This is a genomic window from Paenibacillus antri, from assembly GCF_005765165.1.
In the GTDB taxonomy this organism is placed as follows: domain Bacteria; phylum Bacillota; class Bacilli; order Paenibacillales; family YIM-B00363; genus Paenibacillus_AE; species Paenibacillus_AE antri.
In genome coordinates this window covers 57672-115342 of sequence record NZ_VCIW01000023.1, presented here as the reverse complement: position 1 = coordinate 115342, position 57671 = coordinate 57672, and the positions used below count along the sequence as shown (strand labels likewise).

Here is a 57671-nt window from a genome sequence, read left to right as displayed (position 1 = left end):
CAATTTGACGAAATCGCTGAGCTTTAACATGTACGATATTTGCTATACGGAGACGAAGCAGGAGCGGGAGGCGTACCTCGAGTATATCGACGAGCAGTACAATTCCGACCGCCTGCGCATGATTCTCGGCCATGTCGCCGAAATTATCGGCGCCCACGTGCTGAACGTGGCGCAGCAGGATTACGTGCCGCAGGGCGCGAGCGTGACGCTGCTCGTCTCGGAGGGACCGGTGGTGGAGGTACCGAACGAGTCGTACTCCGAATCGCCCGGTCCGTTGCCGGAATCGGTCGTCATGCAGCTCGACAAGAGCCATATTACGGTACATACGTACCCCGAGTACCACCCGGACGAGGGCATCAGCACGTTCCGGGCCGACATCGACGTCTCGACGTGCGGGGAGATTTCGCCGCTGAAGGCGCTCAATTTCCTGATCCATTCGTTCGACACCGACATTATGACGATCGATTATCGGGTGCGAGGCTTCACGCGGGACATCGAAGGGAACAAGCTGTTCATCGACCACGACATCAGCTCGATCCAGAATTATATCCCGGAGGAAGTCAAAGAGGAGTTTCACATGATCGACGTGAACGTGTACCAGGAAAACATCTTCCATACGAAATGTAAGCTGAAGGCGTTCGACTTGAACAACTACTTGTTCGGGTACACGAAGGATAAGCTGACGCCGGAGCAGGCGGAGACGATCGAGGATCGGCTGCGGACGGAGATGGACGAGATTTTCTATGGACGGACGATTTCGAGCGGCTCGATCGATCAGGTGCAATAGACGGAACATCGAATACGGTCAAGGAAACGGAAAACCTCCCTCTAATTCGGGATGATCCATCGAATACGGTCTACGAAACGGAAAACCTCCCTCTAATTTGGCGTGCCCTCGTCGTTTTGACGGTTTGGGCGCCGATTAGCGGGAGGTTTTCCGGTTAAATCCTGTTTTTCGCGGTTTCGAAGGGGAATTAGCGGGAGGTTTTCCCGTTTAGGAACTTAATGCACACCGGCTTCCCGACGGAGAAGCGGGACACCGGCTCGCTCAGGCGACCCGTGACCACGCTCCGCCGGAAGACGACGACGTCGTTCGTGTCGCGGTTCGCCGCGAGCAGGTACGCCGCGTCCGGGTCCGGCGACAAGGCGAAGTTGCGCGGATGGCGGCCGGAGACGGACGCGTGCTCGACGAGCAACAGCGCGCCGCCGTTATCGATGCGGAAGACGACGATGCTGTCGTGCCCGCGGTTCGAGCCGTACAGGAAGCGGCCGTCCGGCGAGACGTGAACGTCGGCGCATGCATTCTCGCCTTCGTACGATGCTGGAAGCGTCGGCACGGTTTGGATTTCCTCGAGCGCGCCGGACGATTCGTCGTAAGCGAAAGCCGTAATCGTGGCGTTGAGCTCGTTAATGACGTACCCGACCGGCAGCGTCGGATGGAAAGCGAAGTGGCGCGGCCCCGCGCCCGGTGCGAGCGAGACGGCCGAGACGGGCTCCATCGCGCCGGCCGAGAGGTCCAGCCGGTACGTGACGATCTTGTCTGCGCCGAGGTCGCAGGCGACCGCGAATCGGTTGTTCCGATCGACCGTGACGGAATGCGCCCGCGGACGGTCCTGCGCCGGATGGACGCTTGCGCCCTCGTGCCGGCGCACGTCGCTGGAGGCGCCTACGCCGCCGTCCGGCTCGATGCGGTTCATGCCGACCATGCCGCCGTGATAGCTCGCCGTCATCAACGCCGTGCGCGTGCGATCGAGCTCGACATGGCAGGTCGGGGCCGGAATCGTCTCCGCGATGTTCAGAAGCGACAGCCCGAAGCCGGCGTCGATGTCGAACGCCGCGACCGCGCCGCGCTTCGCGCCGTCCTCGCCGGCCAGCTCCGTAATGGCGTACAGCTTGCGGCTCGGCTCGTGCACCGCGAGGAACGTCGGGTTTTGCAAGCCGGCATAACTGCCGAGCAGCGCGATCTCGCCCGTTGCGCGGTCGAATTCGCAAACATAGACGCCGCTGGAATCGGCGTTCGCATATGAACCTATGAAGAAGATATCTTTCATTCCGAAGATGCACCTCGCGTCTAGAAAATGTCACCTCCTATTATCGCCTACCGGACGACATAAAAACAACAAGCCGGCTCTCGCGCGCGAGGACCGGCTTGCTTGCCGCGGAGCCGCGGATTATTCCGCGCTCAGCACGATGTGGGCGACCGTCAATTTCGGAATGCGGAGCGCGAAGGCATTGCCATCGATCGACTCGACCGGCGCGCGTTCCGTAATGGCCGCGCTCGCTTCGTCGAAGGCGAAGACGCGTGCGGACGTATACGTTCTATCGCCTGCGATCGAGAACGACGCATTCATGTCGAAGTCGTAGTTTTTGTTGATCGCGATGATGTGCAGATCGCCGTTGCCGTCTTCGAACGTCGAGCCGTAGATCGAGCTGTTTTCGATATCGGACGTCTCGGCCTTCACCTTCGTATCGCCGTACGCGCCGTTCTCGCCGTCGTAATTATTGAAGATTTTGAACGCGGCGGAAGCGTACGGCGCATCGGCGCGGCCGTTCACCATTTTCCAATAAGTTCCTAAGTGCACCCCGTATTTTCCGAAAATGCCCAGGACGTCCGCCACGGCGATACCGCCCGAAATATGCGTTTCCCCGCCGTAGTTGTACTCCGTGAACGCAAGCTTCGTGCCGGCATTGTACGTGTCGATCGAGTCCTGCAGCTTCGGAACGAGCGGCAAGAACTTCGAGTACCACGTACCGATCTAGCTGTTTTCGCGGTAGCTCGGATCCCACAGCGAACGCGGCGCCTGAATGCGCGTCTTGTTCGCTTCGACATTGTCGTCGGTGTCGCTGTCCGTAATGCGCACGCCGCCGCCCGACACTTCCGGGTACCAATGCAGGTCGAGGACGTCGAGCAGCCGCTTGCCCTGCTGCGCCGACGCGACGCGCATCTGATCGAGGTAGTAGTCGATGTACCAGTCGTAGTTGCCCTTGATCGTCGGCCAGTCCGGCGAGCTCTGCATGTCGAGGTATTCGCTGAAGCCGTACAAGACCGGTCCGTACACTTCCGCCGACGGGTCGACGTTCTTCACGGCGGAGGCGAGCGCCACGCCCTTGTTCAGCACTTCCGCCGCGCCGGTATGCTCCGGATGCATGAACGGATGCGTCTCGCTCCAGAGGCCCGGCTCGTTGTCGAGTTCGTAGCCCCTAATGCCCGTCGCCGAGGAAGCGGGACCGAACGTATTCACGAGATGGTTTACGAATTCGTCCATGTAGACGTAGCCGTCGGTCGTGTCCGGCGTCTCCGCGAACGGCGCGCCCTTCGTCGGCTTCACCAAGGCCCAGCGGTCGCCCGGCGCGGTTTCGCCGGCGTTCACCGGACCGTTCTTGTCCTTCGCCACGTAGCCCGCCGCTTGCAGCGTCACGAGCGAGTAGGCGTTCTTCCGCAGCGACTTCTCGTGGAACGCGGTCGCGCCGATGCCCGGCACGCCGTGCTGCGCCCAGTCGACGCCGCCGTAATACCACGGCACGTAGCCGTCGCTCGAGTGCATCCAGTCGGCGCCCGCGTTGGACGCGTTGTTTTCCCAGTTGTACGTGGAGAGTCGGTTGCCGCCGAGGCGCCGCGCGGTCCAGTTCTCCGTGCCTTCCAGATCGTCGTTCGTACCGTAGATGTAAGGCGAGATCGGCGCGCGTTCGGCGGCGGGATCGATCTCGAACGAGACGTCGAACGTCTGCGTCGGGTTCCGCAGCGTGTTCAGGCGCATCGGATCGCTCCACGGTCCGGCCGTCGCGCCGTCCTTCGCGCGGACGCGGTACGCGTGCACCTCGCCGGACGTCAAGCCGGCGTGCGTATAGGACGTCTGCAGACCCGCGTCGACGACGGCGCCGTCGATTTCGACGTCGTAGCCCGTAATCTCTTCGTCCAGCGCTTTCCACGTCAGCGCGATCGACGTCTCGGTCTTTTCGGCGCGTACGTTCGCCGGCGGCGGCAACAGCTGCGCCCCCGTCGTCTTGAGCGTAACCGGCGCGCTCCAGACGCTGGGCATCGCCGCGCCGCGGGCGCGCACCTTATACGTGTGCTTCGTGCCCGGGTTCAGCCAGTCGTGCGTGAACGAAACGTTCTGCACGTTCTCGATTAAACGGCCGTCCGCCTCGACGTCGTACCCGAGGGCGCCGTCGACCGGCTGCCACGTCAACGTTATGCGATCGTCGCTTGGCGTCGCGACGATCCCTTCCGGGAACGCCGGCATGTCGTACAGCGTCGGTTCGGTTCCCCAGGCGAGCTCGCCGCCCAGGTAGCCGACGATCGTCGGCGCCGGGCCGAACGTGCCGTCGTTCCGGAACGAATAGTCGTTCGATTGGTCGAAGGCGGACCAATCCTTCTTATTGATCCAAGTATAGACGCCGGCTTTGGCGCCCGGCGCGAGCGTGCCGGAGCCTTCGGCGAAGCCGATCTCGAGGTAGTGGTCGGCCGTCTCGGACGGGATCGGCATCTTCGCGAACCGCGTCGACACGTTCTCCTTCGTCACCGTCGACCAGAAGCCGATCGAGAGCGGCTGCTCACCGTCGATCGTGAAGTAATAGCGTGCTTTCAAGCCGCTTAGCTCGATCGGAGACGCCGTGTTGTTGACGATTTCGAACTCCGGCGAAGGCATCTGGGTCGAAGCGTTCGTTCCCGTCTTGCCGTACACCGTAATCGTCGTCGTCGGCTCCGGTTCAGGCTCCGGCTCCGGCTCCGGTTCAGGGTCCGGATTCGGATCGGGATTCGGATTCGGATTCGGATTCGGATTCGGGTCCGCCGTCGTCCCTTCGTCGGCCAGCCGTTCGCCCCAGACAAGCTCGCCGTCCAAGAACGCCGGCACCTTCGCCCAGTCGACGTAATCCGAGTCGACGCCGTTGAAGGAGTAATCGTTCGTCTGCGTGAACGAATGCCAATTCGTCTTATTGAACCAACCGACGATCGAGAGGGCGCCGCCCGCCGCCAATTCGCCGGCGCCGCTCGTAAATCCGATCTCCAGGGAATGATCGGCCCCGTCGACCGGCGTCGCCAGCTTGACGAAGCGGACGGTCAAGTTATCCTTGCCGACCGGCGTCCAGCAATCGAACGCCATCGGAGCGTCGCCGTCCGCCGTGAAATAATACTTCAGCCTGACGTCCTCGAGCGCGATCGGCGCGTATCCGACGTTCACGACCTTGAACTGCGGGCTTGGCTGCTGCGTCGTCTCCGAACGCCCCGCGTTGTAAAACTGAACTTTCACCTGGCCTTCGGCCGCCGCCGAAGCGACCGGCGCCTTGTTCCATCCGCCGAACGCCAATATGCCGTTCAGCGCCACCGTGCAGGCCAATGCCATGGCCCATCCGCGTGTGCCGCGGTTCTTCCGCGTTGTTTTCTCCACTTCCACATTCTTCCTTTCAAAATTGATCACAGGTGCTATCATACCGGATGTTGAAACAAATTTTTGTGGTGCGCGCCACATTTTGAAAATTTATTTCACAAGCCGACTTGGAAGGGAAAACGCTTCCTTCGTCGAAACGGAATGCGTAAGCGGCGAGGCCGCATTGACCAAGAGGGGGAATGTTGATGAAGGCGAAACCGCATCGACCCGCGATCGCGGGAGAGTGGCGGCTGCTGTTCCGGCCCGAGAAGACGGGGAACTACGTGAACGATCACAGCCTTGTCCGGGCGGCCGACGGGACGTGGCATCTCTTCGGCATTACGAGTTTGGGCGCGTCGATCGATCCGGAGCACGAACGGTACTTCGTGCATGCGAGCGGGAAAAGCCTGGAAGCCGAGTTCATGGAAAAGGGGAAGACGATCGACCACGGCACTCGCGCGTGGGCGCCCGGCATCGTCGAGGCGAACGGCCGCTATTACATGTACTACGGGCCCGCGCCGACGAAGCTGGCCGTCTCCAACGAGCTGTACCATTGGATCAATAACGACGTCGCCTTGATCGGCTCGCCGGTCGACGCCTGTCATCGGGATCATATGGTGATGCGGCTGAACGACTACACGTGGGTCATGTACGCGACCGGCGTCCGGCCGGGCGGCTACGGCTGCATCTCGGTTTACGTGTCCAACGATCTGCAGCAGTGGAGGTTCGTCCAATACGCGCTGACGACGTCGGGAGCGGCGCCGCTGCGGTGCGCTTGGGGGGCGACCGAGTCGCCTTACGTCGTTTTCCGCGAGGGGTACTATTACTTGTTCGTCACGTACACGGACTGCAGCGACGAAACGTATAACGATACGCTCGTCTTCCGCTCGGCCAATCCGTTCGACTTCGGCGATTACCGAGGCGGCGACGGCGGGGCGGTCCCGGTCGCCAAGCTGTTCGGACACGCGCCGGAGGTCGTTCGCGATCCGGATACCGGGACGTGGTGGATGACGACGTGCGGATGGAGGGGCAAGGGGGCGCCTCACGAAGGGGGCGTATCGATTGCGCCTCTGGTTTGGGCGGCGGAGGAATAAATCGAGAAAGTTGAGCGGCGGAAGCACGCAGAACCGCGTTGCCGTCGACGGGAGTGCCGGCACCTGCCGCAGAGCCGACTGTTCAGCCAATAAGGCGTAGCGCCGCTAAGCTCCTCTCCCGGGATCGGGAGGGGAGCTTTCGTTTTTGAGGCGGGCGGGCAGAAGTGTCAAATTTTGAGCAGTTGAACGGAATGAGCTCAATTTTTGAGCAGTTTGTTTCGGTAGAGGTGGGGGAACGGCGGTTTTGGAGGGGGAGCGTGGACGGCGGGCGGGCAGAAGTGTCAAATTTTGAGCAGTTGGGCGAAATGAGCTCAAATTTTGAGCAGTTTGTTTCGGTGAAGGTGCGGGAACGGCGGTTTTGGAGGGGGAAGAAAATGTGCCGGCCTAGATGAGGAGTGTAGAAGTAACGCGGGTACGTGGTTATAAGTTGGAAAAATCCGCTTAAAGTGCTGAGATAAGTGCGAATACGAGGTTATAAGCGGAAAAATCCGCTTAGTCCGCGTAAAGCGCGAATGCGCGCAGGCGGCCGGCACCGGCTGTCGCAAACTTCTAGTTCACGCGGCGGCGCCCGGGCGATATGATAGATACATAGAAGAAAGCGCGCTCAAGCGCGACGAACAGAGGAGGAAGAAGCCATGCAGCCGTTCACCGCACGCGCGGTCGCGGTCATCCGGGGGATCCCGGCCGGGCGCGTCATGACGTACGGCCAAGTGGCCGAAGCCGCCGGCAGCCGCCGAGGCGCGAGGCAGGTCGTGCGCATCCTGCACGCCATGAGCGAGAAGCACGGCCTGCCGTGGCACCGCGTCGTCAACGCGCAGGGGCGCATCGCGCTCGCGGACGACGAGGGCCGATACGCGCAGCGGGAGCTGCTTCGACAAGAGGGCGTCGACGTCGACGAAGACGGCCGCCTCGACTTAGGGGCATACTTGCACCGCGACTCCTCCACCGACATAACCCCGCAAGACGGCTAAGAAGAGGTCCGTTTTCCCCGGCGACGACCTCCCTCTTCCCGGGTTCAAAACCGAAAGCGCTTGCCGGATAATGATAGAAGCGCCCGCTGCGCCGACTTTGGGAGAAGAAGGGGATGCGTGACTCCATGGGACGATGTTCGAAACCGATGCCGCCGTGGCCGCTCCTGTTGGTCGCCGCGTCGCTCGCGGGTTGCGCCTGGGTGCCGGGCGACGCCGGCGAAGCCGAGCCGCAAACCGGCGATCCGGAAACCGCCGCCGCGCGAGAACGAAGCGAGGGCCCGGCGACGTACTCGATCAACACGGCGGACGATAAGCTGCGCTGGGGGACGCCGATCACCGACGTCATTACGGCGAAGACCGGCGTCGCGCTCGAATACGAGCTGACGATCGGCGAGCAGTTCCAGCGCTGGGATCTGTGGCTCGCCGGCAACGACTACCCGGACATTATCGTGCTCGACCCGAAATATACGGCGCGCTACAAGGAAGCGGGAGCGATCATTCCGCTGAACGATCTCATCGACGCGTACGGCCCCCACATCAAGGAGAAATACGGCGAGTACTACAACCTGCTCAAGGACGAGAACGGCGACATCTACTCGCTCTACTCCGTCAAGAACGCGCAGGAGGCCCCGGCCGACAGCAGCGGCAACTTCATCGTGCAGTACGAGGTGCTGCGGGAAGCCGGCTATCCGGAGCTCCGCACGTTCGACCAGCTGTACGAGCTTATTCGCGCGTACGTCGAGAAGCATCCGACGATCGACGGGAACGAGACGATCGGCTTCGGCGCGTACATGAACGGGTGGACGATGAAGCATGCGTTCAACAATCCGGTCATTTTCGGAAAAGGGTACCCCGACCACGGCAACTACACGATCGACGCCGACGGCGATGTTCGGTACAATCCCGTGTCCGACGATACGAAGGCATATTACAAGTTTTTAAACAAGCTGTATGTGGAAGGGCTGTTCGATCGCGAAGCGTTTTCCATGGACGAAATGACGTTGAAGGCGAAGATCGCCCAAGGCCGGGTGCTCGCGGCGTACGCGCCGAGCTGGATGGTCGACGAAGCGGAGAAAGCGCTGCGCGCGGCCGGCAAGCCCGAGCGGGCGTATGCGCACCTCCCGCTGTATTTCGACGCGGAGACGGTCGACCGCTCCAATGCGATTACGCCGACGAGCGCCGGCAGCTCCCAATGGACGATCTCGAGCAAGGCGAAGGAGCCCGAGCGGATCGTGAAGATGATCGATTTTTTGTTTTCCGACGAGGGGCAAATTTTGACGCAATGGGGCATCGAAGGCGAGGATTACACGGTGGAGGACGGCAAACGGACGATCGACCCGGAGCTGCTGCGGCGCCGGCAGACGGACGTGGACATCGACTACGAGCGCGGCTTCAAGAGCGTGTCGACCGGCGACCACATGTGGTTCGGCATCGGACACGGCGCCCTTCTCGCCGACGGCGATTACGCGACGCCGCTGACGAAAGACTACGTCCGCGCGAGCTACGACGAGACGACGAAGGCGGTTCTAGGCGCGTACGGGAAGCAGGTGTGGGCGGATTTCTTGCCGCCGGTCGAGAAGGTGCCGGGCTTCTTGTGGCAGCTGACGCCGCCGGAGGAGACGAAGGTCGAGGAGCAACGTATGGACGATACGTGGCGCAAGCATGTGCCGAACATCGTGATGGCGCCGACCGAGGCCGAATTCGAAACGGCATGGGCCGCATTCGTCGCCGAGGAAGAGGAGGCGGGCGTGCGGAAGGCGAACGCCGCCTACACGCGGCTCTGGCGCCGATTCGTGACGACGTACAGCGAAAGCTTAGGCGGCGATTGAGATGAAAATTCGAACGAAGCTCATATTGACGAATCTATTTCTCGTCCTGTTTCTGCTCGGCTCGCTCACGTACGTCTTCATGAAGCGGAGCACCGACCTCGTCTTCGAGACGATCGCCGAAAATAACGAGCTGTCGCTGTCGCAGGTCGCCTCCAACCTGGACAACAAGCTGCAATCGTACGAGGAGATCGCGAACGCGATCTTCTTGAACAACGCGCTGGACTTGGCCGCGACGAAGCGATACACGGACGACCGGGAGGCGTACCGGATGTACTTCGACTACTACCAGCCGTTCGTTTCGGCGATTCAAATATCCAAGGATATTTACAACTTCCATCAGTACAGCGACAATCCGACGTTCCGGTTCGCCAACGTGTTCGCGATCGACGAGACGGTGCGCGGCAGCGACTGGTATCGCCGGACGCTCGAGACGCGGAACGGCGGCATCTGGACGATGCCGTACGTCACGGCGGGCGACAACCGTCCGGTGTTCAGCTTCCGCAAGCGGCTGAACAACTTCGATCGCGACTCGGAGCGGGTCGTCTCGCTCGAGATCAAGATCGACGTCTTGCTCGACCTCATTAACGAGGAGAGCAAGAGCAAGCGGTTCCTGTTTATTTTGCCGAACGGGGACGTGCTGTTGGACACCGCGGCCGAGGAGCCGTACGCCGCGATCGACGCGCTGCCCTTCCGGGACCAGCTCGCGTCCGGCGCGTCGAGCGGCAACTTCACGTACCGGAACTCGGGAGAGACGTATCAAATCTTCTTCCAGACGCTCGATTCGCGCAACACGATCAAAGGCATGAAGGTCGTCAGCTACGTCCCGCTCACCGAGATTATGCCGAAGATCGATCAGCTGAAGTCGCTGGCCGTCGCGCTGCTGCTCGTCGCGTTCCTCGTCTCGGCGCTGCTCATCTCGATCTTCTCCGTCGGCCTGACGAGACGGCTGTCGGAGCTGTCGGGCAAGATGCGGACGCTGAGCCGCGACAACTTCGAAAGCTTCGTCGTCGTGAAGGGCAAGGACGAAGTCGCGCAGCTCGGCGAGATGTTCAACATGATGGTCCGCCGCCTGCGGGAGTTGATTCGGGAGGTGTACCAATCGGAGCTGGACCGCAGGGAGCACGAGCTTCGTACGAAGGAGGTCGAGCTGTATGCGCTCCAGACGCAGATCAATCCGCATTTCTTGTTCAACGTGCTTAACATGATCCGCGGCAAGCTGCTCATCTCCGGCGAGCGGGAGAACGCGAAGGTCGTCGGGCTGCTCGCGAAGTCGTTCCGCATGATGCTGAAGAAAGGCGGGCAGACGATCCCGCTCGCCGAGGAGATGGAGTTCGTAGACATCTACCTGCAAATTCAGCAGTATCGATTCGGGGATAAATTTTCGTATTCGATCGAGCTGGACGAATCGTTCGGCGGGGCGGACGTGCCGAAGCTGTGCGTGCAGCCGCTCGTCGAGAACGCGCTGTCGCACGGCGTCGAGCTGAACCCGGTCCGCTCGCATATCCGCATCCGCGGAGAGGCGAAGGACGGCCGGCTGCATATTACGGTCGCCGACGACGGGCTCGGCATGCCGGCGGCGCGGCTGGCCGAGGTGCGAGGCTGGCTTCGCCAGGCGGACAGTCTCGAGCTCGACGCGCATATCGGCCTGCGCAACGTGCATCTTCGGCTCCGGCAGCTGTACGGGGACGAATACGGGCTCGTCGTCGACAGCGAAGAAGGCCGGGGTACGCAGGTCACGATGATTATCCCGACGGCGACGGCGACCCGGAAAGAGGAGGTTTCCTAATATGTACGACGTATTGATCGTGGACGACGAGCCGGTCGCAAGGGAGTCCCTCCGCTACTTGATCGACTGGGAGGAACAAGGCTTCGCGATCCGCTCGGAGGCGGCGAACGGGCTGCAGGCGCTGGAGCTGCTGAAAGAGCGCCATTACGCGTTGGTGCTGACCGACATCCGGATGCCGACGATGAACGGTCTCGACCTGATCGCCCGGATGAAGGAGGTGACGGATTGTCCCGTCGTCATCCTGAGCGGCTACGACGACTTCGAATACGCGCGGCAAGGGCTGAAGCTCGGGGCGAAGGAGTATTTGCTCAAGCCCGTCGACGAAGACGAGCTGATCGCGACGTTGCGGCGGACGGCCGAGGAGCTCGAGGAGCGGCGCTTCGCGGAGCGGCGGCACCGGCTCGGGCTGTCGGCGATGCGCGACCAGCTGCTGCGCCGGCTGGCGCACGGGGCGGTCGGGCGCAAGGAGTTCGAGGAGCAGCGCGCGCTCGTCGGTTTCCCGCCTCGGATCGAGGAGACGTTCGCTTGCCTCGTCGTCGAGATGGATTTCGTTTACGGCGGAGGGAAGGAAGGCGAAGGCCTCTCGGAAAAGGACACCGAACTAAAGCGCTACGCCGTCCGCAACATCTGCGAGGAGCTCGCGGCGGGCGAAGGGTTCGTGTTCGAGGACGCGGAGGACCGATACGGCGTCTTGTTTTACGCGGGCGCCGCGTCGACGGAGCCCGCCGCGCTCCGGGCGCGGGCCGAGCGCATCGCGGCGTCGACGGCGCTGTACGCGAAGGAGACGGTCAGCGTCGGCGTCGGCGCTTGCGCCCGCGGCTTCGCGACGGTGCGCGAGTCGTTCCGCGAGGCGGAAGAGGCGCTCGACCGGAAGTTTCTGACCGGGGCGGGCGCGGTGTTGTCCGTGCGCGGCGAAGGCGAAGGAGCGAACGGCGCGGACGGCGAGGGCGAAGTCGGCGGGGCGGGCGACGAGCTGTTTCGCTCGATCACGGCTCATCTGCTGGACGCGGTGCGCCACTTCCGCCGAGAGGACGCGGAGGCGTCGCTCGCGCGGCTGTGGGACGGCTTCCGCGCTTCGGGCGCGACGGCGCAGCGGGCGAAGCCGGTCGTCATCGAGCTGTTCGTGCAGCTGGCGCGCATCGCGCGGGAGACGGGCGCAAGCCAGGAGCTGCTGTTCGACCGCGCGTTCGGCGACTACGAGGCGATCCTGCGGGTGAAGACGATCGAGGAGCTGCGCCGGCTGACCGAGCGCAAGTGCGAGGCGGTGCTCGTCGCGCTCGCGTCGCTCGGCGAGCTGCGCCCGAACAAGGTGATCGAGGAGCTGAAGAGCATCGTGCAGGCGCGGTATATGGACGACGTCAGCCTGCGCGGCGTCGCTCAGCGCATCTACATGAACCCGAATTACCTGGGGAAGCTGTTCAAGGCGAATACCGGCATGTCGTTCAACGATTACTTGCTGCAGGTTCGGATGGAGAAGGCGAAGGAGCTGCTGCTGCACAGCGACCTGAAGGTGTACGAAATCTCCGAGGCCGTCGGCTACGGAGAGCTGGATTGGTTTTATAAGCGGTTCAAGGCGTACACGGGCATCAGCGCAAGCGAATTTCGAAGCGGAGGGGAACTAAGATATGGAAAATAATCGAAAATGGCGCGCATCCTGGATCTGGGCGGACGGACCGGGCGAGGACGTGGACGTCGTCCGGTTCCGGCGCGCGTTCCATCTGCCGGAGGACGGTACGTACCGGTTGAACGTCCGCGTGTCCGCGGACAGCCGATACCGTCTGTTCGTGAACGGCGCGCTCGTCTCGGTCGGTCCGGCCAAGGGCGATCAATACACGCATTATTACGACACCGTCGAGGCGTCGTCGTATTTGCGTCCGGGGCGGAACGTCATCGCGGCGGTCGCCCTCCATTACGGCACCGGGCGGGGTCCTTTGTCCGTATGGCGTTCGCCGCGCGGGGCGTTCCTGCTCGAGGGGGACATTTCGGACGGAGAAGGAACCGTCGGAACGATCGACACCGATGCGGCCTGGACGGCGCACCGGGCGCCGCAAGGGGCGTTCGCGATGCAGCGGGAGACGTTCACGCTGTTCGTCGGCGGCGGCGAGACGGTCGACGGCCGGTTGCTGCCGCACGGCTGGGAGCGGCCGGAGTTCGACGCCTCCGATTGGCAGGCGGCGAAGATCGTGTCGGCGACGCACGACCGGATGTTCGGCCAGCTGACCCCGTGGCAGCTGGCGGAGCGAACGATTCCGCCGATGCGAGACGACGAAGCGCCGTTCCGCGAGCTCGTGCAAGGCCGGAACGGCGCCGCCGCGCTGACGAAGACGGCGCTCGGCGGCCCGTTCGAGGCGGCGACGGTCGCGGCGGGCGATGTCGCGCGGTTCGAGCTCGATGCCGGCGAGTTTATGTCGGGCCACGTCCGGCTCGAGCTGACCGGCGGCGCGGGCGCGACCGTGCGCGTGTTGTACTCGGAGTGCTATGAGTACCCGCCGGGCCCGCGCGGGGAGCGGAACAAAGCCGTCCGGGACGATCCCGAAGGGAAGGCGCTGTACGGCTTCGAGGACGTATACGTCGCCTTCGGGATCGGAACGGAGAGGCATCCGGAGACGTACGAGCCGCTGCATCGGCGCGCGTTCCGCTTCGTCGCTCTGACCGTGGAGGCGGGCGAGGAGGCGGTCGACGTGCGGAGGTTCTCGATCCGGCGCACGGGCTACCCGCTCGACGTCTCGGCCTCGTTCTCCAGCTCCGACGCCTCGCTGCGGCCGCTCTGGGACATCAGCCTCAATACGCTGCGCAATTGCATGCACGAAACGTACGAGGACACGCCGTATTACGAGCAGATGCAATACGAGCTCGACACGAGGCTGCAGGCGTTGTTCACGTATTACGTCAGCGCCGACGACCGGCTCGCCCGCAAGGCGATGTACGATTTCCACAGCTCGCTCCTGCCGTCCGGCATGCTTCAGAGCCGATATCCGTCCGTCAGCCCGCAGGTGATCCCGGGCTTCGCCTTGTTCTGGATCATGATGGTGCACGATCATTACCGCTTCTTCGGCGACGAGTCGCTCGTGCGTATGTACCGGCCGACGATGGACGCGGTGCTCGGCTGGTTCGAGGGGCGTCGCGGGCCGGACGGTCTCGTCGGCGCGATGCCGGAGGCGTATTGGTCGTTCGTCGACTGGACGTTCGATTGGAGGGACACCGCGGGCGCGCCGCCGGCCGGGAAGGACGGCCCGCTGACGGTGTACAATCTCATGTATGCAGCATCGCTCGACATGGCGGCGGAGCTGAACGAGCGGACGGGCCGGCGCGATACGGCCGCGGAATATCGCGAGCGCGCGGCATCGGTGCGCGACGCGGTACGGCTCCGCTGCCGGTCGGCGGAGGGGGGGCTGTTCCGCGACGGTCCGGAGGCGGAGCAGTACAGCCAGCACGCCCAAATCTGGGCGGTGCTGAGCGGGGCCGTCGCCGGCGAAGAAGCGGCGCGGCTGCTGCGGACGACGCTCGCCGACGCGTCGCTCGCGAAAGCGTCTTACGCGAACACGTATTACGCGTTCCGCGCGCTCGCGTCGGCCGGAGCGTACGCGGATTCGTTCTCGATGTGGGACGCGTGGCGCGAGCAGGTCGAGCTGCATCTGACCGCGTGGGTCGAGGATCCGGTGTCGGTCCGCAGCGACTGCCACGCCTGGGGCGCCATGCCGCTGCACGAGTTCCCCGCGGAGCTGCTCGGCGTAAAGCCGCGCGAGCCGGGCTTCGCCGCGATCGAGCTGTCGCCGACGCCGGGGCCGCTAACGTCCGCGGAAGGCGTCGTCGCGACGCCGCGCGGCCCGGTACGCGTCGCATGGACGATCGACGGCGGCGAGTTCGCGCTGCGCGCGAGCGGTCCGGCGGACACGCCGGTCGTCGTCGCCCTGCCGAACGGCGAGACGCGCGCGTTCGACCGGATGGACGGCGCCGGCATCGAGGTTTCGTGCGCGATCGCGCGTTCGGACGAGGAGGCGGCGGGATGAAGCTGGGCGTCGCGTATGATCCGGAACACGAGTCGCCGGATGCGTGGCCGGTCGATTACCGCAAGCTGAAGGACGCCGGGATCCGGTACATCCGGATCGCCGAATTCGCTTGGGCGGCGCGCCGTCCTGGCGGAAGCGCCGCAGGAAGTTAACCCGCTAAATAATCAAATGTCCGTCACATAATCAATAGATTAGGAAGGGTTGTCCGGTTCCCGGGCAACCCTTCGGCATATTCAGGGATTGTGTACGTAACGAGGAGGGCTTCCGTATAATCGGGGTTGTCGCAAGACGGATCCCATGACACGGAAGGGGAATGGCTCGTGAAACGAAGGAAGCTGGCAAGCAAGTGGATCGTCGTCCCGTTGGTATTGACTCTGGCGTTCGCGCCTTTCGGCACGGCGTCGGCATCGGCATCGGAGGAGTCCGCGGCGGAAGCGTCGGCGGTCGGCTCCGCCGCGCAGACGGTCGTCGACGAAAGCTTCGACGGCATGGCGACGGGGGAGACGCCCGCCGGATTTTCCGTATCCGAGGGCGGCGGCACGGTCCGCGTCGCCGAGGTGCCGGACGCGGCGAACAAAAGTTTATACCTCGAGGATACGAGCGCGTCTACGAACGTGCTCGCCGGCAAGTCGTTCGACGCGTTGGCCGGACAGGTTACGGTCGAGATGAAGTTTATGATGCCGGCGTACGTCAGCTCCACCAAGGTCGTGCGCCTCAAGGGGAGCGGGGGAACCCCGGTCGTCTTGGAGACGAAGAGCGACAGCGTTACGTACCGGCATGCGGGGGACACGTACGAGCCGATCGCGCCGGTTGCGGCGAACGAATGGATCGACTTCAAGATCGTAGCGGATACGGTGACCGATACGGCCGACGTGTACGTGAACGGCGCGTTGAAAATCGACGGCGCACCTTTCTACAGCGCCGCGGACACCATCGACTTTCTGGAGACGTTCACGCCGAACGGCAGCACGGGCTCGCATTACGTGGACGACATCGTCGTCTCCGGCACGCCTTTCGTCGAGCCGGAGGAACCCGGCGGCGGCGGCGAGCCGCAAACTCCGCCTGCGGACGGAATCTACGAAGCGGAAGATGCGGTGCTCTCCGGCGCCATCATCGACAATAAGCACCCTGGCTACAGCGGTACGGGCTTCGTCGATTACAACCCGAATGCGCCGGGCGGATGGATCGAGTGGACGGTGAACGTCCCGGCCGCAGGCGAATATACGCTCGAATTCCGGTACGCTTCCGGGGCGGCGGAAGACCGGCCTGCGGACATTCTCGTGAACGGCGCCGTCGCGATTCCGCAGCTGTCGTTCCCGTCCACGGGCGACTTCACGGCGTGGAAGACGACGTCCGGGAAGGCGTCGATGGCGGCGGGCGTCAACGTCGTCCGCGCCACGGCGACGGGCGCGAACGGCGGGGCGAACATCGACCGCCTGCGCGTGCACAACGACCCGGACGACGGGGGACCGCCGCCGATCGTGACGGAGAAGGTCGAGGTCGAGGAGCTGCTGGGCGGCTTATTGACGAAGAAGCTGGAATCGCTTGGGATGTTGGCGGATCGTGAGCTTCCTGCGGACCCTGTCCTTACGCGGATCGAATTTATGTCCATGCTGAACGACGCGTTGGACTTCGTCTATGAGGAGACGTTCCCGTACTTGTCGGCGGAGGACCGGGTTTGGGACGTGCCGCTGACGCAGTGGGACGCCTACGTGCTCCGAGCGGCGAAGGAGGCCGGGTACGTCGTAGCGTCCCGAGACGAGGACGTCCGTCCGTACGAAGGCATTACCCGCACGGAAGCGGCCGGCATGCTCGCGAAGGCGCTGAAGCTGGAAGCCGGAGGCGGCAACGGGGCCGTCGGCGCCGTCGTTCGGGAAGGCATCATGTCCGCGAGCGGCGGTAACGGCTTCGGCTCGAAAAGCATGCTGAAGGCGTCGGAAGCGGCGACGATCCTGCAGCGCCTCCGCGCCTTCTCGGAGCGGCCGAACGACGTGCGCGTCGTCGGCGTTCACGCCGTCGCGGAACGCATCGCGGCGGTGACGCTGAACGCCCCGCTCGCCGACGTCGACTTCGGCGACGTCGCGATCAGCGTGCCCGAAGGCGCTTGGAAGACGCTTAATCCTGCGTTCCGCGACGTGCCGGCCGCGAGGGCGGCGGCGGGCGTTAACCGGTTCGGTAACACGGTCCTGTTTTACGAGCTGACCGAGCCGCTCGGGCCGGGAGCGACCTACGCGCCCGCACCGGAGGCGCCGCCATATACCGGGGACTTGGCGCAGGCGGTGCAGCAGGCGCATAATTTAGTGTCCTGGCAGATGGATCACGGCGGTTGGACGAAGGCGATGCCGTACGATCGCCCGTGGAACGGGACGGAGAAGAAGTCGTCGCAGCTCGGCCCGACGGGCGTCGAGCTCGGCGCGATCGACAACGATTCGACCGTGAAGGAAATCAGGTTCCTCTCCCAGGTGTACCGCGAGACGAACGAGGAAGCGTTCAAGGAGAGCGTGAGGAAGGGCATCGAGTTCTTGCTCGAGATGCAATACGAGACGGGCGGATGGCCGCAGGTGTATCCGGAGCGGGGATCGCCCGGAGACAGCGTCTACTATTCGAATTACGTCACGTTCAACGACAATGCGATGATCAACGTGCTCGATCTGTTCGACGACGCGCTCGGCGGGGCGTACCCGTTCGATACGGACCTGCTCGACGAGGCGACGATCGAACGCATTCGAGCGGCGAAGGCGAAGGGCATCGAATTCATTCTGAACGCCCAGATCGAAGCGAACGGCGTCCTGACGGCCTGGTGCGCGCAGCACGATCCGTTCACCTACGAGCCGAGAGGCGCCCGCGCATACGAGCATCCGTCGATCTCGGGCTCCGAGTCGGTCGGCATCGTGCGTTATTTGCTGTCGCAGCCGCAGACGCCGGACATTCAAAGGGCCGTCAAGGCCGCCTTGGAGTGGTTCGATCAGGCGAAGTTGGAGGGCATCCGCTACGTCAGCGCGGACCCGAACGGAGTGTACTTCGTGCAGGATCCGAACGCGGTAACCTGGTATCGGTTCTATGAGATCGGCACGAATCGAGGCATCTTCTCGGGGCGCGACGGCGTGATCAAGTACAGCATTCAAGAGATCGAGCAGGAACGCAGGAACGGTTATTCGTGGGGCGGCAGCTACGCGAAGGCGCTGCTCGAGACGGCGAAGTCGACCGGTTATTTCGCCGGACGCGTATATGGAAGGGTGATCGATACGAATTCCGTCGATGAGGAAGGCAGAAAGCTCCGGGCAGGCGACCTGCTGCGGGCCGGGGACGTCCGAGAAGCGCTGAGCGAGCTCCCGAGCCGAATCGTCGTGGCGTTGGACGGCTCGGGCGACTACGCCTCCGTGCAAGCGGCCGTCGACGCCGTGCCGGCGAACAATGCGGAGCCGGTGGAGATTTACATTCATAACGGCATCTACAAAGAGGTCGTGACGATTCCCGCGAACAAGCCGTTCATTACGATGATCGGGGAGAGCGCGGAGGGTACGGTCCTTACTTACGACAATTACTCGGGCAAAGAGCGCCCGACCGGCGGCACGTACGGCACGAGCGGCAGCGCGAGCATGTTCGTGAACGGCACCGACTTTACCGCCCGAAACCTGACGATCGAAAATTCGTTCGACGAGTCGTCGTCGTCCGCGGCGAACAAGCAGGCCGTGGCGCTGAACGTGCGCGGCGAGCGCCATCGATTCATCGGCGTCCGGTTTCTCGGCAATCAAGACACGCTGCTGACGAACGGCGGCACGCAATATTTCTATCAATGCTACATCGAGGGCGACGTCGACTTCATCTTCGGCGGATCGAGCGCCGTCTTCGAGGAGTGCGTCATCCATTCGCTGGACCGCGGTTCCTCCACGAATAATGGCTATATCACCGCCGCGAGCACGATGATCACGGAGCCGTACGGCTACTTGATCGTGAACAGCAAGCTGACGAGCGACGCGGCGCCGGGCACCGTCTGGCTCGGGCGGCCGTGGCATCCGAGCGGCAATCCGGACGCGATCGCCAGCGTGCTGTACATGAACGTCGAGATGGGCGCGCACATCAACCCGATCGGCTGGACCGACATGTCCGGCTTCCTGGCGAAGGACGCGCGCTTCGCCGAGTACGGCAGCTACGGACCCGGCGCCGTCGTTACGGACACCCGTCCGCAGCTGACCGAAGGGGAAGCGGCGACGTGGACGATCGCTAACGTGCTGAAGGGGTGGAATCCGAAGGAAGCGGCGGAATAAAAACTAAGGGCTGCCCCCGGGGGCAGCCCTTGGTTTTAGCCGGGCGTCGAGACGAGAACACGGACTGTTCCCTAAGCGTGTTGTCGGGCGGAGCGGCCGGGCGAAGCGGACGAACGGCGGCCGCGCGAAAACCAGCGATACCTGCCATCGCCGCGATCATCCTCGCGGTGCACGCCGCCACCGGCGGCGTGGCGCCCAGCCGCCGTCAAACGCCCGGCTTGCCGTACTTGGCCCGATACTGGCCGGGCGTCATGTCCTCCTGCTTCTTGAAGGAGCGAATGAAATTTTGCGGGTTCGTGTACGTCAGCCGTTCGGCGATGTCCTTCACGGACATGTCGGTTTCGACGAGCCACTTCTTCGACATGTTCATCCGGTATTGCGACAGGTAGTCGCTGAACGACATATCCGTCTCCTTCTTGAAGACGCTGCTTAAATAAAAGACGTTATAATGCAACCGGGAGGCGCACTCCTCGAGCGTCAAATCGCGGTCGAATTCGCTGCGGATGATGTCGATGATCTGCTCCGAGATGTTCTGGTATTGCGACGCCTGCCGGTCCTGGAAGACGCGGATCAGACGGCCGATGATGCGAGTGTTGTACCAGTTCTCGATTTCCGCGCTGACGTACAGCTGCAGCAGCTCTTCGTATAAGGAACTCTCCTTGGCGTCCAGCTGGTCCAGCCCGATCCCGGCCTCCTGCATGACGACCATCAGGCCGTTCAACAGGCGAATGAGCGAAATCTGGTATTCATGCGGCGTGCGATCCTTCAGGAATACTTCTCCCAGCCATTGCTTCAGCAGCTTCGAGGCGAGTTCCTCGTCGGCCAGCTTGATGGCGTCGATGAGCTGATTCTCCACCTGCGTCGGATAAAAGTACACCTGCGTGTGCTTTCCCGAGTTCAAGCTGGAGTAAGGAACGATGACGCCCTTGCCCAGCTTCATCCGATGCTTCAGCGCCTCGAGCCCTTCCTGATAGCCGCGCGACGCGCGATGTACGCCGGCGAACGGCAGGCTGATGCCGATGCTGACGTCGAGATCGAGGTAGCGGCGCATGTTTTGCTGCACGGCCTCCGTCACCTTGTAAATGTACAGGTTGAAGTCGTCGTGCGACATGCCGGCGCCGCCGACGAGCGTCACGAGCGTCTGATCCAAGATGACGGGGGGCAGCCGATCGGTCTTCGGCACCATCTCTTCGACGATGTTGCCGGCGGCGAACAACAGCAGATCCAGGTCCTTCTGCTCGTAGCGCGTCTCGACCAGAATGTCGATCTGGAGCGTCAGCACGGCTAAGTGATTCCAGTTCCGGATGACCTCCCGATAGCCGAACAGCTCGAGCTTCTCCTCGATTTCCGATGCGCCGAGCTGGCCTTGGAACAGCTTATGCAGGAAGAAGGTGCGCACCTGCAGACTGTTCTGGTGCAGCTCGTGCCGCATCTTCTCGTTGGAGGCGAACAAGTCGCGAATATGCTCGTCGATGATCTGCAGCTCGTTCTTCTTGGAGGCCGTCGACTCCGGCAGCCGCTCGGCGATCAAGCGGAACATCTCGCGGATCGGCGTGTACACTCTGCGGCTGCCGAGCCAGACGAACAACACGCACAGGCATAGGATCAGCAGGCAGACGGAGGCGGTGAACCATCCGATCGAGCGCGCTTCCTTCGTAAACTCGGACATCGTCGTGAACGAGGCGTACGTCCATCCGTTGAAGTCGGAGCGGACGTACGTGACCGAGATCGGCTCGCCGTCGACGCTCGTTTCGAACTGGCCGGAGGCGCCGCCGAACTTCGACAGGTCCGCTTCGGCGATCGAGCCCGACTCCGCAAGCGATGTGCCGATCTTCGACGCGTCGGGGTGAGCGACGATCCGCAAACTCGCGTCGAGCACCATGACCTCGCTGGCCGCCGGCGGATTGTCGAGCATCGCGCCGAGGCTGCAGCTCGGGATCGTCGCTAAGGCGATGCCGCGCTTGTTCGACGTGTGCAGCGGCATCTTCTTGACGAGCGTCACGGTCGTCGGACAGCCGTAGCTCTCGGTATCGCTGGAGCCGAGCGCGGCGGTGTCGAGCATGACCCAGCTCGTGCTGTGCTCCAGCTCCATCAGCTCGAGCAGCGTCGCCTTGGACGCGTATTCGTCGAACGCGTACAGACCGCGGTTGTTGATCACCCAGTCGGAAGCGGGATTGGCCAGGATGACGTCGGTCACGTACGTGTCCGGCGACTGTAGCAGGTTCAGCTCTTCCTTCAGTTGGTTATACAGCTGGAAATCCGTAAAGTTCAACGTCCGAAACAGCGCGTCCTGAACCTTATTCGTATTAATGACGTAATTCAGCGTGTAATCGACCGTCCGAAGCACTTGCTCCATATTGCCGTTCATCTGATTCATCATCTGGATGTTGCTGCGGTTCACATGCGTCTGGATCGCGTCCGACGATTTCATGTAAGAGAACAAGCCGAGCGTCAAAATCGGGAAAATGCTGATGGCGAATCCGAACAATATCATATTCTTATAAAGGCTGGACCTCTTCATTCGATTCGCCGCCTATCGCGTAGAATATTTTACAAAACCCATTGAAAACGCTTTAATGTTATCATACAAGTAAAACGATGCCACGCCCTAATTATACAGAAAATCGAGCGGAGGTCGAGAAGATGAACCAGAGATGGATTTATGTCGCGCTGGCCGCGGCGGCCGCGCTCCTATCGCTCTCGGGCTGCGCCGGTTCGATATCCGGCTTCGGCGGCGCGGCGCCGGAGCGAGCCGCGGAAGGCGGCGCCGACGTCCCGCGCATCTCGATCATGGCGAATCTGCATACGCCGGAGGTGCCGTCCGCCTTGATCGAGACGATGCTGGAGGAGGCGACGGGAGTAGAGCTGACGTTCCAGTGGACGCCGGACGGCAGCTATGAGGAGAAGTTCAACGCGTCTATGGCGACGGGGACGATGCCCGACGCGGTCTATTTGAAAAACGCGTCCATGCTGACGTTTCTGCGGGAACCGATGCAAAGCGGGTTGTTTTGGGAGATCGGGCCGTATCTCGAGGAGTTTCCGAACCTCGGCCGGCTGCAGACCGAGGTGTTGCGCAATACGGCCGTCGAAGGCAAGGTGTACGGACTGTATCAGGAGCGGCCGTTGTCGCGGCAGGGCGTCATTTTCCGAAAAGATTGGGCGGACCGTCTCGGCCTGCAAGCGCCGGCGACGATCGACGAGCTGTATACCATGTTGTACCAGTTCACTTATCGCGATCCGGACGGCAACGGCGTCGACGATACGATCGGCTTAACGGACCGCAGCGATCTCGTCTACGGCGCGTTCAAGACGGTGCTGTCCTATTTCGGCGCGCCGAACGGCTGGGGAGAGAAGGACGGTCGGCTTGTGCCGGAGTTCATGTTCCCGGAATATCGGGAGACGATGCTCTTCTTCCGCAAGCTGCACGAGGAGGGACTCATCAACCGCGACTTCCCGGTGACGGCGAAGGCGGACCAGCAGGAATTGCTGACGATGGGCAAGGCGGGGGTCTACATCGGAGCGATGGGCGACGTGCACAGCCTGCAGACGAAGGCGGCGCAGTCGAACCCGTACGCGGTCCTCGACGTGCATAACCGCGTCGCAGGTCCGAAGGGCGAACGCGTCTGGGCGACGCCGGGCTTCGGCACGGTGGTGCTGTTCCCGAAGTCCGCCGTCCGCACGGAAGAGGAGCTTCGTCAGGTGCTCGGGTTTTTCGACGAGCTGATGACGCCCGAGCTGGCGAACCTGCTGCATTGGGGCGTGGAAGGCGTGCATTACACGGTGGAAAACGGCAAAGCGGTCCCGTCCGACGACTTCGACTTGAAGTATAAAGACGTGAAGCCGTATCAAGGCATCGAGATCGGGGGACCGAACACGATCGACGGCTTCCTGGAATCCGACTTCCGGATGCCGGTCAAGGGCAAAGCCGATCGGCTGACGAAGGAGAACGATTCGATGCTGGTGCTCGATCCGACGACGGGGCTTCATTCCCGCACGTTCGACGAACGCGGCATGCGGCTGCAGGAGATCGTCAGAGACGCGACGTACCACTTTATTTTGGGGATGATCGACGAAGCGGGCTTCGAAGCCGAGGTGCAGCGATGGCTGCAGGAGGGCGGCGAGCGCATCATCGAAGAGTTTAACGATACGGACGGCATGTAGGAGATTCGTTCTCCGCATGCCGCTTTTTTTTGTCTAGCCATAGGATCGTATGTTCGTAATCGCGTGCGCCGGGGATAATCATTAGATTGGATTCCCCGGCGCGACGCGGCTTTTCGGCTCGCGGCGGCCCTGCGCATATCCCCGGATTATGTACGTAACGGCCATTGCCGTTTTACTGTGAAAGGGTAGAAACATCATCTTACCCATTGGAGGTCATATTCATGGCAAACAAGAGAGCCAGCATGCTATTGGCGGCATTCACCGCGCTGGCGGTCACGGCCGGCTGCGGAAGCGCTTCGACCGGCGGATCGAACGAGCCGGAGCAGCCGGCGAACAATGCGGGGACGGGCGCCCAAGCCGAAACGAAGACGGAGCCGGAAGCGCCGAAGGAGCCGTTCAAGCTTTCCATTATGGCGAACCTGCACACGCCGGAGGTTCCCTCGGATAAGATCGAGAAACTCGTAGAGGAAGCGACGAACACCGAGCTGGACATCCAGTGGGTGCCGGACGGCACGTACGACGAGAAGATGAACGCCTCGTTCGCGACGGGCACGCTCCCGCAGGCGACGTACATTAAAAACCAAACCTCGCTCATCATGCTGCGCGACGCGATTCGGAACAACCAATTTTGGGAAATCGGGCCGCTGCTCGAGCAGTATCCGAACCTAAGCAAGCTGAATCCGGAAGTGCTGAAGAACACGTCGGTCGACGGGAAGATCTATGCCTTGTACCAAGAGCGTCCGCTCTCCCGCCAGGGCCTCATCTATCGGAAGGATTGGGCCGACAAGCTCGGCTTATCCGCGCCGACGAACGTCGACGAGCTGTACGCGATGCTGAAGGCGTTCGCGGAGAACGACCCGGACGGCAACGGCGCGAAGGACACGATCGGGTTGACGGACCGCAGCGATCTCGTCTACGGCGCGTTCAAGTCGGTCAGCTCCTGGTTCGGCACGCCGAACGGTTGGGGCGAGCTGGATGGCAAGCTGACGCCGGAATTCATGTTCCCGCAATACATGGAGACGATGAAGTACATCAAGAAGCTGCACGAAGAAGGTCTCATCAACCAGGACTTCCCGGTGACGAGCAAGACGGACCAGCAAAACCTGCTCATCACGGGCAAGGCCGGCGCGTACATCGGCTCCATGGGCGACGTCGTCAGCCTCGACTCGAAAATTACGGAGGTCAATCCGAACGCGCTCCTCGACGTGCAGAACAAGATCAACGGTCCGGACGGCAAGTTCGGCATCTGGGCGATCCCGGGCTACGGCTCCGTCGTGCTGTTCCCGAAATCGGCGGTCAAATCCGAAGACGAGCTGAAGAACATCCTCGCCTTCTACGATAAGCTGATGAGCCCCGAGCTGGCGAACCTGATTTACTGGGGCGTCGAAGGCGAGCACTACACGATGGAAGGCGGCAAGGTCGTGCCGATCGAAGATACGAAGATTACCGATCGCGACGTGAAGCCGTACCAAGCGCTGCAGATCGGCGGCATCAGCACGATCGACGGCTTCTTCGAGGCGAAGCATCTGCTGCCGGCGAAGGAGAAGGCGGAGCAGCTGATCGTGGATAACAACAATTACCTCATCCACGACCCGACGGCGCCGCTCGATTCCGCGACGTTCACGCAGGACGGCGTACGTTTGCAAGAGCTGATCAAGGACGCGACGTACAAGTTCATGCTCGGCGACATCGACGAGGCCGGCTTCCAAGCGGCGGTCGACACGTGGCTGAAGCAGGGCGGACAGAAGATCATCGACGAGTTCAACGCTTCTTACGCTCAGGCGAAATAATCGGTCGTTCCGAACGGCGGAGGCTGCGCGCGGCGGAACGCAAGCCGCAGCGCGGCGGCCTCCCATTTTCCCACTAAAGAAAGGAAGAGAAATCATGCGAGATACGGCCGTAGGCAACGCGACGCTCGCCAAGACAAGAAGGAATTCGGAGCTGCTGAGGAGACTCGTGAAAAACCGGGCCTTGTATCTAATGATTCTCCCCGGCTTTCTGTTCTTCGTTATTTTTAAATATATCCCGATGGGCGGGCTCGTCATCGCGCTGCAGGATTATCAGCCGTACCTGGGCATCATGAACAGTCCGTGGGTCGGGTTCAAGCATTTCGAGCGATTGTTCGCCGAACCGATGTTTTTTACGATTCTAAGAAATACGCTGCTGTTGTTCTTCATGAACCTGCTGTTTTACTTCCCGGTGCCGATCGTCCTCGCTCTCATGCTGAACGAGGTGCGGCGGGAGATGTTCAAGCGGTTCATTCAGACGCTCGTCTACATTCCGCATTTCATGTCTTGGGTCATTATCGTGTCCATTTCCTTCGTCATGCTTTCCATGGATCGCGGCATTATCAACGAACTGCTGGTCATGATGGGCTTCGAAAAGATCAACTTCCTCATGAGCAACGAATGGTTTCGTCCGATGTACGTCCTGCAGATCGTCTGGCGGGAAGCCGGATGGGGGACGATCATCTACTTGGCGGCTATGGCCGCGATCGATCCGGGGCTGTACGAAGCGGCTCGGATGGACGGCGCCAATCGGCTTCGCCAAATTTGGCACATTACGCTGCCTTCGATCCGAAGCGTCATCGTCGTGCTGCTCATCTTGAAGATCGGAGACGTGCTGGAACTCGGCTTCGAACATATTTATCTCTTGCTCAACTCGATGAACCGCGAGGTGGCGGAGATATTCGATACGTACGTTTATACGGCAGGCCTTCGCCAAGGGCAGTTCAGCTTCAGCACCGCGGTCGGATTTTTCAAGTCGATCGTCGGCTTGATCTTGGTCATGGGCGCGAACTGGCTGTCGAAGAAGGTCGGCGAGGAAGGCATCTACTAAGAGGGAGAGGCGAAACGCCATGGTCCAAGACAAAACGCTGGGAAGCCGGCTGTTCGATATCGTCAACTACACGCTGCTGTCGCTCATCGGTCTCGTGACGATTCTCCCGTTCATCCACGTGATCGCGGGCTCGTTCACGACCGTCACGGAGCTTGCGACGAAGCAGTTCGTCATCATTCCGACCGTATGGTCGCTCGACGCGTACAAGTATATTTTTTCGACGAACACGCTGTTCCGGGCGTTAGGCGTCTCCGTCGTCGTGACGCTGTTCGGCACGCTGTTCAGCATGCTCCTGACGGCGCTGATGGCGTACGGCTTGTCCCGCAAAGATTTGGACGGGCGGGGCGGCATCATGTTCATGGTCGTGTTCACGATGCTGTTCAGCGGCGGACTCATCCCGACGTTCCTGGTCGTCAAGGAGCTCGGCATGATCGATTCGCTGACGGCGCTCGTCGTGCCGACGGCGATCAACGCCTTCAACTTGATCATTATGCGGAACTTCTTCCAGAATCTGCCCGAGGGGCTGGAGGAGTCCGCGAAGATCGACGGCTGCAACGACTGGGGCATCCTGTTCCGCATCGTCATTCCGCTTTCGATGCCGGCGATCGCGACGATTTCTCTGTTCTATGCGGTAACGTACTGGAACACGTATATTACGGCGATCTTGTACTTGAACGACGCGGCGAAGTGGCCGGTGCAGGTCATTCTGCGGCAGATCGTCATCTTGGCCAGCGGTCTCACCGCCGATACGTCCGGCATGGAAGACTTCGTGCGCCCGCCGGAGCAGACGGTGAAGATGGCGGTCATCGTCGTGGCGACGCTGCCGATTTTGCTCGTGTATCCGTTCCTGCAGAAGCATTTCGCCAAGGGCGCGCTGCTCGGATCGATCAAGGGATAGGAGGGGGACGTCTTCTTGGAAAAGGAACCTACGATTTACGCCCCGATCGTCGCGGGCAACTACGCCGATCCTGCGATCTTCCGCGTCGGCGAGGACTATTATATGACGCATTCCTCGTATAAGCTGACGCCCGGGCTCGTCATTTGGCATTCTCGAGACCTGCGGAGCTGGACGCCGGTCGCCGCCGCGTTACAGGAATACCTGGGAGACGTATGGGCGCCGGACTTCGCGGAGTACGAGGGCGCCTATTATATTTACTTCCCGGCGAACCGATCGAATTGGGTCGTCACGGCGCCGCATCCGACCGGTCCGTGGAGCCCCCCGATCGATCTCGGCATCAAGGGCATCGACCCCGGACACGTCGCCGGGCCGGACGGCAAGCGGTACCTGCATATGTCCGGGGGCGAGTTCGTCGAGCTGGCGAAGGACGGATTGTCCGTCGTCTCGGAGCCTCGTCATGTGTATGACGGCTGGCGGTACCCGGACGACTGGGTCGTCGAAGCATACAGCTTGGAAGGGCCGAAGGTCACGTACCATAACGGGTACTATTATCTCACGGTGGCGATCGGCGGTACGGCCGGACCGCCGACGAGCCATATGGCGGCGTCCTCCCGATCCCGCACGCCCTGGGGACCGTGGGAGCATTCGCCGTACAATCCGATCGTGCGGACGGCGTCGAGCGCGGAGCGGTGGTGGTCGAAGGGGCACGGCTCGCTCGTCGACGCGCCGGACGGCACGTGGCGGATCGTGTACCACGCGTACTTGAACGGCTTCCATACGCTCGGGCGGCAGACGCTCGTCGAGCGGATCGAGTGGACGGACGACGGCTGGTTCCGCACGGCGCCGAACCCGATCGAAGCCGTCGTCGACGCGGGACCGTTCGAGGACGACTTCCGAGGGTCGTCGCTCGCGCTGCACTGGCAATGCGAAGGGCGGCGTCCGGAGGACCGATTCGCGCTAAGCCCGGACGGGCTTGCCGTCGCCGGAGCGGACGGCGCTTCGCCGCTGCTGTTCATGCCGAAGCACGAGCGGTACGAAGCCGAAGTCGAGGCGGTCGTCGAGGGTGACGCGGAAGCGAGATTGTTGCTGTATTACAACGATTCGGCATACCTGGGCATCGGCTTACATTCGGGGGGCGTGCGGCATTTCCGATCGTTCAAGAGCTACGCCGCGATGCCGGACTTCGGCCGCAAGGCGCGGATCCGCATCCGGAACGATCGGCATGTCGTGACGTTCTACTACAGCTTCGACGACGGCGCGACGTGGTCGAGGTACGACAAGACGATCGACGCCTCCGGTCTGCACCACAATACGTTCGGCGGGTTCTTAAGCCTTCGCGTCGGATTGGACGCCGTCGGGGACGGGCGGGCGACGTTCCGCCGATTCTCGTACCGTCCGCTTACCGAAGAGAGGGAGAGGGGAGTGCAGGCATGAATCGACGGATGGAGGCGCTCCTCGCGGACGACGACGCGCTGTTCGACGGTTTTTTCGACTGGCTGGCGGGGCAGTACGACGAAGTGTCGGGCGGATTTTATTACGCCCGGAGCTCCAGGGAGTCCGGACGCTTCTCGCCCGACATCGAGTCGACGGCGCAGGCGCTCAACATTATTGAGCGATGCGGCTTGCTGGAGCGGCTGGAGGACAGGATGCGCGAGGGAATGATTCGCTTTTTCCGCTCGAGGCAGGATCCGGGCACCGGTTGGTTTTACGACGACGACCCGAACATGCGCCTAGACGACGTGATGGTCGGCCGCGCGCTCGGGTACAGCTTGCACGGGCTCGGCAAGCTCGGCGCGGAACCGCTCTATTCGCAGCCGGCGGAGAGCGGCGCGACGCCGGCGTATATGGCTTCGCCGGCGTCGTTCGGCGACTGGCTGCGCTCGATCAGCCTCGCGAACAGCTGGCGGGGCTGCGACAAGCTGTCGCATTGCGGCGCGCATCTCGCCGCGCTCGCGCCGGAGCGGCGGGAGCCCTACGTTAGTGAAGCGTTCGATTACTTGAACGGCATCCAGGATCCCGTCACCGGCTTCTGGGGCGAGGGCGCGCCGTACGTTCGGCTGTCCGGGACGTTCAAGCTGCATCTGTTCTATCGGCGGTTCGGCGTGCCGATGCCGCGGCAGGACCGGATCTACCGGTCCATTCTCGACGCGCTCCGGACGGAAACCGCCTTCGATATGTGTTATATCCGCAACCCGATCAGCCTGTTGTCGTCCATGAGACCGGACATCCCGGAGGACGAGATGACGGAGATCGCCGAGACGACGCTCGCGAATATGGCGAAGCTGAAGCGGGACGACGGCGGCTTCTCGCGGGAGCTTCACGGCTCCCCGCCGGCGCCGAACGTCGCGCAGGTGAAGCCGGGCGAGTCGTACCCCGACATGCCGGTCGCGGTGCCGCTCGGTCTGGGCCTCGTCGAAGGCGACATGAACGCGGGCACGCAGGCCGTCTTGATCCGTTATACGCTGCGCGAGCTGGCGGGACTGCCGCATCGGCATCTGGCGGTGCCGGACAATCGGTTCGGGCCGCGAAGCACAATTCGTTATCCGAGAGGAGATAAGTCTGCTCATGAACACTGAAGAACGCGCTGCGGCTGCGCTTCGCACCCCGCTCGATTACGCGAAAGCCGCCTGCGATTCGTTGATGGAGAAGTTTACGCCGGAGGAGCTGCCGCCCGCGGGACGATGGCATTACCATCAAGGGATTTTCCTTCAAGGGATGCTGCAGGTTTGGAAGCGAACGGGAGACGATGCGTATTTCGAATATCCGAAGCGGTACGTCGACCATCTCGTGGACGAAGACGGCAACCTGCTCTTCGCCCGCGACGAGCTCGATTCGATCATGCCGGGGCTGCTGCTGCTCGCGTTGGACGAACGTACCGGCGACCGGCGGTACCGTATAGCCGCCGACAAGCTGCGCGGCTTGTTCCGTACGCTGAACACGACGTCGCAGGGGGCGTACTGGCACAAGGATAAGTACCCGTACCAGATGTGGCTCGACGGCTTGTATATGGGCGGCGTCTTCGCGCTGCAGTACGCTTCGAGGTACGGAGACGCCGAGCTCGCGCCGATGGTGCTGGAGTGGGAGAAGCGGATGCGAGGGCATATGTCCGACGAGGCGACGGGCCTCTTGTATCACGCTTGGGACGAAAGCCGGAAGGCGCCGTGGTCCGATCCGAACACCGGCAATTCTCCGGAATTCTGGGGGCGGTCGCTCGGCTGGTACGGCATGGCGCTCGCGGATTTCCTCGACGCGCTGCCGGCGGAGCACCCGGGCCGCCCGGCGCTCGCGGCGGCGCTCGGCCGCTTCGTCGACGCGCTCGTTCGGTTCCAGGACGAAGCGAGCGGTCTCTGGTACCAAGTGGTAGACAAGGGCGACCGGGCCGACAATTGGCTGGAGACGTCGTGCACGAGCCTGTTCGTCTACGCGATCGCCGGCGCCGCGAAGCACGGCTGCGCGGGGGAGGATCGGCTGGAGGCGGCGCGCCGCGGATACCGCGGCTTGATCGAGCGGCTGCGCACGGACGACGGGGGGCGTCTCGTCGTGCCGGACATTTGCATCGGGACGTCGGCGGGGGATTACCGGAACTACGTCACGCGTCCGGTCAGCGACAATGACCTGCACGGCGTCGGCGCCTTCGTCTTGGCCTGCGTCGCGATGGAAGCGTTAGGAGAGCGGTAAGGACGAAAGAGGGGCTGTTGCGGTAGATGCGCAACAGCCCCTCTTATCGTTAAAACTCCGGTATGAACACTTCGACCTCGCGTTTCGCCTTCGCGGAGCGCAAGATGCCGTCGATGACCGCCTGATTGCGGACGATCTGTTCGCCGGGAATCGGCGCCGGGCGTCCGTCGCGCACCGCCTCGACGAAGTCGCGCACCTTCTCGTGGAACAAGTTTTTCTTGTGCTCGACCGTCGGGATCGGGCTCTCCGTATGGTGGCCGGCAATGTCGTGGAACATCGTGATCGAACCGACGCTGCCGTCCCAGACGCCGCTCCACGGACCTTTGCCGGCCGGCGTCACCTTCAGCCCGGCGTCCGTGCCGAGGAACATCGTCGCGCCGAGCGTGTCCATGTGCATCGCCCACGAAATTTTGAAGTTCATCACGAGGCCGTTGTCGAAGCGCACGAGCGCCGCGCCGAAATCCTCGACCTGGAAGCGGTCGGCTTCCGGGTGATATTTTCGATTCGTGCCGAAATGATTCGACGTATACGCCGACACCGTCACCGGCTTTGGGTTCCCGAGCGTGTTCATCGCCATGTCGAGCGAATAGCAGCCGATGTCCGCGATCGCGCCGGCGCCGGCCAAGTCCTCGCGAATGAACGTGCCGCCCGGCATGCCCCGGCGTCTGCCGCCGCCCGTCTCCACATAATACACGTCGCCGAGCTGTCCCGATTGCACCAAGTCCTTCAGCAGCGCCATATTCGGGTCGTACCGCGGCTGGAAGCCGACGTTCAGCATGTTGCCGGTCTTTTTCGCCGTCTGGACCATCTCGACCGCTTGCTCGAGCGTCACCGACATCGGCTTCTCCAGCATGACTTGCTTGCCGGCGTTCAGCGCATCGATCGTCGTCTGGTAGTGCGCGACGTTCGGCGTGCAGATGCTGACGCCGTCGAGGTCGAGCTCGAGCAGCTTCCGGTGGTCGTCGTACGCCGCCGCGAAGCCGAGCTCCCACTTCGCGATGAATTGCTCCGCTCGCCCCGGCACGACGTCCGCGACCGCGACGATGTCGACGTAATCCAATTCCTTGTACGCTTTCACGTGCGCGCCGGCGATGCCGCCGCTGCCGATGATGCCGATTTTAATACGTTTCTCCATTACGGATCCCTCGCCTTTTTTCGAAAATATCCCCTGCTCGGCTACACTGTATCACAGCCGGGCCGCCGCCGACATCCGACGATTGCGACATGGGTGCTATAATTTTGCGACATGATCGGCTTATCGAAGCGCGGCAAGATCGAACGCGGGGACGAGCCCTTCCTTCGCGGCGCGGCCAAGCAGCGAATCGACCGCGGCGAACCCTTCGTCGCCGAGATTCGCGGTGAAGTCGTTCACGTACAGCTCGATATGCGACTTCGCGACGTCCGGGTCCATCTCTTGCGCGTGCTCCGCGACATAGGCGCGGGACGCCTCCGGGTGCGCCCAAGCGTATTCGACGGACGCGCGCGCCCAGCGGGCGATCGCATCGCGGTCAAGGGAGCGGCGGGCGACGATGGCGCCGAGCGGAATCGGAAGGCCTGTGTCCGCCTCCCACCATTCGCCGAGGTCCGCCAGCTTGGTCAAGCCGTAGGACGGGTAGGTGAAGCGGGCTTCGTGAATGACGAGACCGGCGTCGATCTGCCCGTCCCGCACGGCCGGCATAATTTCGTGGAACGGCATCACGACGATGTCGATCGCGCCCTTCGCGTGCTGCGCCGCCCAGAGGCGGAACAGGAGATAAGCGGTCGAGCGCTCGCTCGGCACGGCGACCCGCTTGCCCGCTAGCGCCGCGGGGTCGGCGTTCTGCCGGCTGAGCACGAGCGGGCCGTTGCCGCGGCCGAGCGCGCCGCCGCACGGCACGAGGGCGTAATCCTTCAGCGCCCAAGGCAAGGCGGCGTAAGAAATCTTCATGACGTCGAGTCCGTCGGGACCGGCGGCCAGACGGTTCGTCACGTCGATATCCGCGTACATGACGTCGAGCGACGGCGCTCCGGGAACGAGGCCGTGCACCCAAGCGTGAAAGACGAACGTGTCGTTAGGACATGGGGAAAAGGCGATCTTCATCGCGTTCATCGGTTTCGTAACACCTCCGGTAATAAAGCGAACGCGGCTTCGAGCGCCGCGAGCGCATCGCCGATCCGCCAAGCCGCGCGGTCCCGCGGACCGACGGCGTTGGAGATCGCGCGGATTTCGAGCGTCGGCACGCCGGCTTTGTAGGCGGCCGCGGCGACGCCGGCGCCTTCCATGCCCTCGGCGACGACGCCGGGAATGCGCGCCGCGAGCTCGGCTGCGGTGGCCGCGGTGCCGGTCGCCGTCGACACGGTCGCGATCGGCCCGACCGCGGCGGCGCGGCCGGCTTCACGCAGCGCTTCGGCCCAGCGCGCCGCTGTATCCGCGTCGACCGCGAACCGCGCGGAGCCGAAGCCGAGCGCTTCCACGTCGCGGAAGCCGTCCGGCGTCTCGGCGCCGAGGTCCGCGGCATGGATCGCGTCGGCGACGACGAGCTCGCCGATGGCGGCTCGCCCGGCGAAGCCGCCGCCGATGCCGGCGCTGATCGCCAGCGCGTAGCCGCCTTCGGCCAACGCGAACGCCGCGCCCGCCGCGGCGAACGCCGGCCCGACGCCGGCCGCGACGACGGCGAAGCGCGGATCGTCGCCGATGCCGCGGAGCACGGCGTCCCGCTCGGCGTCGACGGCCGTAACGATCAGGATCCGCCCCTGCGTAGCGGTAGGTTCGTTCATGCGGCTGACAGCTCCTTTTGCTTCGTTCGAGTTAGACACATTATGTAACTAACTATATCGAACCGGTGGTGCGAAGACAAACTTCCCTGCGGGCTGCAGGCGGCGTCGCCACGCTTTTTCTAAACGAATACCTCTGCTCAATGTGCCACCCGCGGATCCCGGTGGATGGAGTCTCTCCACGCGTTTCTTTCTAACCTGGTTTCCTTTGCTCAGAGGCTTTCGTCGCTAGGCAGCGCATTGATTTGGGGAGTTCGTCGGGTGGGGGAGGTGTCTCTACGCGCTTCTTTCTAACCTGATTTCCTCTGATCAGAAGATCTCGTCACGTGGCAAAGCCTTGCTGTGGGGTCATTGGGTCCCGGGGGAAGCCTGATGCATAGGGGGAGCGCCGAAGTTTGCCGCCGCCGTGCGCCTCACCTGAGCTAAGGAAATTAGTCCAGAAAGAAGCGGGGAGCATGAACGAGGGAGCCGGAAACGAGGGAAGGACGGTTTGCGCGTATCGGTAAGGTGGCGAGACGCGGATCCGGCCCGGAGAGGACGGCGATTAGCGTTCCTGAACAGAGGGAATCGGGTTAGAAAGAGCATTGCAAGTTTGAAAGGAAGCACAGAGTACATATAGGAGACGGTGCGATGTAGGCGGGAGCATGCAGGCGCAAACCTGCAGGGGAATGATCGTGAGACGCGGAGTTGACCGCGAAGCGCCGCGCTGTGCCCTGAACAGAGGGAATCAGATTAAAATGGGCCGTGCGCCTGTACCTGAGCTAAGGAAATCAAGTTTGAAAGGAAGCACGGGGTACAAATAGGGACTTAATTCGATAACGGCGGGGAGGAAGCATGCAGATACATCATGGTAAAAATCACACCAATATAAAATTTTTAATAATGGTCACTTTACAATAGTGTGTGACATACAGTATATTATAACCAGGAGCTGATGAAATGAGCGAAAAGGATATGCAGGACCTCGTAAACGGGTTCGTGCAGGAGCTGCGAAGAGGCACGATCATTCTCGGCGTGCTCAGCCGGTTGACGGAGGCGCAGTACGGATACTCGCTGGTCGGCGTGCTCGAGGAGAAGGGAATTCAGGTCGACCCGGGCACGTTGTACCCGTTGCTGCGCAGGCTGGAGAAGCAGGGACTGCTCGAAAGCCAATGGGACACGAACGAGGCGCGCCCCCGCAAATATTATTTGCTCAGCGAGACGGGGAAGCGGGTATACGAGGAGTTATGCGCGGAATGGACGCGGATGGCGGAAGGCGTACAGTCGTTAATCGAGCCGGATAAGAAAGCTTAGGGAGGTTACTCAAATGGAAATGATCGATCGTTATGCGTTCGCGGTGACGCAGCGGCTGCCGGAGCGGCAGCGGAAGGAAATCGACAAGGAGCTGCGAGGTTTGATCGAAGACATGCTCGAGGAGCGCTTCGCGAGCGATAGGTCGGAGCGAGACGAGCGCGCGGCGGTGGAAGAAGTATTGATGGAGCTTGGCGACCCGGCCGCGCTTGCGGAGAAGTACCGGGGGCGCCCGCGGTACGTGATCGCGCCGGAGCTGACGGACGCCTATATCGCCGTGCTGAAGGTTGTCGGCGCCTCGATCGGGATCGTGCTCATGGTCGTATTCGCGATCCGGGCGGTGATCGATCCGATGAACATTCTGGATTATTTCGTCGACGCGATCGTGTCGGTCTTCACCTTCGCGATTCCGCACGGCTTCGGATGGGTGACGGCGATCTTCATCGCGTTGAGCTTCGTCGGAGCGGACGGGAAAGCATGGGAGCTCCGCTCGCATAAGGAACCTTGGACGCCGCTGCAGCTGCCCGAGGTGCCCGACTCGAAACGGCGCATCCCGAAGAGCGACCCGATCGCGGGCATCGCGTTTACGGTGTTCATTACGGCGCTGGTCGTGTTTTTCCCGAACGTCTTCGGGGTCGTGATTCCGTCCGGCGAGGGGGGGAGAGCGATCGTCCCGTTTTTATCGGAGGCGGGCATTCGTCCTTACGCTTGGGGCTTTCTCGCCATCGCCGCGGCCACCGTCTCGTTGAGCGCATGGAAGCTGCGGCAGCGCCGCTGGACGCCGCCGCTCGCTTGGGCGTACATCGCGCTCCAATCGCTCTCCGCCGTCTTCGTCGTCTTCGCGTTCACGGACCCTTCGGTGTACAATCCAAGCTTCGTCGATGAGCTCGTGCAAGCAGGCTTCTTTCCGATCGACGGAGAAGGCTTCCGGCTCTGGAGCCGATATGCGGCGAAGTGGATCGCTCCGGTCGTCGCGTTGTTCCTGCTGCTGGACATCGGCCAGACGTTGTACAGGGTTTATCGAAAATAACGAATAGCCATGACTACCGCTCCCCGCCCCGCTCCTCTCGGTAGCGCCCGGGCGGGAGACCGGTCTTCCGGGCGAAGGCGCGCGTGAACGAATGGACGGTGCCGAAGCCGGTCCGCTCGGCGATGTCTTTGATCGCTTGGTCGGTATGCGTCAATAAGTATTCGGCTTGGCGAATGCGCTCCTCGCGCACGTACCCGTTGAACGACTCGTGGATGCCGCCCGCGAAGATGCGAGAGACGTGCCGCTCGGACACGTTCAAATATTCCGCGACGCGCGCGAGCGTCAGCGGCGCGTCGAGGTTGTCGCGGACGAACAGCTTCGCGCGCCGGAGCAAGTGTTCCGTCGAGTGGGTGCGCCGGACGTCGTTCGCCGGTCGGCGAGGAGAGAAGACGTCTGCGAACGAACGAAGCAGCGCATGCGCGACGCCGGAAGCGGAAGCGCCGGACAGCCGCAGATGCGGTTCCGAGGGCAGCAGCAGCGCCCGCCAGAGCGACACCGTCGGCGCGCCGCCCGCGTCGTACAGGCACACCTCCGCGTCCGAGGCGAGCCTTCGGAACCGTTCGACCTCTTCCGGGGACGAACGGTTTTCGTCGACGTCGAAGGAGACGAACGACAGCGATAAGCCGGAAGCGCTCCGGATTTGATGCACGACGCCGGGCCGCGAGCAGAACAACGTCCCTTGGCGCAGCGGGTACACCCGCTCTTCCCCCTCGAATTCGCCGTATTCCCCGACGCCGTCCCATACGTAACAGATTTCGAAGACGGAATGCTTATGCACCGGGTTGTCGTAGTGGGTCGGGTTATTTCCCCAGAATTGCACCCGGAACGAGACGTCCGCCCCCGGCAGCGTCAGTGCCGTTCGGTTCAACATCTGTTCGCTCTCCCGCATGCGTTCCATCGCGGCTCCCCCTCTTATGTCCGAATCGGGTAAAAACGTGTCTCCCCCGAACAAATACGATTCCATGGTACTCGAAATATAATAAAGTCACAAATCGCAATGATTTATATCACTTGGACGAAGGGGACGCGAACGATGATCGGAGCGAAGGAAGCGGAGTTTTATCGAGAGAACGGGTATCTGCTGGTAAAGGGTGTCATCCCGAAGGCGGACATCGAGGTCATGCGAGAAGGCGTGGAGCGCATCATTCAGCGCGCGGCGAAGGCGAAGAAGGATGCGAATCATGCGTGGCAAGGCGATTATTTGCCGGCCGACGAGCTGAAGAAGCTGGTGCTTAAAGGGTTCCATGACGTGCACTATCACGACGCGTCGTTCATGCGCGCGATGACGCATCCGAACATGGCGGCGGTGCTGACGCAGTTGATCGGACCGAACGTGCAGGTCCATCACTCCAAGATGCTGGTGAAGCCTCCGGAAAACGGCGCCGCCTTCCCGATGCATCAGGACCACCCGTATTTCCCGCATGCCAACCATACGATGTTGGCTGCGAGCCTGCATCTGGACGACGCCGACGAGGCGAACGGGTGCCTGCACGTCATCCCGGGGTCGCATAAGCAAGGCCCGATTCCGCATGTCGGCCGACATTACTTGAATCATGTCGAATACCCGATTTCGATGGGAACGCCTTGTCCGGCGGAAGCGGGGGACGTCTTGTTCTTCAACTACTTGACGATTCACGGCTCCGGTCCGAACCGAAGCGAGCGCACGCGCCGGAACGTACTGTTCCAATATAAGGACCCGTCGGACTTCCCGACGGAGAACACGCACATCGATTGGGGCGCAGGCCTTATGATCGCGGGCGAGAACCCGCACTTCGACAAAGCGTTCCCGAAGTTTACGGTGCATGCGGAGCAGTAAGGCGTATCCGAGGAAAAGGGCGAGTCTCAGCCGAACGGCTGACGACTCGCCCTTTTTTTAGGTTTCGGTTGCGATCGGAAGGAGTATGTCTACGGTCGTTCCCGCGCCAGGCGCGCTCGAAAACCGGATCGAGCCGTTATGCGCCTCGACGATCCGGTGGCAAATCATAAGCCCGAGCCCCGTGCCGTCCGACTTCGTCGTGAAGAACGGATCGCCGATCCGTTCGATCAGCTCCTTCGGCATACCGGGTCCTTCGTCCCGGATGCGGACGAGCAGCTCGTCGCCGACGGCTTCCATCTTCAAGTGAATCGCGCCGCCGTCCGGCATGGCGTCGATCGCGTTCTTCAGCACGTTGAGGAACACCTGCTTCATGCGATGTTCGTCGCAGCGAACCGGCGGCAGGCCGCCGCGATGGTCCCAGTGCACGGCGATGTTGTGCAGGAGCGCCTCGCTCTCGATGACGAGCAGGACGGCGCGAAGCGTATCCGCAAGTTCGTGATTGCGGTACGCGACGAGCTGCGGCTTCGACAAGCTCATGAAATCGTTGACGATATAGGTCATGCGATCGAGCTCGCTGAGCATCGTCTCGATGTAATAGAAGCGGGCGGGATCCAGCTCCCGGCGGAGCAGCTGCGTGAACCCGCGGAGCGACGTCAACGGGTTGCGAATTTCGTGCGCGACGCCGGCCGCCAGCTGCCCGATGACCGACAGCTTCTCGGAACGGATCAAGAGCTCTTCGGCTTCCTTGCGTTCGGTGAGGTCCCGCATGACGCTGAGGGTGACCGATTTTCCGTTATAGTGATCGATCCGAATGCTCGAAATTTCGACCGAGATGACGCTTCCGTCGCAGCAGATGATTTTGCGCTCTTGGAAGGGCGTCGCATCGTAGGTCCGCATGACGTCGCGCACGACTCGAACGGAGTCCTGGTGATGATCGGAGTGAATGAAGTCGAAGATGCTCTTGCCGATAATTTCGTCTTTACTCGAGGCGCGGACGAGCTTCGCCGTCGACTTGTTGCAGTAAATTATGGCGCCGTGGTCGGTGATCACGATCGGCTCGGGCAAAAACTTCAACAGCCGTTCGAACCGCTGCGAATGGTCGAGCAGTTCCTTCTCGCGGGCGATGCGCTCCGTCACGTCGCGAAGCACCGTCTGTATGTAGCGTCCTGCGAAGCGGTCGTCCGCATTTTCGATCACCACGCTGGACACTTCCGCATCGAACGTTTCGCCGTCGAGGCGGGTGAACTTATGTACGGTGAAACCGAGCCTCGTGCCGGCGCGCTCCTTCGCTTCGGACAGGCGCCGCTTCCCTGCTTCATGAAAGTCTTTATGTATGAAATCATAGATGTTGCGTCCGATCAGCTCGGAAGCGCTGAAGGCGCGGAACATGCGGACCGTCGCGTCGTTCGCGTAATACACGATATCGTCGGCATGCAGCACGATCGCCTCCGGCGAATATTGCACGACGTTCAGCAAGAGCTGCTCGTTGCGGCGAAGCGATTGCTCGTAGCCGATTTCGGCGGTCATGTCCTTACAAATCATTAATACGGACGGTTCGCCGGCATATAGGATAGGGAAAGATTTCGTCTGTACGGTGACGCGATAGCCGTCGAGCCGAAGCCAATGCTCGATGGCGGGCTCGCCGGCGTTCGGCTTAAGCTGGGAGGGGATGCCCGGCGCTTCCGGAGCGCGGTGCTCCGGCGGAACGAAGTCGAGGACCGCCCGGCCGATCAGCTGCTCGGGAGAGCGGGCGCCGACGATGGCCGCGGCGGCCGGATTCGCGTAAACGATACGAAGTCCGGTATACACCGCTACGGGATCCGGCAATTGTTCGAGGAGAAATTTATGTTGTTCGATCGAAAATAGAGGAGTTGTAGTAAACGGCGGGTTCGGCAAATGACTCAGCCTCTCTTGTCTCTATCGAATCTAAACGTTTTCGCATCCGTAATAGTATCATAAATTTAATAGATTTTGGCAAAAAAAATTAGACTGCCCGGACATTCGTTCCGGAGCAGTCTAATTTTACAAAATGTTACATCTATTCGTGGATTTGTCCGAAGAGCGGACCTAACGCTTCCATAGCTTCTTGTTCCTGTTCGCCGTCGATTTCGAGCGTCACTTCGTCGCCTTGGGCGATGCCGAGCGTGAGCATGCTCAGCGAGCTCTTGCCGTTCACTTTTTTGCCTTTGTTGATGACGTTGATCTTGCAAGGGAAGGCGCTCGCCTTCTCGACGAACGTCTTCGTCGGACGGACGTGGAACCCTTGAGGGTTCGCGACGGTGAATGTTTGACTGATCATACGGTCACGCTCCTTCGTTGTTGTTGGACGAATTCCTTCACTTCCGCATGGCCGCTCATGCGAAGCGCCTGCTCCGCATGCGCCTTCCACTCCTCGCGGGAGAGAGAGGCGATCTGTCTCCGCGCCGGCAGGACGGAGCCCGCGCTCATGCTGAATTCATGCAGCCCGAGGCCGAGCAGCAGCGGGATCGCCGTCTCGTCGCCGGCCATCTCGCCGCACATGCCGACCCACTTGCCCGCCCGTTCCGCCGCCTGGATGACCATCTGCACGAGCCGCAAGATCGATGGGTGGCACGGCTGATACAAATACGACACCGTCTCGTTCATGCGGTCGGCGGCCATCGTATATTGAATCAGGTCGTTCGTGCCGATGCTGAAGAAATCGACGTCCTTCGCGAACGTATCCGCGGCGATGGCGGCGGCCGGAATTTCGATCATGATGCCGGTTTCGATCCGGTCCGCGACCTTCGCGCCTTCCGCCTTCAGCTTCTCGCGCTCTTCGTCCAGCAGCCGCTTCGCGGCGAGCCATTCCTCCCGCACGGCAACCATCGGGAACATGATTTTCAGGTTGCCGTGCGCGCTGGCTCGCAGCAAGGCGCGGAGCTGCGGGCGGAATACGTCCTCGCGCCGCAGCGCGAATCGGAGCGCACGCTCGCCGAGGAACGGGTTCGATTCCTTCGGGAGGCCGAGATACGGCAGCTCCTTGTCGCCGCCGATGTCGATCGTGCGGATGACGACCGGTTTGCCGTTCATCTTTTCCAAGACATGCTTATAGGTTTGATACTGTTCTTCCTCCGTCGGGAGGGAGGAACGCCCCATATATAAAAATTCCGTTCGGAACAGGCCGATCGCCTCGGCGCCGTTGTCCAGCACCTTCTCCAAATCCTTCACGCTGCCGATGTTCGCGGCCAGCTCGACGCGATGGCCGTCCTTCGAGACGGTCGGACGGTCCTTCAGCAGCGCAAGCTCCGCTTTGTTTTTGTCGTACGCCGCTTTCTTCGCCTCGTATTCGGCGAGCCGCTCGGGAGACGGGTCGACGTGGACGCGGCCCTCGACGGCGTCGAGAATGACGGTCGCACCGGCCCGAATGGCGAGCACCGCTTCGCCCGCGCCGACGACGGCCGGAATTTCGAGCGACCGCGCCATGATAGCCGAGTGGGACGTACGGCTGCCGATTTCCGTTACGAAGCCTTGCACGTAGGCGAGATCGAGCTGCGCCGTATCCGACGGCGTCAGGTCGCGGGCGACGACGACGCACGGCTCGGCGATCGAGCTAAGGCTGGCGTGCGGCACGCCGCGCAGATGGCTCATGATGCGTCCCGAGACGTCTTTCACGTCGACGGCGCGCTCGCGCAGCAGCTCGTTGTCCATGCTCTGCAGAACCTCGATAAAGCCTTGCGCCGTTTCGTACAACGCGTATTCGGCGGTGACGCCGTCGGACGTCAGCTTCTCGCGGATGCCGTCGATCAGATCCGGATCTTCGAGCAAGAGCAGATGACCTTCGAAAATTTCCGCCTTGTCCGCGCCGATGCGCGCGGCCGCGTCGTTCTTGATCGCCTCGAGCTCCGCGCGGGCTTTCGCGATCGCGGCGTCGAGCCGGGCTTCCTCCGCGGCGGGATTCGCCGCGCTGGCGAGCTCGGGCACGAACGATTCGGCCTCGGCTACGTACGCCTTCGCGATGACGATGCCGGGGGAGGCGGCGATGCCGGGAATCGGTTGCTTCGTCGTCATGATCGGGTCGCTCCTTTCGGGTCGGCGGCTCGGGAAGCCTCGGCGGCGAGGTCTTCGTACGCGGCGGCCGCTTGGTTATGGATCGGATGGTCCTCCGGCAAACCGGTCACCCTCGTTAACACGGCAGGCGCGCCGTCGCGACGCAGCGCCTGCTGCAGCTCCGCCGCCTCCGGATCGCCCGGGACGTCGAAGCGGAGGGCGGCGCCCATCGCCTTGGCGAGATGCGGCACCGGGATGCCGAGCCCGTGCGCGAGCGTCGCCGGCCGGACGAGGCGATCGTTCGGCGACAGCTTGCGGATCGGCGAGCGGCCGACCCGCGCGACCTCGTCGGTCAGATGCGGATTGGCGAACCGTTCGACGGTCGTCTCGAGGTAACGCCGGTGCTCCGCTTCGGGGAAGCCGTATTGGCGGACGAGCATCGCGCCGGTCTCTTCAAGGATGCTGACGACTTCGGCGCGCACCGCGTCGTCCGCCATCGCCGACTGGATCGTCTCGTGTCCGCGCAGGAAGCCGTGGTAGGCGGCGCAGCAATGGCCGGTGTTGACCGTGAACAGCTTCCGCTCGATGTACGGCTGCAGCCGGTCGACGTAATGGACGCCTTCGATCGGCGGCGGGCCGCCCGGCAGCATCGCGGACCGGTCGACGACCCATTCGGCGAACGGCTCGACGGCGACGCGCAGCGGATCGTCATGCTTCTGGAGCGGCACGATCCGGTCGACCGCGGCGTCCGGGAACGCGACATAGCGGGCGGCCGCCTCGCGCGTCTCCGCGGACAGGTGGGCGTAGACGTGTTCCTTGAGCTGCGTGCTGCCGCCGATCGCGTTCTCGCAGGCGATGACGTGCAGCGGGGCGGGGGAGCCGCCGGCCGCCGCGGCGAGACGGCGTTCGATGCCTCGAGCGATTCCGTCCGCGATGAACTTCAATACGTTCACGCCGACCGCCGTCGTGACGAGATCCGCGCCGGCGATGCGCTCCGCCACGAGGTCGACGCGCTTCCCGTCGATCGCGTCGACGTTCCGCACGACGACCGCTTCGCCTCGTCCGTCCGCGAATTCGACGTCGTATCGCTTACGCTCCTGAAGCGCCGCGACGAGCGCTTCGTTGACGTCGACGAAGACGACGTCGTAGCCGGCTTGCGACAGCATGAGGCCGATGAAGCCGCGTCCGATGTTGCCCGCGCCGAAGTGGACGGCGATCATTCGTCCATCCCGCTTTCGAAGATGGCGATCAACCGCTCTTCCGAGTCGGCGTTAAGGATGCTCTCGAAGCTGTCTTCGTCGGAGCAAATCATGGCGACGTTCGTCAGGATGTCGAGATGGTCGTCGCCGACGGCGGCGATGCCGACGACGAGCTTCGCGACTTGCCCGTCGCCGAAGGAGACGCCGTCCGGGAAGACGAGAATCGACATGCCGGTCGACTTCACGAGCGGCTTCGCCTCGTTGGTGCCGTGCGGGATGGCGAGCCCGCCGCCCATGTACGTCGAGGAGAGGGCGTCGCGCTCGATCATCTTTTCGATATATTCCTCCGGCACATGCCCCGCTTCGACGAGCAGTCGGCCGGCCATGCGGATCGCCTCGTTCTTGTCGGCGGCTTTCGCGCCCAGCTTCACTTTGTTCGTAGATAGGATGGTCATCGTCACTCGCTCCATTCGATATTGTTCTTTATATAAGCTTCTAGTTGATTCGCTAGGTATCGCTTGATGCGCGCTTCGTCATCGGTTTGCAGCGCTTCGACGAAGTCTTCTTGCAGCAGCATCGCGCTGATTTCGCTCAGCAGCTCGAGCTCGCGCTTCGGAAGGCGCTTCGGCGCGAGCATGAGCAGGAAGCGGGAGACCGGGCGGTCCGCGCCCGTATCGATTCGTTCGTCGAGTCGGAACAACGCGAGCGTCGGCGCCTCGATCGCGTCGCTGCGCGTATGGAATAAGGCCAGATCGGTGTCCGGGATCAGCACGGAGCCTTGGCGCTCGCGTTCGAGCAGCCGGTCCGTCACCGCTTTCGCGACGCCGGCCGCGGCGGTTCGCCCGCACGCGTCGAGCAGCAGCTCGCGGATGCCGCGGCCGTTCGTCGCCAGCCGGCCGACGACGAACGCGTCGAGCAGCCGGACCGCGCCGTCGGCGTATTGCTTCAGCGCGCGGAGCCGCTCGAGCGCGTCTTCGTTCGGGGCCGCGGCTCCCGCCGGCGGCCCGGCTCCCGTCGGCGCGGCGCCTTGCGCCCGCTTGCGTTCGGCCGCGCCGCGCAGGAAGCGCCGCAGCCGATCCGTCTCCTCCTCGTTCAAGAGGGGAGACAGCTTAATGTACTGCTCTGGCGGCAGCGGCAGGTCGACGGTCGACACGATCAGGTCGTAGCGGTCCTTCGGACTGTGCGCCGCTTCGTACCAAGAGACGTTGCCGACGACGTGCAGCTGCGGGAATTCCTTCGCGAGCCGGACGGCCAGCATCTTCGAGGAGCCGATGCCGCTCGTGCACACGAGCAGAGCGCGGACGGCGCCCGGCAGCTGCTTGGCGCGCTCGAGCGCCGCGCCGAAATGCATCGCGAGAAACCCGATCTCCTCGTCCGGCACCGCGAGCCCTCGCTCCCGTTCCTGCAGCGTCTCCTTCGCGGCTTCCTTGACGCTTCGGAAGAGCGTCTCGTAATCCTTCTTGATTTGCGGCAGCAGCGGGTTGCGGATCGAACCGCCTTCGCGGAGTCGCGCGATGGCCGGCTCCAGATGCTGCAGCAGCCCCTCCCGAAGCTGCCGGTCGCCGGCGAGCGACGCGTGCATCCGGCGCTCCACGTCGGCGATGAGCGCGGCCGTCGTCTCGAACAGCCGCGGATCCGCTCCCGCGACGCCGACGCCGTCGTCGTCCGACTCGTCCTCCGTCAGCACGCCGGCGACGTACGCGATCTCCTCGGGAGGCAGGTCGAGCCCGAGCTCCCGGCCGAGCGCGTCCGCAACCGCGGCCGCGTCCGGCGGCGGTACGGCGCTTCCCGACGCGCCGATCCGATGGCCGGCGCCGAAGCGGGCGAGCGCGACGGACAGCCGCACGAGCATGCGGGTGTAAGCCGTCTCGGAGAGCTCCTTCGCTCCCGCCGCTTCGTTCGCCCACAGCGCTCGCTCCAGCCGGAAGAAGTGCGGTTTGCCGATCAGCTCGAGCAGCTTGGCGGTGACGGGGTGGAGCGGGCGATCGCCCGTTTCCGGCCGGCCGAACAGGTCGGAGTCGTCCAGCGTCTCCCAAGCGAGACGACGGATCGCGCTTCGTTTTCCGGCTTCGTCGCCTTCCAGCTGTACCCCGTACCCGCGCCTTCGGACAAGCGTCAAACCGTCCCGCGCCGCCCATCGCTCGACCTCGTCCAGATCGCTCGTCACGGTCGGCGTCGTCACCTGCAGCTCGTGGGCGAGCGCGAACAGCTTCACCGGTTCGCTCGCCTCAAGCAGCGCGCAAAGCAGCAGCGTCCGTCGATCCGTCGACGACAGCTCGTCGGATTCCGCGTGGAGGAGAATCCGCTCGAGCGCTTCGAGCCGTCCCGGATCGGCATCGAGCCGAATGCCGGCGCCCGCCTTCTTCTGCAGGCCGACGCCGACGTCCGCGAGCAGCGATTCTACGTCCGCAAGCTCCCGGTGCACGGTGCGCGCGCTGACGTCGGCCGCCTTGGCCAGCTCTCCGGCGGATAGATCGCTCGACGCGCGGAGCAGCGCTTCGACGATTTTCTTTTGGCGTTGAGACACCTTCATCGCGCCAGCTCCCCCTCGTCGCTACAATGGACGCAACGCCGACGACAAAACAGCGTCGTCAGCGTTACGGTCGATCCGGCATGTTCGATTATTGAAGCCGCTTGACGAGCTCGTCGTATTCCGGACTCTTCAGGAAGTCGTCGATCGAGATATGCTCCGCGTTCGGCGCCTTCAGCCGCGCGCGGTCCGTAAGCGTCTTGTGCGTAATGACGATGTCGGCGTCCTGCGGAATGTCGTTGATCGCCGTGTTCGTGACGGTGAGCGGCAAGCCCGCCGCCTTCACCTTCTTGCGCAGGATGGAGGCGCCCATCGCGCTCGAGCCCATGCCCGCGTCGCAGGAGAAGACGATTTTGTTCACTTCGCCCTTGGACTTCGTCGGTCCGTTCACCGTGGAGGCGGTCGCCGAGACGGCGCCGTTCGTGCCGGCGGCTTTCATTTCTTTCATCTTCGTTTGCGCCTGTTCGAGATCGTCGTCCGTCTGTTTGCCCGTCTTCAGCAGCAGCGCCGATACCGCGAAGGACGCGGCGGCGGATGCGACGACGCCGGTCAGCACCGGCAGCATGCCGCCTCTAGGCGACATCGCGATGAGGGCGAAGATGCTGCCCGGCGACGGCGAAGCGACGAGGCCCGCGCCGGTGATCAGGAACGTGAACGTACCGACGACGCCGCCCGCGATCGCGCCGAGAATGAGACGCGGGTTCATCAGGATATACGGGAAGTAGATTTCGTGAATCCCGCCGAGGAAGTGAATGATCGTCGCGCCCGGCGCCGACTGCTTCGCCATGCCGCGGCCGACGAGCCAGTACGCGAGCAGGATGCCGAGACCCGGACCCGGGTTCGCCTCGAGCAGGAAGATGATCGACTTGCCCGCGGTGGACGCTTGATCGAGCGCGATCGGGCTGAGCACCCCGTGGTTGATCGCGTTGTTCAGGAACAGCACCTTGCCCGGCTCGATCAGGACGTTCGCGAGCGGCAAGAGGCCCGTGTCGATCAGCACGCCGACGCCTCTCGCGAGCGCTTGGCTGATCGCCTGCACGACCGGCCCGATGCCGACGTACGCGAGAATCGCGAGCGCGCCGCCGATAATGCCGGACGAGAAGTTGTTGACCAGCATTTCGAAGCCCGCTCTCACTTTGCCTTCGATCGACTTATCGAACCGCTTCAGCACCCAAGCCGAGAGCGGACCGACGATCATCGCGCCGAGGAACATCGGAATGTCCGCTCCGACGACGACGCCCATCGTCGCCACGGCGCCGATGACGCCGCCGCGCGTGCCGTGAATCATCGTGCCGCCCGTATATCCGATCAGGATCGGGAGCAAATACGTGATCATCGGGCCGACGAGCGCGCCGAGATATTCGTTCGGGATCCATCCGGTCGGGATGAATAAAGCCGTGATCAATCCCCATGCGATAAATGCGCCGATGTTCGGCATAACCATGCCGCTTAGGAATCGGCCGAACTTCTGGACGGCGACGCGAGCCCCTCCGTTTGCCGCCCCGTCTTGCGTCGTTGCGTTCATGGGTCCATCCTCCTCGTTTTCCAACTGTATTGGGTTAGTATGTTTCATGTTCCGATAATCAAATCGTAAGGGAAACCGGTTTCACCTTCAATTGAAGGAAAATGAGGTCGCGTCATCATTGCCGATGACATCATTTTTTTCGGGAGTCGGCGAAAAGGGAGGAACCTGCGGCCGGCGTTCGCGGGCGGGGCGGCCGCAGTCGGACAAATTCCGACTAACGCAGCGAATACGCCGCTGACACGGGCCGCAGTCGGAGAAACTCCGACTAACGGCGCGGATGCGGCGCGGGAGCGGGCTGCAGTCGGAGAAACTCCGACTAACGGCGCGGATGCGGCGCGGGAGCGGGCTGCAGTCGGACAAACTCCGACTAACGGCGCGGATTCGGCGCGGGAGCGGGCTGTAGTCGGAGAAACTCCGACTAACGGCGCGGATTCGGCGCGGGAGCGGGCCGCAGTCGGAGAAACTCCGACTAGCGGCGCGGATTCGGCGCGGGAGCGGGCTGCAGTCGGACAAACTCCGACTAACGGCGCGGATTCGGCGCGGGAGCGGGCCGCAGTCGGAGAAACTCCGACTAATGTCGCAAGACCGGCGCGGGGGCGGGCGGGGCGAGCCTGTTCTTAAACCTATTTCTCGGCCTCACCCAATCCGTCTACGAGAGAATGCATAGATTTAGATGGTAGGATCTACTAAATCAGGAGGGGAACATATTGAGCGATATAGACATTCGGGATTGTCCGGCGCCCGTGAATATGACGTTAATCCAACGGTTGAAGCCGCTTGCGGGCCGGACCGTGACGTTATATCAGCCCGGCATGCCGCAATTGACGAAGACGAGGGGAGTGCTCAGAGACGTCACGTTGACATCTTTCAAAGTAGGGGCGACGAAGGTCTTTTATAAAACCTCGTTCATCGTCGAGCTCCATTCGCCGGCGAAGCGGGTCCGGCCGAGAGAGTTGACGGCTACCGCCGAAGGCATGGGGAGATTTAGAGGCAAACTGATCCGCGTCGGCAGAGATTTCATCGAGTTCGTGCGGGTCCCCGGGAGGAACGTCCCGTCTCTGTTTCCTTTGAACTTGTTCACGTTAGTCGTCTGCGAACCGGAGGACGAGGAATAACGAACGAGCAGCGGAGGAGTGGAGGGAGAAGGCGCGCGTGTTCCGGCGCTCCTTCTACTGGAATGACCTTCGCTCAGCTGAACGATCGCGAAAACCTCCGCCATTGGTCATGCCGATACCCGAGTTTGGGGAATGCCCACTAAGGACCGTCAGGCGGCTTTGTGCCTGACGGTTTTTCTGATCTCTTTCGAAAATGGGCAGCGGCGTTACGTCGGTTCGTTCAGCACCTGCTCGACCTTGGCGATATGCGCCTCCATGCGGCGGCGGGCTTCGGCGGCGTCGCCGCGCTTCACCGCTTCGAAGATGGAGCGGTGCTCCCGCACGAGCCGCTCGGCCGAAGACTTCTCGGCGTACAGCCACAGCGCGCGGGTGTCCTTCATGCTGTCGTGCAGCCGCTCCGTGATGGAGCGCATCATGTCGACCAGCATCGGGTTATGCGTCGCCTCGGCGATGCCGAGGTGGAACCGGACGTCCGCCTGCTCGCCGAGCGCGCCGTCGTCGTCGAGCCCGCGCGCCATGTCCGCGAGCAGCGATTCCAGCGCCGCGACGTCGGACGCGGTTCGATTCGAGGCGGCGAGCGCCGCGCAGCCGGTCTCGAGCACGCGCCGCACCTCGAGGATGCGCCGCAGCGTCGCGGCGCGGTCGTGCCACGCGTCGGGCTCGCGCGCCGCGGGGTGGCGCGGCGCCTCCGAAGCGAGCGCGTACGTGCCGCCGCCTTGCCGGATCGACACGCGGCCCATCGCCTTCAAGGCGCTCATCGCTTCGCGCACGGTAGAGCGGCCGACGCCGTATCGGCGGCACAACTCGTCCACCGACGGCAGCTTCGCGCCGGGGGAGAACGTGCCGTCCTCGAGCTGCCGCTCCAGATCGGCCCGCACCCAATCCGAGCTCTTGAGCGGGCGGGAGGGGGCGGAAAGGGAGGCCGAGTCTTGCGTTTCGTTCGGACCGCGAGGTGGCGGCGACATGGGGAACCCCTCTTTTCTATAGAAAATTAACGATATTCATTTCATCCATTTTATTGTATGCTAGAATCAACCAAAAGTCATCAGATGACCTGACGACTTACTCGAAAAACGGAGGGATCCGAAGCCGTGATTTCGGAACAAGCCAAACAAGAATTAGCCGCCGTCTTAGGGCCGGATTATGTGAAGGACGACCCGCAGACGCTCGTGACCCATTCGTACGACGGGACGCCGATGCTGCAGTCGCTTCCCGACGCCGTCGTCTATCCGGAAAATACCGAACAAGTATCGCAGACGCTGAAGGTGCTTCATAAGCACCGGATCCCGCTCGTCTCCCGCGGATCGGGCACGAATTTGTGCGGCGGCACGGTGCCGGTGCAAGGCGGCGTCGTCATGGTCATGCACCGGATGAACCGCATTCTCGAGGTCGATCTCGAAAATCTCACCGCCACCGTGCAGCCGGGCCTCAACACGAAACAGTTCATCACGCACGTGGAGGAATTGGGCCTCTTCTACCCGCCGGACCCGAGCTCGATGGCCGTCTCCACGATCGGCGGCAACATCGCCGAATGCTCCGGGGGCCTAAGAGGGCTGAAATACGGCACGACCAAAGATTACGTCATCGGGCTCGAGGCGGTGCTCGCGAACGGCGACATCCTTCGGACGGGCGGGAAGCTGATGAAGGACGTCGCCGGCTACGACCTCACGAAGCTGCTCGTCGGCTCCGAGGGGACGCTCGCCGTCATTACGGAGGCGACGCTGAAGCTGATCCCGCCGCCGAAATTCAAAAAGACGATGATCGCGATGTATAAGGATCTGCACGGCGCCGCGCGCACGGTGTCCAAGATCATCGAAGCCCGCATCATTCCCGCGACTCTGGAGATTATGGATAACCCGACGATTCGGGTCGTCGACGACTTCGCGAAGCTCGGACTGCCGCGCGACATGGAGGCGATCCTGCTCATCGAGCAGGACGGCGACCCGGCGGCGGTCGAGCGCGACATCGAGCGGATCGAATCGATTTGCCGCGGCGAATCGGCCGATCGCGTCGAGGTGGCGGCGACGCCGGAGGAGGCGCTGAAGCTGATGACGGCGCGGCGCAGCGCGTTCACGGCGCTGGCGCGCCTTAGGCCGACGACGATTCTCGAGGACGCGACGGTGCCGCGGTCGAAGATCGCCGAGATGGTGCTCGAGATCAACCGCATCGCCGCGAAGCACAACGTACAGATCGCCACGTTCGGCCATGCCGGGGACGGCAACCTGCACCCGACGGCGACGACCGACGCGCGGGACCAAGACGAGGTTCATCGGGTGGAGGCGGCGTTCGAGGAAATTTTCGAAGCGGCGATTCGGCTCGGAGGCACGATCACCGGCGAGCATGGCGTCGGTCTCGTGAAGGCGCCGTTCCTCGAATGGAAGGTCGGCGCGGCGGGGATGGAGATGATGCGCGGCATCAAGCAGGCGTTCGACCCGCACAACCTTCTGAATCCCGGGAAGATGTTCGCCAAGGCGACCCGCAAGAGGGTGGTGATCGACCGTGGCTAACCAAATTCAAGTGCGCACGGGCCTCGGCGAGCTCGCCCGGCAGTCGACCCCCGCGCAGGAGGCGATGGCGGCGACGCTCAAGCTGAAGCTCGATTACGACCAGCTGACGAACTGCATGCGCTGCGGCTTCTGTCTGCCGGCCTGCCCGACGTTCCGGGAGACCGGCGTGGAGGCGGAGTCGCCGCGCGGCCGCATCGCCTTGATGAAGGCGGTCGCCGACGGCATTCTGAAGCCCGATCAGGCGTTCGAGGACCAGATGAACCACTGCCTCGCGTGCCGCGCGTGCGAGCCGGCGTGCCCCGCCGACGTGAAGTACGGCCAGTTGATCGAACAGGCGCGGGACGCGGTCGAGGATCATACGGAGAGCCATCGCTGGTGGATTCGCGCCATCCGCAAGACCGCCTTCAAGGGCGTCTTCCCGCATCAGAGCCGCATGCGCTTGCTCGGCAAGGCGCTGAAGCTGTACCAGGGGACGCGCCTCAAGCAGTGGACGCAACGCTCCGGCGTCATGAAGCTGTTCCCGGAGCATCTGCAGCAGATGGAGCGCATACTGCCGGATGCGTCCGAGGACGGCGTCGTCGCGCGCATCGGCGCCGAGCACAAGGCGAAGGGCGGCGCCGCGGTCGCCAAGGTCGGCTTGTTCCGCGGCTGCATCATGGACGTCCTGTTCACGGAGACGAACGTCAATACGGTCAAGCTTCTGGGCGAAGCGGGCTTCGACGTCGTAATTCCCGACGTTCAGAATTGCTGCGGCGCGCTGCACGCGCACAGCGGCGAAGCCGACGACGCGCGGGAGCTCGCGCGCCGCAACATCCGCGCCTTCCGGGCCGCGGGCGTCGACTACATCGCGACGAACGCCGGGGGCTGCGGCGCGCTGCTCGTCGAATACGATCACTTGCTCCAGGGCGATCCGGAATGGAGGGAGGCGGCCGCTTGGTTCGCCGAGCGCGTCGTCGACGTCTCCGAGCTGCTCGTCCGCAAAGGGCGGCCGCTCGCCTTCGAATCGAAGGAGCCCGCTCGGTTCACCTATCAGGATTCGTGCCATCTGCGGAACGTCATGAAGTCGTCCGGCGCGCCGAGGACGTTGATGAATCGCGTCGCCGGTGCGGAGTTTTGCGAGATGAAGGAAGCGGACCGCTGCTGCGGCTCGGCAGGCATCTACAACGTAACGCAGCCGGAGATGTCGGGGCGAATTCTGGAACATAAGATGGAGCACGCGGAAGCGACGAAGGCGGAATACATCTTGACGAGCAATCCCGGCTGCTTGCTGCAGATGAAGCTCGGCATCGAGAAGCACGGCGATCCCGGCCGCATGGCGGCCGTCCACGTCGTAGATTTCCTATACGAGCGCTTGAAGAGAGACTGACCCGCCGAGGGCGGGGAACGAACGAAGTCCCTTCCGTCGTCAAATAGACGGAAGGGACTTCGCGCATGCTAGAGCTATCGACGGAACAAGGGGGACGAACGACGATGAACGGAAGCGGACGACAGCGAAGCGCGATTCGACCGGGGCTCGAGGTGGACATCGTGCTGAAGCAGGATCAGCGGACGGGCAAGACGACGAGAGGGATCGTGAAAGACATCTTGACGAAATCGGCGGATCATCCGCATGGAATTAAGGTGCGCCTGCAGGACGGGCAGGTCGGGCGCGTGAAATCGATTCTGGGAGGCGGAGCCGGCGAGGATCAGGCGTAGCTGATCTCGCCGATCTCTCTCCGAACGTATGAGCGGAAGGAGGCGCTGGCGGTCGAAATCGCGCGGAACAGCTCCGCCAATCGATCGTTCAAGACGCTGACCAGAAATCTCGCCCGCATATTGTGATCGTCTTTCTTCAGGTGATTCACGACGCGAATCGGCTGCAATTCTTCGTCGGTCTTCAGGCACATGCAGGCGAATTGGATGCCTTGGTAATAGAACGTAATGACAAGCTGTCGCTGCGTCGGCAAATATTGGAGCGCGACGTCTTCCAACGGGGCGTCGCCGAACGAAATCGAACGCGCATATGGAGTGGCAGGCACGTAAAATCCCTTCTTTCGTTGAATGAATGACAATGAGTTTAGTACTATTATGACATGGTCGAAGTCCGAAGACTAGGGCTTTCGTATGGTGAACGCAACTTTTTGTTAATGAGTTGAAATAGGTAAAAAAGCCTACCCGAGACGGCGTCTCAGGCAGGCTTTTCTTCGGTTTTCGCGGATTTCGTTTCGGTTACGGCGTCGCTCTGCGCATCAGCAGGTAGGAACCTCCCACGAGGACGGCCACGGCGGGAATGAGCCACAAGGCGAACGTAACGACGCTGTCGAGCGAGATCAGCCATCGGAACACGGACGGCCACGCTCCGAGCAAGTGCATGAGGTAAACCGCAACGATCGATAAGGCGCCGAGGACGTATAAGCTTATCGCCCCGTATCGTTTCTGAAGCAAAGAGAAGAAGAAGCCCAGCGCGAAAAAGAAGCAAAGGAACACGAGATGCGCGGCGAATTCGCCGACGAAGCCTACGCGATCGAACCATGCGACGCGGAAGAACGAAATCGTCCGCACGTCGAAGGCGCCGGTGACGGCCTCCTCGATGACCGCGAGCAGCGTCGCGAAGGCGCCGAAGGCCGCGGCGATCGAGAAGGCGGCGATCATCACGCCATAGAAATAATCCTTCCGCCGCACGTTCATGCCTAGCGCGTAAGGCAGCGACTCCCGGAGGCCGACGATGCCCGAAACGAACATATACACGTACATGGGAGAGACGCCTGCGGAATTGGCCTCGGCACCGTCGACGGCGGTCATGACCGCGGCCATTAGGAAGTAGATCGCGAATAAAATCGACCAAAAAATAATGACGGAAAGACGCGCGTCCTTCAGGTACATCTTAAATATGCCTGCGCTGGATCGATTCATCGTCCGACATGCTCCTTTCCTTCCGCCGAAGCGCGATTCGTAAGATGGATGAACAGCTGCTGCAGCGAGACGGGACCGATCTCGAGGCCGAGGCTTTCCGCCTGCCGCTTCAGCTCGGGCGACATCGCCCCTTGCACCGTCAGCGACGCCATGCCGCCGATCGATTCCGCGTGAAGGACGGTCCGTCCGTTCGCGAACGATTCGGCTTTCGCTTTCGGCCCGGCGACCGTATACGCCTTGCTTCGGAGCGAGTCCGCCTCCTCGTCGAGCAGCAGTCGGCCGCGGTCGATGAGCAGCACATGCTCCAGCATGCGGCTCACCTCGTCGATCAGATGCGTGGACAGCAGAATCGTCCGCGGGTGCTCCGCGTAGTCCTGGAGCAGCTTGTCGTAGAACATGCCGCGCGCGACGGCGTCCAGCCCCAAGTACGGTTCGTCGAAAATGGTCACCGGCGCCCGGCTCGCAAGCCCGATAATGATTCCTACCGACGACAGCATCCCTCGGGACAGCTTGTTCATGCGCCGGGTCAGCGGCAGCTCGAAGTCGCGGACGAGCCGCATCGCGAATTCCCGGTCCCAGTTCGGGAAGAAGGAAGCCGACACCTCCAGCACGTCGCTCACGCGAAGCGTCTTCGGATATACCTGGCTTTCCTTGATGAAGCAGACGCGCCGCAGCGCGGCGTCGTTCTCGTACGGCGCTTCGCCGAACAGGCGGACCTCGCCGCTCGTGGCGAACAGCTGCGCCGTAAGGATGTGCATCAGCGTCGTCTTGCCCGCGCCGTTGCGCCCGAGAAGGCCGTATATTTTATCGGCTTCCAGCCGAAACGACACGCGGTCGAGCGCCCTCATCGTGCCGTATGCTTTCGTAATTTCTACCGCTTCCACCACGGCTCCTGTCATTCCTCGTCGCCCTCCCGTCGAATCATGCGAATGAGTTCCTCGCGTCCGATTTGCAGCTTGCTCGCTTCCGTCAGCATCGTGACCACGAACTGCTCGTAGAACTGTTCTTTGCGTTTTTCGATTAACGTTTCTCTCGCGCCGGTTGCCACGAACATGCCGATCCCTCGCTTCTTGTATAGAATTCCTTGTTCGACTAACAGGTTGACGCCTTTGGCCGCGGTGGCCGGGTTGATTTGATAGAACGCCGCGAACTGGTTCGTCGACGGCACCTGCGTTTCTTCCGGCAGCGACTCGTTGATAATGTCGTCTTCGATGCGCTCCGCGATCTGTTGGAATATGGGTTTTCCCTCGTCGATCAGACTAGCCATTCGTTCACCACCTAACCGGTTAATTACTCATGTAACTAACCATATAACCGATGGGGAGATATGTCAAGAGGCGAATCGTTCGGAACACGAAAAAAGCCGACCCGCGTCTCCTGAAGAGAACGCGAATCGGCTTTCGGTTTACCTTGAAGGCATTTCGTAAAATTCGCTCTCGTCGCGGCGATGGTACGAGACGTCGCCGACTCCGGCTTGGAGAACGACGAGTGAATCGTCGAAGCGGGTGAGGATGCCGCCGGAATCGACGATCGCGTCGTCCCGGAACACCCGGATCGGCGTCTCCCGTTCCATCGCTTCCTGCAGGTCTTGATCCGTGATTAAACGTCGGTTGCGCGCCATATGGCCTCCCTCTCGATCGGTCGATCTTTATTCCGATATTGTAACATAAACTTTTTCAACCGGAATCTGGAAAAAATAGCGAGCTTATATTAATATATAATGCTCAGTAACGAATCGTATTCGGAGCGAAGGGGCGAAACGAGCGGCATGACGTACGAGGAGCAGTTGTCGACGGAGCGGGAGTTTCTGGATCGGGTACGACGTCACATCGAACGGCAGATCGAAAGCGGGTCGGCCGGCATTAAGCTGACCGACGACTTCACGGAGCTGGCGCTCAACGCGATCCGGCAGAAGGAATTGGACCAGCTGTTCAAGTCCAGAACGCGGCCGTTCTTCGCCAAGGTCGACTTCCAAGAGCGCGAGCAGCCGGACCGGGAGCGGGCGTACATCGGACGGTTCGGCTTGTTCGACCGCGCCACGATGGAGCCGATCGTGCTCGATTGGCGTTCGCCGATGGCGAATTTATACTACGAGCATTCGTTCCGCGAGGTGCCGGTGGACGTGAAGCTCGGGAAGCGGCTGCTGTTCGACGTGAGCAACAAGCGGCAGTTCGAGATGGACAAGGACGAGCTGACCCGGTTCTACGACATGTCCGCCGAGACGGGGACGAACCGGCTTCTGATCGAGCGGTTGGAGCAGCGCGGGGAGCAGAAGCTGAAGGATATCGTCGAGACGATCCAGGCGGAGCAGAACGCCGTGCTGCGCGCCGAAGCGGGACAAGCGCTCATCGTGCAGGGCGCGGCGGGCAGCGGGAAGACGACGATCGCGCTTCACCGTCTCGCGTTCCTCGCCTACGCGTACCGGGATCGCGGCGCGTTCGACAACTTCCTCATCATCGCGCCGAACCGGCTCTTCATCGATTATATATCCGACGTTCTGCCGGATCTCGGCATCGAAGGCGTCGTGCAGACGACGTGGGAGGAGGCGCTCTGCGGCTTTATCCCGCTGCCGAAGGGATACAAATTCGCGGACGCGGCCGGGAAGACGGCGCTGTTTCTGGAGGCGGAGCGGGGCGCGGACGCCGAGCGGCTCGCGACGGTAAAGCTCGCCTCCCGGCTGCGCGGGTCGATGGCGACGAAGTCGCTGCTCGACCGGTACGTCGAACGGCGCATCGAATCGACCGTTCCCGAGACGGATCTCGCGCTCAGCAAGACGCACAAGATGACCGCCGAGGAGGTGCGGCGGAAGTTTCACGTCGACTTCCGGCACTATCCGTACATGCAGCGGCGCAAGCGGCTCATCCAGGCGCTGACGCAGTGGAAGGACGATTGCGCCAGGGAAGCCGCCCGCGTCCTCGAGTCCCGCGTGAAGTCCGGGCAATACGCCGCGACCGAGAAGCGCGTCGCGGAGGTGCGGGCGCAATACGACCGCAAGCTGGCGGAGTACGTCGAGACGGTGAAGAGCGTCGAGCTCGTCTCGTTCTACCGCAACATCGTGACGAAGCCGGCCAACGTCGCGAAGTGGATGGCGGAAGCCGGCCTCGCGGGCGAGGGAGTAGACGCGGAGCGGGTCGCCGCGTATTTCGCGGAGCGAAAGGAGATGCATAAGCAGGAGCTGGAGTGGGACGATCTCGCGCCGCTCTTTTATTTGGCGTACCGGTTTTACGGCTTAGGCAAGACGCGCGCTTACAGCCACATTATCGTCGACGAGGCGCAGGACTTCTCCCCGTTCCAGCTTCATGCGTTGAGCGCGTTGTCGGCCGCCGGCTCCATGTCGATCCTGGGCGATCTCGCCCAGTCGATCTATCCGTACCGCGGACTGACCGATTGGAACGTCCTGAAGGAAGGCGTATTCCCCGGCAAAGTGTCGATCGAGCGGTTGAAGAAGAGCTATCGTTCGACCGTCGAAATCATGACGGTCGCGAACGCCGTGCTGTCCCACTGGGACAACCCGCACGTGACGCCGGCGGAGCCGGTGCTCCGCCACGGCGAAACGCCGGCCGCGGCGCGCACGTCGAACGAGGAGGAAGGGCTGCGGACGATCGCCGACCGGCTGGCCGCGCTGCGGGCGCAGGGCATGCATAACGTCGCCGTCATCGACAAGACGACGGCTCGTTGCCGCGACGTGCATCGACGGCTGACCGCCCTCGGCGTCGAAGGCGCTCACTTGATCGAAGGGAAAGCGGGCAAGTACGAGGGCGGCGTCAGCGTCGTGCCGGTGTATTTAAGCAAAGGCATGGAATTCGACGCGGTGCTGCTCGTCAATCCGGCGGAAGCGGCGTACGACCCGGCCGTGCCGGAGGACGTCAAGCTGCTTTACGTCGCGTGCACGAGGGCGCTTCACCGGTTGGAGGCGTATCACTGGGACGAATTGACGCCATTGCTGCGAGGCGCGATGTAGCCCAACGAGAATCGACTGGTGCGGCGGCGCTCGGACCGATATACTGGAAATATCAGTCGGGGGGAGGGCCGCGATTTGTTTTATTTGATTCGAATATCCCGGAAAATTATAAAATTAAACAACGGCTTCCTAGTTCTCTTCA

At 62.5% G+C, this 57671-nt stretch carries 46 protein-coding genes (2 of these 46 cut by a window edge); 25 read left to right on the top strand and 21 right to left on the bottom strand.

What is annotated here, in order from left to right:
* Positions 1-787: the 3' portion of an adenosylmethionine decarboxylase gene (gene speD / locus FE782_RS26785; protein WP_138197433.1), read on the top strand. The gene continues 53 nt to the left of window position 1, outside the view; only the last 787 of its 840 coding nucleotides appear in the window; the start codon falls outside the window, past its left edge; the stop codon is at positions 785-787.
* A 187-nt stretch (positions 788-974) separates the two neighbouring features.
* Here the strand turns inward: speD and FE782_RS26780 are convergent, their stop codons facing one another.
* From FE782_RS26780 to FE782_RS26770, 3 genes are all read right to left on the bottom strand, one after another.
* Positions 975-2051 (bottom strand): lactonase family protein, encoded by a 1077-nt coding sequence (locus FE782_RS26780; protein ID WP_138197432.1) that lies wholly within the window; start codon positions 2049-2051, stop codon positions 975-977.
* A 120-nt stretch (positions 2052-2171) separates the two neighbouring features.
* The gene (locus tag FE782_RS26775) at positions 2172-2732 is read right to left on the bottom strand and encodes a hypothetical protein (protein WP_138197431.1); all 561 of its coding nucleotides are present in this window, start codon (positions 2730-2732) and stop codon (positions 2172-2174) included.
* 24 nt (positions 2733-2756) lie between these two features.
* Complete coding sequence (locus tag FE782_RS26770; RefSeq protein WP_158299566.1) at positions 2757-5390, bottom strand: cellulose binding domain-containing protein; 2634 nt, start codon at positions 5388-5390, stop codon at positions 2757-2759.
* A 185-nt stretch (positions 5391-5575) separates the two neighbouring features.
* On the opposite strand from FE782_RS26770, the gene FE782_RS26765 reads away from it, so the two are divergent.
* The 8 genes from FE782_RS26765 (at position 5576) to pelA (ending at position 19327) form a co-directional block, all read left to right on the top strand.
* A complete protein-coding gene (locus FE782_RS26765; protein ID WP_158299565.1) occupies positions 5576-6463 on the top strand; it encodes a glycoside hydrolase family protein in 888 nt (295 codons plus the stop codon).
* Between the two features lie 635 nt (positions 6464-7098).
* Entirely contained in the window at positions 7099-7434 is a 336-nt protein-coding gene (locus tag FE782_RS26760; protein ID WP_138197428.1) for an MGMT family protein, read from the top strand.
* A 125-nt stretch (positions 7435-7559) separates the two neighbouring features.
* On the top strand, positions 7560-9263 hold the full coding sequence (locus FE782_RS26755) for an extracellular solute-binding protein (protein ID WP_158299564.1): 1704 nt from the start codon (positions 7560-7562) through the stop codon (positions 9261-9263).
* 1 nt (position 9264) lies between these two features.
* The gene (locus FE782_RS26750; RefSeq protein ID WP_138197426.1) at positions 9265-11049 is read left to right on the top strand and encodes a sensor histidine kinase; all 1785 of its coding nucleotides are present in this window, start codon (positions 9265-9267) and stop codon (positions 11047-11049) included.
* A gap of 1 nt (position 11050) precedes the next feature.
* Positions 11051-12685 (top strand): response regulator, encoded by a 1635-nt coding sequence (locus tag FE782_RS26745; RefSeq protein ID WP_138197425.1) that lies wholly within the window; start codon positions 11051-11053, stop codon positions 12683-12685.
* A complete protein-coding gene (locus FE782_RS26740; RefSeq protein ID WP_138197424.1) occupies positions 12675-15059 on the top strand; it encodes an alpha-L-rhamnosidase-related protein in 2385 nt (794 codons plus the stop codon). The genes FE782_RS26745 and FE782_RS26740 overlap by 11 nt, the downstream gene beginning before the upstream one ends.
* Positions 15056-15211 (top strand): beta-galactosidase, encoded by a 156-nt coding sequence (locus FE782_RS32445; RefSeq protein WP_158299563.1) that lies wholly within the window; start codon positions 15056-15058, stop codon positions 15209-15211. Before FE782_RS26740 ends, FE782_RS32445 begins: the two co-directional genes overlap by 4 nt.
* 168 nt (positions 15212-15379) lie before the next feature.
* Positions 15380-19327, top strand: coding sequence for a pectate lyase (pelA, locus tag FE782_RS26730; RefSeq protein WP_138197422.1), 3948 nt, complete (start codon positions 15380-15382; stop codon positions 19325-19327).
* Between the two features lie 205 nt (positions 19328-19532).
* On the opposite strand, the gene FE782_RS26725 is transcribed toward pelA, so the two are convergent.
* Complete coding sequence (locus FE782_RS26725) at positions 19533-21848, bottom strand: helix-turn-helix domain-containing protein (RefSeq protein ID WP_138197421.1); 2316 nt, start codon at positions 21846-21848, stop codon at positions 19533-19535.
* A gap of 122 nt (positions 21849-21970) precedes the next feature.
* On the opposite strand from FE782_RS26725, the gene FE782_RS26720 reads away from it, so the two are divergent.
* The 7 genes from FE782_RS26720 to FE782_RS26690 all read left to right on the top strand — a co-directional run bounded on the left by FE782_RS26720 (position 21971) and on the right by FE782_RS26690 (position 30902).
* On the top strand, positions 21971-23488 hold the full coding sequence (locus FE782_RS26720; RefSeq protein WP_138197420.1) for an extracellular solute-binding protein: 1518 nt from the start codon (positions 21971-21973) through the stop codon (positions 23486-23488).
* A gap of 221 nt (positions 23489-23709) precedes the next feature.
* The gene (locus tag FE782_RS26715; RefSeq protein ID WP_138197419.1) at positions 23710-25278 is read left to right on the top strand and encodes an extracellular solute-binding protein; all 1569 of its coding nucleotides are present in this window, start codon (positions 23710-23712) and stop codon (positions 25276-25278) included.
* A gap of 94 nt (positions 25279-25372) precedes the next feature.
* Complete coding sequence (locus FE782_RS26710) at positions 25373-26326, top strand: ABC transporter permease (protein ID WP_138197418.1); 954 nt, start codon at positions 25373-25375, stop codon at positions 26324-26326.
* Between the two features lie 19 nt (positions 26327-26345).
* The gene (locus tag FE782_RS26705) at positions 26346-27224 is read left to right on the top strand and encodes a carbohydrate ABC transporter permease (RefSeq protein ID WP_138197417.1); all 879 of its coding nucleotides are present in this window, start codon (positions 26346-26348) and stop codon (positions 27222-27224) included.
* Positions 27225-27239: 15 nt separating this feature from the next.
* Positions 27240-28658 (top strand): family 43 glycosylhydrolase, encoded by a 1419-nt coding sequence (locus FE782_RS26700; RefSeq protein ID WP_138197416.1) that lies wholly within the window; start codon positions 27240-27242, stop codon positions 28656-28658.
* Positions 28655-29800, top strand: a complete 1146-nt coding sequence (locus FE782_RS26695; RefSeq protein ID WP_202914619.1) for a prenyltransferase/squalene oxidase repeat-containing protein — start codon at positions 28655-28657, stop codon at positions 29798-29800. Before FE782_RS26700 ends, FE782_RS26695 begins: the two co-directional genes overlap by 4 nt.
* Entirely contained in the window at positions 29790-30902 is a 1113-nt protein-coding gene (locus tag FE782_RS26690) for a glycoside hydrolase family 88/105 protein (protein ID WP_138197415.1), read from the top strand. The genes FE782_RS26695 and FE782_RS26690 overlap by 11 nt, the downstream gene beginning before the upstream one ends.
* A gap of 49 nt (positions 30903-30951) precedes the next feature.
* Here FE782_RS26690 and FE782_RS26685 read toward each other — a convergent pair whose 3' ends face one another.
* The 3 genes from FE782_RS26685 to FE782_RS26675 all read right to left on the bottom strand — a co-directional run bounded on the left by FE782_RS26685 (position 30952) and on the right by FE782_RS26675 (position 33659).
* Positions 30952-32037 carry a Gfo/Idh/MocA family protein gene (locus tag FE782_RS26685; protein WP_138197414.1) on the bottom strand — a complete coding sequence of 362 codons (1086 nt, stop codon included), beginning with the start codon at positions 32035-32037 and terminating at the stop codon, positions 30952-30954.
* 120 nt (positions 32038-32157) lie between these two features.
* Positions 32158-32982, bottom strand: a complete 825-nt coding sequence (locus FE782_RS26680) for a 1,4-dihydroxy-6-naphtoate synthase (protein ID WP_138197449.1) — start codon at positions 32980-32982, stop codon at positions 32158-32160.
* A 5-nt stretch (positions 32983-32987) separates the two neighbouring features.
* The gene (locus FE782_RS26675; RefSeq protein WP_138197413.1) at positions 32988-33659 is read right to left on the bottom strand and encodes a futalosine hydrolase; all 672 of its coding nucleotides are present in this window, start codon (positions 33657-33659) and stop codon (positions 32988-32990) included.
* Between the two features lie 936 nt (positions 33660-34595).
* Here FE782_RS26675 and FE782_RS26670 point away from each other — a divergent pair.
* Complete coding sequence (locus FE782_RS26670; RefSeq protein ID WP_138197412.1) at positions 34596-34949, top strand: PadR family transcriptional regulator; 354 nt, start codon at positions 34596-34598, stop codon at positions 34947-34949.
* A 13-nt stretch (positions 34950-34962) separates the two neighbouring features.
* Positions 34963-35976, top strand: coding sequence for an HAAS signaling domain-containing protein (locus tag FE782_RS26665; RefSeq protein WP_138197411.1), 1014 nt, complete (start codon positions 34963-34965; stop codon positions 35974-35976).
* A 13-nt stretch (positions 35977-35989) separates the two neighbouring features.
* Here the strand turns inward: FE782_RS26665 and FE782_RS26660 are convergent, their stop codons facing one another.
* Positions 35990-36874, bottom strand: a complete 885-nt coding sequence (locus tag FE782_RS26660; protein ID WP_158299562.1) for a helix-turn-helix domain-containing protein — start codon at positions 36872-36874, stop codon at positions 35990-35992.
* Between the two features lie 135 nt (positions 36875-37009).
* Here FE782_RS26660 and FE782_RS26655 point away from each other — a divergent pair, with 135 nt between their 5' ends.
* Positions 37010-37792, top strand: coding sequence for a phytanoyl-CoA dioxygenase family protein (locus FE782_RS26655; protein ID WP_138197409.1), 783 nt, complete (start codon positions 37010-37012; stop codon positions 37790-37792).
* A 57-nt stretch (positions 37793-37849) separates the two neighbouring features.
* Here the strand turns inward: FE782_RS26655 and FE782_RS26650 are convergent, their stop codons facing one another.
* From FE782_RS26650 to FE782_RS26620, 7 genes are all read right to left on the bottom strand, one after another.
* Positions 37850-39688 (bottom strand): PAS domain-containing sensor histidine kinase, encoded by a 1839-nt coding sequence (locus FE782_RS26650; protein WP_274388772.1) that lies wholly within the window; start codon positions 39686-39688, stop codon positions 37850-37852.
* A 142-nt stretch (positions 39689-39830) separates the two neighbouring features.
* Positions 39831-40091, bottom strand: a complete 261-nt coding sequence (locus FE782_RS26645; RefSeq protein ID WP_138197407.1) for an HPr family phosphocarrier protein — start codon at positions 40089-40091, stop codon at positions 39831-39833.
* On the bottom strand, positions 40088-41821 hold the full coding sequence (gene ptsP / locus FE782_RS26640) for a phosphoenolpyruvate--protein phosphotransferase (RefSeq protein ID WP_138197406.1): 1734 nt from the start codon (positions 41819-41821) through the stop codon (positions 40088-40090). Before ptsP ends, FE782_RS26645 begins: the two co-directional genes overlap by 4 nt.
* The gene (locus FE782_RS26635) at positions 41818-43020 is read right to left on the bottom strand and encodes a mannitol-1-phosphate 5-dehydrogenase (protein WP_138197405.1); all 1203 of its coding nucleotides are present in this window, start codon (positions 43018-43020) and stop codon (positions 41818-41820) included. Before FE782_RS26635 ends, ptsP begins: the two co-directional genes overlap by 4 nt.
* On the bottom strand, positions 43017-43454 hold the full coding sequence (locus tag FE782_RS26630; protein ID WP_138197404.1) for a PTS mannitol transporter subunit IIA: 438 nt from the start codon (positions 43452-43454) through the stop codon (positions 43017-43019). Before FE782_RS26630 ends, FE782_RS26635 begins: the two co-directional genes overlap by 4 nt.
* A 2-nt stretch (positions 43455-43456) precedes the next feature.
* The gene (locus FE782_RS26625) at positions 43457-45532 is read right to left on the bottom strand and encodes a BglG family transcription antiterminator (RefSeq protein WP_138197403.1); all 2076 of its coding nucleotides are present in this window, start codon (positions 45530-45532) and stop codon (positions 43457-43459) included.
* Positions 45533-45620: 88 nt separating this feature from the next.
* A complete protein-coding gene (locus tag FE782_RS26620) occupies positions 45621-47054 on the bottom strand; it encodes a PTS mannitol transporter subunit IIBC (protein WP_138197402.1) in 1434 nt (477 codons plus the stop codon).
* A gap of 707 nt (positions 47055-47761) precedes the next feature.
* On the opposite strand from FE782_RS26620, the gene FE782_RS26615 reads away from it, so the two are divergent.
* Positions 47762-48169 carry a hypothetical protein gene (locus FE782_RS26615; protein ID WP_138197401.1) on the top strand — a complete coding sequence of 136 codons (408 nt, stop codon included), beginning with the start codon at positions 47762-47764 and terminating at the stop codon, positions 48167-48169.
* A 206-nt stretch (positions 48170-48375) separates the two neighbouring features.
* On the opposite strand, the gene FE782_RS26610 is transcribed toward FE782_RS26615, so the two are convergent.
* On the bottom strand, positions 48376-49134 hold the full coding sequence (locus FE782_RS26610; protein WP_138197400.1) for a FadR/GntR family transcriptional regulator: 759 nt from the start codon (positions 49132-49134) through the stop codon (positions 48376-48378).
* Between the two features lie 126 nt (positions 49135-49260).
* Between FE782_RS26610 and FE782_RS26605 the strand changes: the two genes are divergently transcribed.
* From FE782_RS26605 to FE782_RS26595, 3 genes are all read left to right on the top strand, one after another.
* A complete protein-coding gene (locus tag FE782_RS26605) occupies positions 49261-50676 on the top strand; it encodes an FAD-linked oxidase C-terminal domain-containing protein (protein ID WP_138197399.1) in 1416 nt (471 codons plus the stop codon).
* A gap of 64 nt (positions 50677-50740) precedes the next feature.
* Positions 50741-52042 (top strand): (Fe-S)-binding protein, encoded by a 1302-nt coding sequence (locus FE782_RS26600; protein ID WP_138197448.1) that lies wholly within the window; start codon positions 50741-50743, stop codon positions 52040-52042.
* A gap of 104 nt (positions 52043-52146) precedes the next feature.
* Entirely contained in the window at positions 52147-52371 is a 225-nt protein-coding gene (locus FE782_RS26595; RefSeq protein WP_138197447.1) for a YwbE family protein, read from the top strand.
* On the opposite strand, the gene FE782_RS26590 is transcribed toward FE782_RS26595, so the two are convergent.
* The 5 genes from FE782_RS26590 to FE782_RS26570 form a co-directional block, all read right to left on the bottom strand.
* Positions 52362-52694, bottom strand: coding sequence for a hypothetical protein (locus FE782_RS26590; protein WP_138197398.1), 333 nt, complete (start codon positions 52692-52694; stop codon positions 52362-52364). The two genes, FE782_RS26595 and FE782_RS26590, sit on opposite strands and share 10 nt — an antisense overlap.
* A 190-nt stretch (positions 52695-52884) precedes the next feature.
* Positions 52885-53568, bottom strand: coding sequence for a hypothetical protein (locus FE782_RS26585; protein ID WP_138197397.1), 684 nt, complete (start codon positions 53566-53568; stop codon positions 52885-52887).
* Positions 53565-54467, bottom strand: a complete 903-nt coding sequence (locus FE782_RS26580; RefSeq protein WP_138197396.1) for an ABC transporter ATP-binding protein — start codon at positions 54465-54467, stop codon at positions 53565-53567. The genes FE782_RS26585 and FE782_RS26580 overlap by 4 nt, the downstream gene beginning before the upstream one ends.
* A complete protein-coding gene (locus tag FE782_RS26575) occupies positions 54464-54835 on the bottom strand; it encodes a GntR family transcriptional regulator (protein ID WP_138197395.1) in 372 nt (123 codons plus the stop codon). The genes FE782_RS26580 and FE782_RS26575 overlap by 4 nt, the downstream gene beginning before the upstream one ends.
* A 138-nt stretch (positions 54836-54973) precedes the next feature.
* On the bottom strand, positions 54974-55189 hold the full coding sequence (locus FE782_RS26570) for a hypothetical protein (RefSeq protein WP_138197394.1): 216 nt from the start codon (positions 55187-55189) through the stop codon (positions 54974-54976).
* 147 nt (positions 55190-55336) lie between these two features.
* Here FE782_RS26570 and FE782_RS26565 point away from each other — a divergent pair, with 147 nt between their 5' ends.
* Both FE782_RS26565 and FE782_RS26560 read left to right on the top strand, forming a co-directional pair.
* Positions 55337-57529, top strand: a complete 2193-nt coding sequence (locus FE782_RS26565; RefSeq protein ID WP_158299561.1) for a HelD family protein — start codon at positions 55337-55339, stop codon at positions 57527-57529.
* Between the two features lie 75 nt (positions 57530-57604).
* A protein-coding gene (locus FE782_RS26560; RefSeq protein WP_138197392.1) for a potassium channel family protein crosses the window boundary here: on the top strand, positions 57605-57671 show its 5' portion. Its footprint extends 950 nt past the window's final position; 67 of the gene's 1017 nt are visible here — the first part of the coding sequence; it begins with the start codon at positions 57605-57607; its stop codon lies beyond the right edge, outside the window.

What these genes read in the sequence shown, in the direction of transcription:
- ptsP (WP_138197406.1), bottom strand. Translation starts at nt 41,821, where the DNA reads ATGACGACGAAGCAACCGATTCCCGGCATCGCCGCCTCCCCCGGCATC.
- FE782_RS26665 (WP_138197411.1), top strand. Translation starts at nt 34,963, where the DNA reads ATGGAAATGATCGATCGTTATGCGTTCGCGGTGACGCAGCGGCTGCCG.
- FE782_RS26675 (WP_138197413.1), bottom strand. Translation starts at nt 33,659, where the DNA reads ATGAACGAACCTACCGCTACGCAGGGGCGGATCCTGATCGTTACGGCC.
- FE782_RS26645 (WP_138197407.1), bottom strand. Translation starts at nt 40,091, where the DNA reads ATGATCAGTCAAACATTCACCGTCGCGAACCCTCAAGGGTTCCACGTC.
- FE782_RS26565 (WP_158299561.1), top strand. Translation starts at nt 55,337, where the DNA reads ATGACGTACGAGGAGCAGTTGTCGACGGAGCGGGAGTTTCTGGATCGG.
- FE782_RS26685 (WP_138197414.1), bottom strand. Translation starts at nt 32,037, where the DNA reads ATGGAGAAACGTATTAAAATCGGCATCATCGGCAGCGGCGGCATCGCC.
- FE782_RS26585 (WP_138197397.1), bottom strand. Translation starts at nt 53,568, where the DNA reads ATGAATCGATCCAGCGCAGGCATATTTAAGATGTACCTGAAGGACGCG.
- FE782_RS26625 (WP_138197403.1), bottom strand. Translation starts at nt 45,532, where the DNA reads ATGAAGGTGTCTCAACGCCAAAAGAAAATCGTCGAAGCGCTGCTCCGC.
- FE782_RS26725 (WP_138197421.1), bottom strand. Translation starts at nt 21,848, where the DNA reads ATGAAGAGGTCCAGCCTTTATAAGAATATGATATTGTTCGGATTCGCC.
- FE782_RS26690 (WP_138197415.1), top strand. Translation starts at nt 29,790, where the DNA reads ATGAACACTGAAGAACGCGCTGCGGCTGCGCTTCGCACCCCGCTCGAT.
- FE782_RS26620 (WP_138197402.1), bottom strand. Translation starts at nt 47,054, where the DNA reads ATGAACGCAACGACGCAAGACGGGGCGGCAAACGGAGGGGCTCGCGTC.
- FE782_RS26600 (WP_138197448.1), top strand. Translation starts at nt 50,741, where the DNA reads ATGGCGGCGACGCTCAAGCTGAAGCTCGATTACGACCAGCTGACGAAC.
- FE782_RS26750 (WP_138197426.1), top strand. Translation starts at nt 9,265, where the DNA reads ATGAAAATTCGAACGAAGCTCATATTGACGAATCTATTTCTCGTCCTG.
- FE782_RS26595 (WP_138197447.1), top strand. Translation starts at nt 52,147, where the DNA reads ATGAACGGAAGCGGACGACAGCGAAGCGCGATTCGACCGGGGCTCGAG.
- FE782_RS26755 (WP_158299564.1), top strand. Translation starts at nt 7,560, where the DNA reads ATGGGACGATGTTCGAAACCGATGCCGCCGTGGCCGCTCCTGTTGGTC.
- FE782_RS26670 (WP_138197412.1), top strand. Translation starts at nt 34,596, where the DNA reads ATGAGCGAAAAGGATATGCAGGACCTCGTAAACGGGTTCGTGCAGGAG.
- FE782_RS26760 (WP_138197428.1), top strand. Translation starts at nt 7,099, where the DNA reads ATGCAGCCGTTCACCGCACGCGCGGTCGCGGTCATCCGGGGGATCCCG.
- FE782_RS26780 (WP_138197432.1), bottom strand. Translation starts at nt 2,051, where the DNA reads ATGAAAGATATCTTCTTCATAGGTTCATATGCGAACGCCGATTCCAGC.
- FE782_RS26635 (WP_138197405.1), bottom strand. Translation starts at nt 43,020, where the DNA reads ATGATCGCCGTCCACTTCGGCGCGGGCAACATCGGACGCGGCTTCATC.
- FE782_RS26720 (WP_138197420.1), top strand. Translation starts at nt 21,971, where the DNA reads ATGAACCAGAGATGGATTTATGTCGCGCTGGCCGCGGCGGCCGCGCTC.
- FE782_RS26655 (WP_138197409.1), top strand. Translation starts at nt 37,010, where the DNA reads ATGATCGGAGCGAAGGAAGCGGAGTTTTATCGAGAGAACGGGTATCTG.
- FE782_RS26695 (WP_202914619.1), top strand. Translation starts at nt 28,655, where the DNA reads ATGAATCGACGGATGGAGGCGCTCCTCGCGGACGACGACGCGCTGTTC.
- FE782_RS26660 (WP_158299562.1), bottom strand. Translation starts at nt 36,874, where the DNA reads ATGGAACGCATGCGGGAGAGCGAACAGATGTTGAACCGAACGGCACTG.
- FE782_RS26745 (WP_138197425.1), top strand. Translation starts at nt 11,051, where the DNA reads ATGTACGACGTATTGATCGTGGACGACGAGCCGGTCGCAAGGGAGTCC.
- FE782_RS26630 (WP_138197404.1), bottom strand. Translation starts at nt 43,454, where the DNA reads ATGACCATCCTATCTACGAACAAAGTGAAGCTGGGCGCGAAAGCCGCC.
- FE782_RS26610 (WP_138197400.1), bottom strand. Translation starts at nt 49,134, where the DNA reads ATGTCGCCGCCACCTCGCGGTCCGAACGAAACGCAAGACTCGGCCTCC.
- FE782_RS26575 (WP_138197395.1), bottom strand. Translation starts at nt 54,835, where the DNA reads ATGGCTAGTCTGATCGACGAGGGAAAACCCATATTCCAACAGATCGCG.
- FE782_RS26715 (WP_138197419.1), top strand. Translation starts at nt 23,710, where the DNA reads ATGGCAAACAAGAGAGCCAGCATGCTATTGGCGGCATTCACCGCGCTG.
- FE782_RS26740 (WP_138197424.1), top strand. Translation starts at nt 12,675, where the DNA reads ATGGAAAATAATCGAAAATGGCGCGCATCCTGGATCTGGGCGGACGGA.
- FE782_RS26580 (WP_138197396.1), bottom strand. Translation starts at nt 54,467, where the DNA reads ATGACAGGAGCCGTGGTGGAAGCGGTAGAAATTACGAAAGCATACGGC.
- FE782_RS26680 (WP_138197449.1), bottom strand. Translation starts at nt 32,982, where the DNA reads ATGAAGATCGCCTTTTCCCCATGTCCTAACGACACGTTCGTCTTTCAC.
- FE782_RS26765 (WP_158299565.1), top strand. Translation starts at nt 5,576, where the DNA reads ATGAAGGCGAAACCGCATCGACCCGCGATCGCGGGAGAGTGGCGGCTG.
- FE782_RS26705 (WP_138197417.1), top strand. Translation starts at nt 26,346, where the DNA reads ATGGTCCAAGACAAAACGCTGGGAAGCCGGCTGTTCGATATCGTCAAC.
- FE782_RS26710 (WP_138197418.1), top strand. Translation starts at nt 25,373, where the DNA reads ATGCGAGATACGGCCGTAGGCAACGCGACGCTCGCCAAGACAAGAAGG.
- FE782_RS32445 (WP_158299563.1), top strand. Translation starts at nt 15,056, where the DNA reads ATGAAGCTGGGCGTCGCGTATGATCCGGAACACGAGTCGCCGGATGCG.
- FE782_RS26570 (WP_138197394.1), bottom strand. Translation starts at nt 55,189, where the DNA reads ATGGCGCGCAACCGACGTTTAATCACGGATCAAGACCTGCAGGAAGCG.